Consider the following 46815-nt stretch of genomic DNA (forward strand, 5'->3'; position numbering starts at 1 on the left):
TTGTAAGATAGTAAGCATACCTGTAAATTGAGAAAACAGCAGAACTCTGCGTTTGTTCTCTTTGGCAGCGACTAATAGATCTTTTACTTGTTCGAGTTTGCCAGAACCGCCTTGGTAATCTTCAATAAACAGACGAGGATCGCAACAAATTTGACGCAACCTTGTCAGACCTGCTAGTATCCCGATCCGGTTTTTCTTGAATGCTTCAGAATCCATTGACGAGATTTCTTCACGCATTTGACGCAAGTAAGCTAAATAAACGGTCTTTTGTTCTTCTGTCAGTGCGGAATATAGATTCATTTCTGTTTTTTCTGGTAAGTCTTTCAACACAGTTTGTTTATCTCGCCGTAAAATGAACGGTCGGATCATTTGCGCAATTTCTTCTGCGGCAAGTTCTCTGAATTTTGTTTTGGTTGGGAAAAATCCTGGCATGATTGTTGCAAACAACGACCACAATTCTTCTAAATTATTCTCGATTGGTGTCCCACTTAATGCAAATCGCTGAGGCACAGCTAATTCTCTCAATGCTTGAGCAGTTTTCGTACTACTATTTTTGACCATTTGCGCCTCATCAAGGATCAAATAATCAATTTTTTGTGATTGGTAATCAGCTAAATCTTGTCTCAAACTGGCATAAGAGGTCACTCGAATATCTGTGTCTTTAGCCAGCAATTCTTCCCGTTCTTTTTTATTCCCATTGATTACTTGGATACTCAAAGAAGGAGCGAATTTTTTTACCTCTGCCTGCCAGTTGTAGATTAAGCTGGCCGGCGCTACGATCAAAGCAGAAAAGCTTTCCCGTTCTTCTTTTTCCGAAAGTAAAAAGGCAATCGTCTGCAGTGTTTTCCCAAGTCCCATTTCATCGGCTAAGATACCGCCAAACTGATAATGGCCCAACATCTTCAACCATCGGAACCCTTGCTTCTGATACTCTCTCATCTTTGCATTCAATCCTTTGGGAAGTTGTGCCTGATACCCTTCTGGATGAATGAGATTTTGGACCATCGTATGAAACGATTCGCTAAAAGTAGCATTGCTTTTTTCCAATTGATTTTGAATGATCAGTCCTTGATTCTTAGGTACATGGATCGTCCCTTCTTCTGAACGTATTGACTCCCGTAATTGTTGCAATACTTGGCTTGTTTGTTGGAATTCCTCTGAATCAAAAGAAAGAACCTGTCCGTTTTCCAATGTATAAAAAGCATCGTTTCGCAACAAGCTTTGCAGTACATGATCAATCTCTTGCTCTTCTATCCCCGATACGTCGAATCGAATATCAAGCCATGAACCAGTCTCGGTTACTTCGATTTGCGGTTGATGTTTATGCGCATCTAAATACAACTCTCGCAACTTTCTGCCAAGTCTGACTTCACCAAACTGACGGAAAACAGATAGTTCTGTACGGAAAAAGGCATACAGTTCCTCCCCGCTTGGCAACGGACGCTCATAGCCAGTTTCATTTTTCTGGTAGCGATACATCCTGAATAAATCAAGGACTCGTTTCTCTTCAGCTCTGTCACGCAGCACCTGAAAGTCCTGATTGGCCGAGACCTCATGTTTTGGATCGGTCGAATAGATGACTTCGCCATAAACGAAATCGACTCGAGCTTGGATTTTTCCTTTGGCTTTTCGGAAAAAGAAAATAAATTCGACTGGAATATCCGCTACTTCCTTTTCTACTTCAGAGGCAACCACTACGTCTCCAATCTCCGAAAGAAGAGGAATGATTTCTTTAAACAAGGCCGGTAGTTCTTTTTTCTTGAATATTACTTCTGGTTTCTCCAATCGGCGAATCAATTGTTTCCAAGTTTGATAAACTGTTTGTTGATGTTTCGTTAGAGAATAGAATACTCCCTGGATAAGTCCCCACTGATAATGCATAAAGAAAAAATCAAAATCATTCAATGCTTGCAATAAATAGTCTTCTTCCTGTTTTTCCACTTTGAATGATAAAGGCTTGTTTTGGTCGGAAAATTGGATTCCTTGATCGTTTTGTCCATTTATTTGCAGATGCAAACGTGTCGTCTGATTCATCTGTTCTAGCAGGAAGCGGGCTTGTTCTACTGGGAGAAGCAGGTATCTTTTATCTAGTTTCCCTTTGACTTGCAAGCCATTCGTGCCTAATAATTGATGCGTTTGGGCACTTCCTGCAAGGTGAGCGAGTATTTTTTGATCTTCTTTTTGAAAAGCCCGTTTATCTAGACGAAACTGATACTGCTTATTGACTGTGTAGGTTTCTTTTTCTGTGTAAGCCTGTAAAAAATCATAGATGTTTTTTACGATATATGTCTTTTTCGGCGATGCCAAAGAACCGATGCGTAAGTAAAGCGCCAAAATAGAAAGCTCTGGATGATACTGATTTGTCTCAATCGTTTCTACTTGGTATTCAATAATCAAGGGTTGCACCGCTTGAGGATTTTTTTGTGTTTTTAGACGAGAAAAACCTTTTGCAATGATTTCTCCTTCACTTGTTGTTTTTACCGGTTCTAACATCGGCTGGTCTTTTTTCATGATACGAGATAGATTTTTCGACCGTAAGTAAAGTTCCACAGCAACTGTATGCTTACAATATTTATGTTCCTCCCAATATGGACATTGGCAGTAATCTATCTCTTTTGCTGTCCCATCCAAATCAACCATGTACAATTCACTGCCCAAGACTTCTGCATGCCACACGTTTTCTTCTTGGTCAGGGACAACCGATAACACTCGGCCTTCTTGCAAGTATTGACGCCCACGTGCAATGACTTTTTCCGGAATACTCCATTTCATAGTTACCAATCTCCCTTTTTATCCAAGTTGATAGCGTATTTTGCTTTGTCCGCTACCTTCTGTATCAATTCTTATTTGCTGTAATACTCGTTCTTTCAATTCTCTTACATGGCTAATGATTCCAATCATTCTTCCTTCACTTTCAATCGTTTCTAAAGCTTCCATCGCCATTTCCAAAGCTTCTTCATCTAATGACCCAAAACCTTCATCAATAAACAATGCATCGATTGCTACCCCACCAGCTTGTGTCTGGATCACATCCGCAAGGGCTAATGCTAAAGAAAGTGCTGCAATAAAACTTTCACCGCCAGACAGCGTATGCGCGCTTCGAGACATGCCTGCCTGATCATCATAGATATTGATTTCTAATCCGGTTTTCCCTCGATAACTGCCGATCGTATCCGCTAGTTCAAACTGATAACGATTTTTCGTTAAACGTTGGAGATGATCATTTGCTACTTGTAACACTTCTTGTAGATAAACTTGAAGCACATACCGTTCTAAACTAGTTTTCTTAGGATTTTCTCCGTTGAATGTTTGCGAAAGTTGCTGTAATTGCGTAAGTTCATCTAATTGCGTCTGGCTTGCGTGATAAATCGAAAGACATTCATCGTAGATTTTCTGGTTATTGATTTTTTGTTCTTGTAAACTGTATATCTTTTCTTGCTTTGTTTCGATCATCTCTCTTATCTCTTCCAATTGCTGGCTGATCTCTTCTGTATCTGGAACTATCTCCGTCAGCTGGATATTTTCTAATTGACGTAGTCGGTCAGCTGTCACTAATTGTGCTTCATGATAAGTAGTGATTATGCGCTGGTTCTCTTCGTATTGTGCTTGCTGTTGTGCGAATGCACAGACTTCCTCAGTTGTTGAAAAATACGCTTGGGTTTCCAGCTTTTCAGCTATTCTTTGCTGTTCTTTTTCTATTTTTTCATCTGTTTTTTCTATTTGTTCCTGTTGAAGATCAAGTTGTGTCCGAAACATATGCAGATCTTGCAACAATTGCATTCCTGCTTTCTGTTCAGCAGCGAGTTGGTTCGAGTCTTCTTCTAACCGTTTTTCAAGTTGTCGTATCTCTTCTTCTAAACAGTTGCTATCCGTATCTTGTAATTGTTTTTCTAAACTTTTGATTTCGCCTTGCAGTTGTTGAAGCTGATTATTTTTTGCTGCCTGTTGCTGCTTGTAGACAGCTAATTGCTGCTCAATCTTTTCTACTTGTTGGCTTATTTCTTCTAGTTCTGCTCTTGCATTGGCTATCTTGCTTTTTCGTTTATCTAAAGATTGTTCGACTACTGTAAGAGCAGTTGTTGTTTGTTCTGTTATCGCGGGAAATGCCTGTTGTAAAGCCTGTTGTAAGTGTTTTTCTTGTCCAGCTAGTTGTATATTCGTTTCCATGATTTTTTGTTCTAAATCAGATAATTGCTGTTGAAGATTATTTTCATGTGCTTCATTTTTGGCAATGATTTGCTGGGTTCTTTCTACAGCTGACTCAGCTTCTGCCAGTTGTTGCTCTACTTTCAAGATATCTTCTTTATTTGGCTGTTCATGTTTTGATTGTTGTACGGGATGTTCTGTCGACCCACAAACCAGACATGGTTCCCCCGGACGCAAGAAAAGCTGAAGACGAGCAATTTGCTGCTTTGCCCATTGGCTTTTCAGCTGTTCTGCTTGTTCTATCTGTTGTTTCAATCGCTGATTATTTTTTGTTGTTTCTTCGGCTGCTTTTTTGAGCTCTTCTCTTATCTGTTCGAGTGATTCGATGCTTTTTGTTTTTTGTTGTTTTATTTCCTGCTGTTTTTCATCTAGATATTTTAACTGTCCAAAAGCAAGACGATCTTCCTGCAGTTTTTCCTGATCTAATAAGATTTCTTGAAGAAATCGAGTTCTTTCCTGATAAATAGCCTGTTTTTGATGTAGCTTTTCGGCGTTCGTTTCTTCTTTATCTAATGAATGTTTTAATTGTTCTGCTTCTTGTTTTTTACTACGCAAGGCTTCGACAATCGGTACCATCATCTGTTTGTTTTGCAATTGTTGAGCAGCTTCTTTGATTTTTGTTTGCCGATGTATGCGGTCTGTTTCATTTTTTTGCCACTCTTCATAATGTTGCGTAGTCATCGCTAGTTTCTTTGTTTGTTCACTGCTTTTTTGTGACAGTTCTATTTTTTCAGCTTTTATTTCTTTCAGGTGCTTGATTGGTTCAATTAAGCGTTGTGTAAATTCATAATACCCAATCCATCGTTTCTTTTCCTCTATTTCGTCTTTTTGAGCGGCTAATTTCTTTTGCTTATTTAGTAATGTCGCTTTTTCTTCATAGCTTTTTTTCAAGGTTTCAAAACGATAGTAGGAATTTTCTAATTGTTTCTGTTTCTCCTGATAGTCTACTAAAACTTCTTTTTCTTTAGTGATTTGTTTTTCTAGTATGGCCTGATGGTTTGTCCATTGGGAAAGAACGGCTTCAAACCCTGCTACTGCTTCCTCTTCTTTGATTAAAACAAATCTTTTTTGCAGAAGATGAAGATTTTGCTCTAAATGATCTAGTTTTTGTTGCTGTTGCTTTGCTTTTTCCTTTAATCGCTCATTGAACTGTTGGAAAAGCTGAGTACCGAACAAATGACGTAAAACAGTCTCTTTCTCACTGCTTGATGAAACCAAAAAATTACGGAATTCTCCTTGGGGCAGTAAAACGATTTGGGAAAACTGTTTCGCATCGAGATTCATCAATTCTCTGATCAACTGGTCTGCTTCTGTACGTTTTGTGATTTGTTTTATTTCTTTTCCTTTCCCATCAAAAATGGTCAACGTTACTTTAGCTGCCTGTTTTTTTGTTCCGTTTCCTTTTCGTTTCGCTAAAACTTGCTCTGGTTTTCGTTCGATTTCATAGCTCATCTGCTGATGTTCAAAAGAAAAAGTCACGCTTGTTTCTTCTTCTGGTGTAGCAAACAAGGAACGCATCTCTTTTCCAGAACGAAGTCTTCCGGAAGTTTCACCAAAAAGTGCGAAAGTGATCCCATCAAAAATCGTCGTTTTTCCTGCTCCTGTCTTCCCGCTGATCAAAAAAAGCGGTGCTTCTGTCAATCGTGAAAAATCAACGGTCTCATTGATAAAAGGACCAAAATTTTTAAGTTTTAATTTTTTCGGTTTCATTCTTGATCATTCCATTTCCATGATTTCTTGCAACGTTTCTCCGAGCCATTTTTCTTGGTTTGCCGTTAGCTGTTCTTCCGTCATTTCACTAAAAAATGCTTCTGCTAATTTTTGAGGATCTTTCATTTCTAGTACTTTTCGTTTGTGCTTTGTTTGTTCTGCTCGGCCGTTTGCCCGTTCAATCCCCAAAATACGAGGATATATTTGCCGAAGCTGGTTCATCATATTCGGGATGATCGTTCTGTCCGTGAGATAGATCTGGATATAATTCTCCCGATTGACGGACTGATAGAAGGCAGGATCCAACAATTCTTTAAAACTTGCTGTTATTTCTTCAATATCATGCAGTGGTTCGATCTCCCTAAAATTCAACTCTAGGTCTGTTGCCAGGTCAACGATCCATACGCCTTTTTTCTGGTTGATCTCAGATAGAGAAAATTTCAACGGCGAGCCACTGTAGCGAGCATTATCCTGTCTTAAAGCTGCTTGATTATGCAAATGTCCTAATGCTACATAATCAAACGGTGTAAGTAGTTCTCCTGGGATCGAATCCAGACCCCCTACTTCGATTTTCGTTTCCGAATCAGATTTTACACTTCCCATTACAAAAAAATGGCTAATCAATACGTGTTTTTTCCCTGAATCGAACAGCTCCTCCATTTTATCTATCACTTTTGCTACCGCTTGCTGGATCGTGCGGATACTGTCATCTTCAAAATATAATCTGGCTGCAATTGGTTCAAAGTAAGGAAGAAAGAAAAATTGTATGTTGTTAAACTCGACTGGTTTGAAAGCTTCTGCTAGCTGCGTTCGCAAAAAATAGTTCGAATAACTGAACCATGGCGTACCAGCTGAAAGTCGCGTACTGCTATCGTGATTTCCTGATATAGCAAAAATTGGGATCCCTTCCTTTAAATTCCAATCAACCATCAATTCATTGTATAATGCTACGGCATCGACAGCGGGCACACTCCTATCATATAAGTCTCCTGCAATCACGATTGCCTCTACTTTTTCTTCTTTCGCGATATCCAGTATAGAAGATAATACATGACGTTGGTCTTCAATCAAGTCATAACCTTGTAGTTTTTTTCCGATATGCCAATCGGCTGTATGTAAAAAACGCATCCAATCACCTCAAAAAATGTCCTTCTAATCATTATAACACTTTGATCCATTACATGACACCTGTCTTCTATTTTGCACGTTAGAAAGCAAAAAGAGGGCAGACTTGACGTCTCTCCCTCGTTTTTCATCGAAAAGTCTGAACAGAACAGGAGATTCAAAAAGACCGCCCACTCCTAAACTTATCACTTTATTTTTTTTTGATTTCATATTTAAAATCTGGGTTCACTTCTTTGTCCAATTTGTCAAAAGCCGCTTGTGTTCGTCGTTCAATCTCCGCCATTCCTTCTTTATCCGTTTTCTTGATATCTGATAGGTCGATTGGTTCACCGAAACGCACTGTTACTCTCTTACGTTTGAACAAATCCCCAAGTGTCAGTGGACCTTGGTATACGGCTGGTACGATTTTTGCTTTAGACATTCTGGAAATCAACGCCATCCCGCCTTTAAGTTCTGTAGCATGCCTTGTCCCACTGGGGAACATGATTAAACTTAAATTTGTCGATTTTAAAATCTTTACAGGTGTTTTAATGACGCTTGGTCCTGGATTCTCTCTTTTAACTGGAAAAGCATTAGATCGAGTTAATATAAATCGCAGAACCGGATTTTTGAACAGTTCTTCTTTTGCCATAAAGCTGAATTCCTTCGGTGCTGCAGCTACCGCTAGATATAATGGGTCCCACCAAGTACGATGGGGGGCAACTAGTATGTAATTCTCATCTTGCGGTAATACTTCTTTATTCTCATAACGGGCATTCCCATTGACTAAAGCTAATAGTACTCGAACTACCCCTCGCATAAATCGATAAAACATAGTCTCTTCCTTTCCCTTCTTATGGTCATAGTATGCATAAAAAACAGAGGTTTGACAAGCCACCTTGGTTCTTTTTAATAAAAATAGTATAATACAAACGACTATTTTTTTCATTTTGGAGGGAATCCATGCTTCATGAAGACGAACGAATCGACCAATTATACGCAGAAGATATCAAAATTATCCAAAGTTCCCAAGTATTTTCTTTTTCTTTAGATGCTGTGCTACTTGCTCACTTCTCTCGTGTGCCTAAAAAAGGACAGATTGTTGACCTTTGCGCAGGTAATGGTGCAGTTGGCCTGTTTTTAAGCAAACGAACTCAAGCAGCTATTGATGCTATCGAACTTCAGCCTCGCCTAGCAGACATGGCAAGACGTAGCATCGCGCTGAACCATCTAGATGAACAGATGACAGTCCACACCATCGATCTGAAAGACAGCTTATCCGTCATTCGGCATAATTCTTGTGACTTAGTCGTCTGCAATCCACCTTATTTCAAAGGGCTGCCAACAAATAAAACGAACCCTAATAAACACCTAGCAATCGCCCGTCATGAAATCCATACAACATTAGAAGAAGTGATCGACAATTCAAGTAAGTTACTAAAAACAAATGGGCGTTTCGCTATGGTCCATCGACCTGAACGATTCTTAGAGATCATCCAAATTATGCAAAATCATCGGATTGCACCTAAACGGATCCAATTTGTTTACCCAAAAGCTGGAAAAGAGGCAAATATTTTGTTAGTTGAAGGAATCAAAGAAGGTAAATTAGATGGATTCAAAGTCGCTCCGCCATTGATCACTTACGATGCAGACGGGGAATACACAGCAGAGATTCGTGAGATGCTCTATGGCAAATAAACATTATTTTTACGTATTATTCTGTAAAGATCAGACATTTTATGGTGGGTACACAACAGACCTTTCTAGGAGACTAGGGGAACATAACAATGGTACTGGCGCTAAATATACACGTCTTCAAAAAAGAAGACCTGTTAAGATGATCCATGCAGAAGTATTTTCTTCAAGAAGCGAAGCAACAAAAGCAGAAGCTGCATTCAAAAAACTCACCCGAAAACAAAAAGAACATTATTTGAAGACACACTCAACTGTTTTGCTTCCTGAAAATAGATGACTGTTAAAAACACGATAAATATAAAAAACTTCAGGCAAAAACAATTGTTTTTGCCTGAAGTTTTTTGTAGCTATTATTCTGATACGTTTGTCTCGCTGCTGTTCGTACTTGAACTTCCTCCTAGCAAGGCTTCGCTGACTAGGTGAATGTAATGTGTCATCCCTTCAGGATTTGGATGGACTTGATCATCATAAAACCAGTCACTATGGTCATTACTGTAGCTATACCAATCAATCAGCGTCATATTGTCGTATTTTTTTGTCATCTGTTCAAGCATCGCATTCACGTCATTTTGCCAACGTTTCGTCGGTACTCGGACATTGACCCAGTATACTTTTCGATCACCGATTGCATCCATCACGCTATCAAACTGAGCTTCAGAGAATGAGCCATTCGTTCCTAGTCCAATTAGAACAGTGTCTTTCAATAAATCTTGTTCCTTTAATTTTTCAATATACGGTACACTGGCATATAATTGTCGCCCCACATCGCCATCTACCACTACTTTTGGATAAAGCTCTTGTAGATCAGTTGCAGCATCTAGCATAACTGAATCACCAAATGCCGTTAGCTCTAATTTTTGCGCCTTGTTTCCTTGGGCCTTAGACAACTCGTACTTATCAAGAATCGCTTGGTCAACGGAACTAGTGGTATTTTCTGAATTGTTTCTGGTTTCTTCTGCTAATTTTTTACTTTCAGCGATCTTTGCCTGCAATTGTTTTTGATCGGCCGTTACAGCATTTTTCGGTGCCGTAACGAAACCAACGAATGCAATTGCTACAAGTAATGTGCCTGGAACAACCCATGGTTTGCGCTTACTGATGATTGGTTTACTGAACCATCCTTTCATCACTTGGAATGTACGACCATAGTCAAAACGTGCTAGCGGACGTTCCACATATCGATAAGAAAGTTCACTGATGATTAAAATCAATGTGATTTCTACTAAAGTATGGAACAGAACATGATCAGCAATATCAGTCACTTTTGCTTCATAAAAAATCATAACTGGAAACTGATACAGATAAATCCCGTAGCTTCGTTTGCCAATCCAAGTAAATACTGGATTTGTCAGCCAACGATTCAAGCTTGCTCCAGGATGTGCTGTCACTGCAACTAGTACTACGCATAACAGACTCACTAGGAGCATCCCTCCATAATAGATGAAATTGTAATGATCATCTAAAAAGAAGAAGCAAAGAATCAGTGCCAGCAGTGAGATTCCTCCAGCGATATTCAGGATACTTTTTGCTTGTTTCGGGATGTTTTTCTTCAAACGAGTACTTGGCCAAACAAAAGCGAGCGCACTTCCCAACCATATAGAAAACAGCCGGGTGTCCGTTCCATAATAAACACGGGTTGGATCGCCCCCTGGTGTATACAAAATCATCATCAAGATCGCAGAGAGGAAAGATGTACCTAACACGGTATAAAAGATCCATTTTCTTTTACGAACAAATACCATCAACAATACAAACAAGATTGGCCAAACCAAATAGTTTTGACCTTCTACCGCTAAAGACCAGATATGTGTAAACGGTGATTCATTAGCAAATCGGTCGAAATAAGATAAACCGTTATTGATTTGCCACCAATTGTTGACATACAGTAAGCTGCTGACGACAACTCCTCTAAGATTATTCAACAATCCTCGCTGGAACAAGGTGATATAAGCCGAAGCTGTAACAAGCATAAAAACGAGTGCCGGATAGAGTCTCTTCATTCTTCTGACATAAAATTGCCAAATATTGATTTTTCCATTTTGTTCCCATTCCTGCCTTAGCAGATCCGTGATCAGATAACCAGATACGACGAAAAAAATCGGAACGCCCAAATAGCCGCCTTTCATACTAGTTGGCAGAAGGTGATAGAAGATAACACCAACCACAGCTAATGAACGGAGCCCATCAAACCCAGTGATGTAGCGGCTGTTTTTTAACCTTTTTTGTTTTTCCATTCAATATTCCAACTTTTCATAAACTTTTTTCATTCGTAATATACGGGTATTAAGTGAAAATAGCAAGTAGAATCGTGTCCTTTCTCTACTATTTTTTTCTATCATCCCATAAATTTTAAAAAATAAACATGCTTTTTTTCAACTTTAAGAAAATTTCAAATAAAAAAGTAGTTTCTATTTGCTGATCCATCCTTTGGTAGAAAAAAACTGCAGACAAACGAATGTCTGTCTACAGTAGTATTTCATGAATTTTTGTCAAACTCGATCTAAATGCCATCCTCGTAGAAACGCCCAAGTATCTGGACATTTTCTGCAATACTTACAAAAGCTTGCGGATCAGAAGCTTTCATCGCTTCTCTGAGTAGAGGCAGTTCGTAACGTGTAACGATTGTCATCAATACTGTCTGCTTATCATGTTTATAAGCACCTTCTGCTTCATTGATAATCGTGATTCCTCTACGCATACAGTTTTGGATTTCATTCACTACTTTTTCTGGATGTTTCGTTACGATCATTACCTGCATTTTCTTTTGTTTAGTATAAACGACATCAGTTACTTTTCCACTGACGAAAATAGACAACGTACTGTAAAACATATATTGCCAGCCAAATAGAATCCCAGCAACAAAAACGATCAATGCATTGAAGTAGATCGAGATAGAACCAATCGACTTTCCTGTTTTTTTACGAATCGTGATACTCACGATATCTAGACCACCCGATGATAGGCCATTTCTCAACGCTAGCCCAATCCCTAGTCCCATCACAGCCCCACCAAACAACGCACAAATGATTGGATCGGTAGATAAGACTGTTTCCGGTAAAATATGGATACAAAGGGAGGTCAAAGTGACTGTGATAAAAGTGAAAATTGTAAACTTCTTCCCGATTTTGAACCACGCCAAGACGAACAAAGGTATATTCAGTAAATACAAAGTGGTTGATACCGGCACCTCGAACCCTATCAGTGATTTTGACAAAGTCGTCAAAATCTGAGCCAGGCCCGTAATACCACTTGAATAAATATGTCCTGGTTGATAAAAGAAATTCAATGCGACAGATGCAATCAACGCATAAACGATTGATACCGAAAGTTTGGTCGTGTAATCATGGTAAGCCCAATTTTCGAATGTTTTTTTCATGGAAAAGCCCCGCTTTATATGTTATGGCTTCATTATAAAGTGTTTTTCAATTAAATCAAGGTTGCCAAAAGAAGCAGATTCGACAAATCCTTTTTTCCTTTTTATCGGCTATTCTTCTATATTGGTTACATCAATATTCAATTCGAACAATTGTAAAGGTGAAACCATACTTGGTGCATCACTCATCACATCGGCTGCTTTTCCGTTTTTAGGAAAGGCAATGACTTCACGAATATTGTCTTCCCCTGCTAATAACATTGCAAAACGATCCAATCCTAATGCAATGCCGCCATGTGGAGGGAATCCGTAATCTAAAGCTGTTAGCAAGAACCCAAATTGTTCTTCCATTTGTTCTTTTGTGAAGCCTAAAGTTTTCAACACTTTTTCTTGAAGTTCCCGAGTATGGATCCGGATAGAACCTCCACCTAATTCATAGCCGTTCAAGACGATATCATAAGCTTCTGCACAGACTTTTGCAGGGTCTTCAGCCAGTAATGGGATATCTTCTGCTTTTGGCATCGTGAATGGATGGTGAGCAGAGACATATCGACCTTCTTCTTCTGAAAATTCAAATTGAGGCCAATCAGTTACCCATAAGAAATTGAATTTTGATTCATCGATCAGTCCTAATTCTTTTCCTAAACGTGTTCGGATAGCCCCTAATGCAGCAGCGACGATTTCACTTTTATCTGCGCCAAACATCAGCAAGTCACCTGGTTCTGCATCTGTTGCTTTGATGATTGCTTCTGTTGCTTCTCCCATGAATTTAGCAATCGGGCCTTTCAGACCGTCTTCTTCCACTTTCAGCCATGCAAGTCCCTTAGCTCCGAATTGCCCTACATATTGTCCTAACTGATCCATATCTTTTCGTGAGTAGCGATCTGCAGCGCCCTTCGCATTCAATGCTTTCACGACTCCGCCGTTTTCAAGAGCCATTTGGAAGACTTTGAATTCTACTTCTTTGACTGTTTCGCTTAGATCAATCAATTCCATTTCAAAACGTGTATCCGGTTTGTCGCTGCCGTAGCGAGCCATTGCTTCATCATAGGTCATACGGGGAAATGGCAATGTGACTTCGATGCCGCGAACTTCTTTCATTACCTTCGCAATCAATCCTTCTGTGTAAGTTTGGATTTCTTCTGCTGTTAGGAACGTTGTTTCAATATCTACTTGCGTAAATTCAGGCTGACGATCTCCACGTAAATCTTCGTCACGGAAACAACGAACGATTTGATAATAACGGTCGAACCCAGCATTCATCAGCAATTGTTTGAATAGTTGAGGAGATTGCGGCAACGCATAGAAATGTCCAGCATGGACACGTGAAGGAACTAAGTAGTCTCTTGCGCCTTCTGGTGTAGATTTTCCTAGGTAAGGTGTTTCAATATCTAGAAAGTCATTATCGTCTAAATAATGACGAATCGCTTTTGTTGTCGCATTTCTCAATTTGATGTTTTTAGTCATTTTGGGACGTCGCAGATCCAAATAACGATATTTCAAACGTATTTCGTCACTGATTGCTTGATCATCTTCAATTTGAAATGGCGGTGTTTTTGCTTGATTCAAAATCACGATTTCACTTGCAATCACTTCAAATTCACCAGTGGCCATTTTAGGATTTACTGCATTTTCACCGCGTCTTCTGACTACCCCAGTTACTTCGATCACGTATTCACTGCGACATTTATCTGCGATTTCCCATGCTTCCTTGTTGATTTCAGGATTGAAGACGACTTGAACGATTCCTTCACGATCCCGTAGATCGATAAAGATTACTCCCCCAAGGTCTCGTCTTTTTTGTACCCATCCTTTTAATGTAACTGTTTGTTCTAATTGTTGTTCGGAAACTAATCCGCAATAAATCGTTCTTTGTGCCATTTCTTTTTTCCTCCTACTCGAATAAAGTCATTTCATCATAGACTTCATCAAAATGCTCATATATTTCTTCTAATGGAAAACTTTTTTCTTTTCGGCTTGCCATTGCTTTGACATTGATTGTTTGGCTAGCAAGCTCATCTTCACCGATCACCAATACTAACTTGGCATTCGCTTTATCTGCTGTCTTAAATTGTGCTTTTGCTTTACGGTTCATGAAGTCGCGATCAGCTGAAAAACCGAAGTTTCGAATCGCTTGGACCACTTTCAATGCTTCGATATTTGTTTCGTCTCCGAGTGCGACCACATAAGCATCCAACTCATTAAATGCAGGGATAACTACTTCCTCTGCTTCCATAGTCAAGAGTAATCGCTCGATACCCATTGCAAATCCAAAGCCAGGTGTTGAAGGACCACCCAGTTCTTCCACTAGATTGTCATAACGTCCGCCTGCGCAAATCGTTGCTTGTGCCCCCATTTTCGGTGCGTCACTCATGATTTCAAAAATCGTATGCGTATAGTAATCTAATCCGCGAACCATATTACTGTCGATTTCATAAGGAACAGCCAATGCATCCAGCATGGAAACAACGGTATCAAAATGTTTTTGAGCAGGTTCGCTTAAATAATCTAAGATAGATGGCGCATCTGCTACAAATTTTTGATCTCGTTTGTCCTTACTATCCAACACACGCAATGGATTTTCGTGAAGACGGCGTTTAGAGTCTTCACTCAACTCTGCTTCAAAAGGTAAAAGATAGTCGATTAATGCTTGACGATAGGCTTGACGTGTGTCTTTATCACCCAATGAATTGATGACTAGACGGATTTGCGTGATTCCCAACTGTTTGAAGAAATCGAGTGCCATCACCATGCTCTCCACATCTGTTGCAGGATTTTCTGATCCAAATGCTTCTACTCCGATCTGATGGAATTGACGTAACCGTCCTTTTTGCGGACGTTCGTAGCGAAACATTGGTCCCATATAAAAAGTTTTGAACGGTTTTGCATACTCTGGACCGAACAATTTATGCTCAACAAAAGAACGAACGATTGGCGCTGTACCTTCTGGTCGAAGCGTCACATGACGTTCCCCTTTGTCATAAAAATCATACATCTCTTTTGAAACGATATCCGTCGTATCACCTACACTGCGGGATATCACTTCATAATGTTCAAAAATCGGTGTACGCATTTCATTATACTGATAATCTCTGAACAATAAACGTGCTGTTTCTTCGACAAACTGCCATTTTTCTGATTCGCCTGGCAAAATATCATTTGTTCCTTTTGGTCTTTGGAAACTCATAGTTTTCTCTCCCTTTCTTAGCTATGTAAATAAAAAAATCACCCTTGTTCATCTTGAACAAGGGTGAATGAAATTCATACACGGTACCACCTAATTTTGAAAGATTTCTCTTTCCTCTTACGAATAACGCTCGTACGCGGGACGGCTTTTCACTCGTCCATCTCCAGAGTGTCTTTGGGCTAATGAAACTTTGGATCATTTTCAGCCTCGATGATCCTCTCTTGTAAAGTTTCAAAAACTTACTCGCTCTTTCATTGACATTTCGATATTACTTATAACCTACTAAAAACCAATCTCAAAGTCAAGAGTTATCTGACTATTTTCCCTCACAAAAACATTTTAGTTCAGCTTTTTGTTCTTTTGTTTTAGACTAGAAAAAAAGGAGGAATCAGCTATGGCAGAAATAAGAATCGGACATTCACAAGTCTACGCAGAACAGCTTGGACTAGGAGCAAATGCCGTTGGGGGACACAATCTTTTTGACGGTTTGGAAGACGAGACAGGAAAACAAGTGGTTCGTACAGCTTTGAATAGCGGAATCAATTTGATCGATACCGCCTATGCTTATGGAAACGGCCGTTCTGAAGAACTGATCGGTGAGGTATTGAAGGAAAAAGAATATGATCGTTCACGTATCGTCATTGCTACAAAAGCTGCTCATGTGCCAAATAAAGGACGAACATTTGACAATTCACCCGAATTTCTCAAACAATCGGTGGAAGACGCACTGAAACGTCTGCAAACTGATTACATCGACATTTTTTATATCCACTTTCCGGATAAAAGCACACCAAAAAATGAAGCAGTTGCTGCATTGTATGAATTGAAAGAAGCAGGAAAAATCCGAGCAGTTGGTGTATCGAACTTCACGTTAGAACAATTGAAAGAAGCGAATGCAGATGGATATGTCGATGTAGTAGAAGATAAATACAGTTTGATCCATCGGGAGGCTGAAAAAGAATTATTTCCTTATCTTGAAAAAAACAAAATCAGCTTTGTCCCCTATTTTCCTCTTGCTTCCGGTTTACTGACAGGAAAATATGAACGTGGTCAGGAAAAACAATTCGGCGAAGGAGATCCTCGAAAAAGCAATCCGGATTTTCAAGGAGAACGTTTCAAAGAAATTTTAGCCGCTGTCGACATACTTCGCCCCATTGCTAAAAGATACCAAGCCACCCCTGCGCAACTTGTTCTAGCCTGGTATATGAAGAATCCAAGAGTGTCTGTAGTCATACCCGGAGCTAAACGTCCAGAGCAAGTCTCTGATAATGTCCAAGCTTTAGATTTGCATTTATCCAGTGAGGATTATCAAACCATTGATGAAGCATTTCACGGATTTTGAGCAATTGACCTTATCCACTTATAGTAGTATGAAAAAAGGAAGATCAAACAGTGCTGATCTTCCTTTTTTCGATAAGTTTATACTAATCTAATTCTTATAAAGTAGCGCTCGGCTATTTGGATAAGTCGGAAACTGATTGAATGGGATCGTCCAATCTTGTTCAGGTACAGAGAATTCAAACTTGTTTACTAGCTGATCAGAAAACACACGTAGGCTGTGGAGAGTGATCCATTCTCCTGCGCAGCGATGCATTTGTCGAAAGTTTCCTCCACCTTGGGCAATCATCTCATATTCTTCTTTATATGAAATATCTTTTGCTTTTCCTAAATATCGTTTGATCATAAAGGAGTCTGGTGCTTCAACCGTTCGTTCATCATGATCTGTTCCATATAAATCTAGAATGACCCAGCTATCTTCTGGTATACGATAACCATCGACTTCTACTTCTTTCAGAGAAATCGCAGGTAACATCGGAAAGAACGGATAATAGCGTCTCATTTCTTGAATGAACGGATCTTGCAACGTAGAAAAGTCGTTTTTCAATTGTTGGTACAAATCAGGTCTGCTGAAAAGCGCGTGTCCCATCAACGCCGCCCACACAGTTAGAGCAACCGTTGGACGGATGATGTTCAATAATTCAACAGCTGCTACTTCCAGAGGCAAAAGCTGTCCGTCTAGATCTGTGGCATTGGCAAAAGCATATAATGCCACATTTTCTTTTCCAGCCACAGGATTTTGCCGAGCTTCTTCAATCAAGCCTTGCGCCCATTTTTCTGATTTTTTGCGATTTTCGACACCTTTTATGTGATCAATCGGAGAAGTAAACGTTCCGCTGATCATAGAGATTTGATATTCTGCTAATTTTTTGACTTCATCCTTAGAAAGCAAAGATAAATTGATACCTGCCCACTCACAAATCGATGTAAAGAAAACCATCTTGCTTAAATCAAATAATTCAAATTGACCATGCTGTGTTTCAAGTGCTTGCGTCAGGTTCTTATCTAAGATACGATGATAATCTTCCATTCTTTCGGGGGTCATCAGATCCATAAAAATATTTTTCCGATGATGATGGGCAGCTCCATCCAAAGTCTGTACTCCACCTTGACCAAAAAGTGTCTTCAACACTAATTTTGGCATAGCACCTTTTCGTTTGAAATTTCTTGGGTCATAAAATATTTTTGCCGCTGACGATCCGTAGATCACAATAGCTTCTTTATTGAAAATCTTTGCTTTGACAACGGGAGCGTCTGCTTCATGACGTAACTCCTCCAACATATTGTATCCCTTTTGATACAATCTTTTTAGATCCGTGATTTTGACATCTATTACTGGTACTTCTTTCATCTTCAGCAACCTCCCAAAAATAACTTGTATAATTTAAGCTTAACTTTTTTTCTGACTGCTGACAAAAGAAGCGCTTTTTATAGACGAGGAAAAAGTCGCTTAAGTTAGAGTTTTTCAGTCTAACTTAAACGACTTGATTTATATTTCTTATTGATGAAAACCAACTGACTTTATTTGTTTTTAGAATCAATAATAATCGTTACAGGTCCATCATTGACGAGAGAAATCGACATATCTGCTCCGAATTGTCCGGTAGCGACTGTGATGCCGCGACTTCTGATTCCTTCATTGAACGATTCGTATAAAGGAATAGCTATTTCTGGTCGTGCGGCTTCCACAAAACTTGGTCGATTTCCTTTTTTCGTATCCGCAAATAGTGTGAATTGAGAGACACTTAAAATTTGACCTCCTACGTCTTCTACACTAATATTCATTTTTCCTTGATCATCTTCAAAAATACGCATTTGTGCGATTTTTTTTACTAGATATTCCACATCTTTTGGCGTATCTGTTTCATGGATACCTAATAAAACGAGTAGGCCACAGCCAATTTTTCCAATCTCTTGCTGATCAACTGACACTGCCGCTTGACTCACCCGTTGAATGACTGCTCTCATATCTGGCCCTCCTATCCATTCATCCGGCGTACACTGTAGACATCAGGTACTGCTTTGATTTTATCCACGATACTTTTTAGGTGGGACAAATTCTGGATACCAACCGTCAAATGGATTGTCGCCATTTTATCTTTATTCGTCCGAGCTTCGACGCTGTTGAGATTTTTCGTCAGCGCATTGACTGTTTGAAGTACATCATTCAATAAGCCTGAACGGTTATAGCCGTAGATTTCCAAGTCTGCATCGTACTCTTTTCGTGTATTCGATGTATCTTCCCATTCGACTTCAATCAAACGTTCTGCTACATTTGGTTTATCAGGCTGAACATTCGGACAATCTCGACGATGGATGGATATCCCTCTGCCTTTAGTGATGTAGCCAACGATATCATCACCAGGAATCGGATTACAGCATCGGCTGATACGAATCAGTAAGTTTTCTACCCCTTGAATGACAACGCCACCTTCATGACGTACTTTCATTTTCTCAGGTTCTTTTTTCGGCTGATTCATGATTTCTTCTGCTTCTTGCTTTTGCTGCTCGATTTTTTGTTCTTTCCGTTCTTTTTCTGTCAGACGATTGGCCATTGTCAAAGGACTGACTTCCCCATATCCTACAGCTGCATATAGATCATCTTCTGATTGATAGTTAAAACGATCAAGTGCTTCTTGAAGTTTGTTTTTTGTCAAAATATCTTTAGGTGTAAACCCTAAATCTGTAATACACTTGACCACAGACTCGTGACCTTTGATCACATTTTCTTCCCGATCTTGTGCTTTGAAGAAACGCTTGATCTTATTTCTTGCTTTGCTAGTTGCCACCAATTTCAACCAGTCACGACTTGGACCAAATGAATTTGGAGAAGTCATGATTTCTATGATATCCCCGTTTTTTAATTTGTAATCAAGTTGCACCATTTTGCCATTTACTTTTGCACCAGTGGTTTTATTACCGATATCTGTATGGATACTGTATGCAAAGTCCAGTGGTCCAGATCCTTTTGGCAGCTCAGTAACGTCTCCTTTTGGCGTGAAGACATAGACTTTATCACTAAAGATATCTCCTTTTACACCTTCCATAAATTCAGAGGCATCATAGCTTTCATCTTGGAGTTCAAGTATCTCATGGAACCAACTTAATTGTTTCGTCATACCATCTGGTTCTACTTTTTCATTTTTTCCTTCTTTATACGCCCAGTGCGCAGCCACCCCAAATTCAGCGATTTCATGCATTTCCTGTGTACGGATTTGGATTTCTACTGGATTTCCTGCCGGACCAATCACTGTAGTATGCAAAGATTGGTACATATTAGCTTTCGGCATGGCAATATAGTCCTTGAATCTACCAGGCATTGGTTTCCATTTTGTGTGGATCGCACCTAATACAGCATAACAATCCTTGATTGAATCTACGATTACTCGAATGGCTAGCAAGTCATAAATTTCGTTGAATTGCTTTTTCTGGTCTTTCATTTTACGATAGATCGAATAAATATGTTTTGGCCGTCCATAGATCTCTGCAAAAATCCCTAGCTCTTCTGTTGCTACTCGAATATCTTCAACAGTACCATTCACGTATTTTTCACGTTCTTCTCGCTTCGTCTGCATCAAATGAACGATACGGTAATACTGTTTTGGATTAAGATAACGAAGTGCTGTATCTTCTAATTCCCATTTGATTCGGCTGATACCTAAACGATGTGCAAGAGGTGCATAGATTTCTAAAGTTTCTTGGGCAATCCTTCTTTGCTTATCTTCTCGCAGATGTTTCAACGTACGCATGTTATGTAGTCTATCAGCTAATTTGACCATGATAACGCGTAAATCTTGAGCCATTGCCAGCAGCATCTTTCGATGGTTTTCTGCTAGCTGCTCTTCGTGGGATTTGTATTTTATTTTCCCTAATTTGGTTACTCCGTCTACTAACATAGCGACATCATCGCCAAATTCTTCTCTCAGATCTTCTAAGGTGACTTCTGTATCTTCAACAACATCATGCAAGAAGCCAGTAGCCACTGTGTGGGGGTCCATTTTTAAATCTGCTAATATACCTGCGACTTGGATAGGATGGATAATGTAGGGTTCTCCTGATTTTCTAAACTGTCCGTCATGTGCAGCAGTCGCATATTCGCATGCTTTCTCAACAAATGCTACATGTTCGGGCCCCATATATTGACTAACGAGCTTTATGACACCGGGACCCGTTAAAATTTCTTCTTTTGGCACAGGAATCGATCCCCCTTTCTTTTTCGGTAAAACAGGAATCGGGACAAATATCTGTTTGATAATTGCCCCAAAATCCGTGAAGTTATACATTTTTTTACGGAAATGTTCGCTTTTAAAAAGCTTTTTCAAACAATTTTTCGTATTCATTGTACAAATAATTGTTTCTATTATACAAATTGTTCCCTATTTTTTCAATTCTTTCCGTCGATACTCTTTTATTGATGAAAAATGTTAGCTATGAGAGGGATCCATTAACTCCCATTGATAGCTAGCAGCACTTAATAAATAAAGAGGCGCTGTTTCTGTACGAAGGATTCTTGGTCCTAATCCACATAGTATCCCTTTGTGTTCTACGAAATAATCGATTTCCTCGTGGGACAAGCCGCCTTCTGGTCCAAAGACAGCTAAGATTCGACTGCCCGGTTTTGTTTCACTAAGAATTTTGGCTACATTTGATTTTTCGCCTTGTTTTGCTGATTCCTCATAAGCAACCAAGACTACATCATAATCATCTAACCGTTCAAATAAGTCACTTTTCGTTTCCAGTAACTCTACTGAGGGCACGATTTGCCGATGGGATTGTTCCGCTGCTTCTTGAGCAATCTTTTCAAGCCGTTGTTGTCGCTTCATACGTTTCTTTGCATCCCATTTAACCACAGAGGCTGATGCCGGAAACCCAATAAAAGCTTGTGCGCCTAATTCAGTGGACTTCTGAATAACCCAATCCAATTTTTCTCCTTTAGGATAGCCGCTAGCTATGGTTATCGAACTTGGCAGTTCCTTTTGGTTTTCTTCTTTTTTAATTTCTTTCAGATAAACAGCATCTTCGGTGATTTTTGTGATTTCTGCAACAACGGCTATCTGATCATTGAATGCCAAAAAAACTTCATCTTTCGGTTCCATTCTCATAACCCGTACAATGTGATGATAGGTTTCCCCTTTTAAAATAAAATGGTCTTTTGGTTCATACGATTCTTTCAAAAAATATCGCTGCATCTATTCCACCTCTGGTTTTTTCAAAATAATTGCATACCAGTCTTTTTGTTGGAAAATTTGATCCACGATGAATCCTTGTTCTATCATAGCATCTAGAACCATTTGCTTCTTCTCTTCAATGATTCCTGAAACGATCAATGTCCCTGTTTGTTTTAGTAAACGCCATGCATCCGGGATCATCAATAAGATGATATCTGCTAAAATGTTCGCAACGATTACATCACTTTCAATCTCGATTCCTTTCAAAAGATCATTAGCTGATACGTGAACATCTTTAGCTACTTCATTCATATCCATATTTTCTTTCGCTGAACGAACAGCTACTTCGTCTAAATCAAAGGCATAGACATCTTTCGCACCAAGATATTTTGCTGCAATACTTAGTACACCCGAACCAGTTCCAACATCTAGCAATGTTTCGCCACCACGCAATACTGTTTCTAGTGCTGTCAATGACAAAGAAGTCGTCGGATGGGTGCCTGTTCCAAACGCCATGCCTGGATCTAATGTGATGATTTTTTCTAGAGGATCTTCTGTCTGATAGTTTTCCCAGCTTGGCGCAACCGTCAGCATTCGTGTAATACGCACCGGATGATAATATTTCTTCCATGCTGTTGCCCAATTGCTTTCCTCTACTTCGCTAACAGTTACTTTGTTTTTTCCAATCGCTAGACCAAACTCAGGCAATTGCGTGATACGATCTTTGATAAAAGGCAAGATTTCCGGTAAAAAAGTCGTTTCTGGAAAATAAGCCATGACTAGCGCGCCTTCTTTCAACGATGTAAAATCATTTTTATCTAAAATTTCACCATATTGATCCGATTGAAAATGTTCAACATCTAAAGAGTCTTCAATCGCAACACCACTCGCTCCTGCCTCCATCAAAATATTAGCGACCGCTTCGACTGCTTCACTTTCGGTTTCTACTTTTACTTCATTCCATTTCATGTCTGTCACTCCTTAATAACTTGGGTACGGTAAATAAGTCTCTATTTCATTTTGCTGTTTTGCTTCTACTAACTCTGCTAGTTTCTGATTATCCCAATGGAGTTCGAATACAGCTTCGTCATCATCTTCATCTAAAAAATCAAGCAAATCACTTTGCCCTTGTGCTAATACTTCATTCAAATATTCCACTAAAGAATCAGCTACTGATTTTGCCAATCCTTTTTTTCCTTCATAGGGGATTACCGCTAGATAATTTTGTTCATCAAAAACAGATTTCTGAGGATTAAAAAGGAGTACGCCATCTTCAAATTCGATAATTGGTTCTTGCGAAACGATCCCTTCTGCATCATCAATCTCAAATTGTGCTTTATTTTCCGCAAACAAACGAACAACGATTTCGATCGTATGATTTTTTGTATCCCAATCTAAAGCCACATCATAGTCCGTCACTTGTTTTTCGATTATTTCATCTAAGTATGTTAATAGATCCTTCTTTTTCATTTTCTTTCCTCCAACCCCAATCTTCCTCGATTTGGTTTTTTCTTTGTAAAGAGATATATGGATTGCCAGACACAACAAAACGCAACGGCTTTTCTGTCCATTCTCCTTTGTTCGGGATACCGATCCTAGGCAAAGCATCGATTTTTTTTGGTATCTTCTTTTTCTCAAAAACTAAACGTAATGAACTATCTGCTATAGATTGTCCGTAGAGTTCTTGAGGAATTGCTAATGCTTCCACTAATTTTCCAGGACCGTTGCTGATATCTGGACCAGTTTTTCCACCACGATTTTTACTCATTTGTTCAATCATTGTAGCTGGTTCAATTGCACGTATCATTACTCCTTGAGGAATCCCTTCTGGCTGAGTGATGATGTTCAAAATCCGATGAGTATGCATCGTGTAAAGGTAGATTGTACCTGGTTTTTCATACATTGCCCGCACACGTGGTGTTCTTCTTAAACCATAGCTATGGGCGGCCTCGTCTTCTGGACCTAAGTATGCTTCCGCGTCTACAATATATCCAGCTAATCTTCCTTCAGGTGTGTCATGCTCCAAATACATCCCCAATAAATCCCGCGCTACTTCCGGCGTCGTTTTATTCCAAAAAAATTCATCTATCTTTTGTTTATCCGTCATTTTTCTCACCTACTTTATCATACACAATATTAGTTGGATAAGCTATGAAAACAAAACAACAGAAGGCTGTTCTTTCTAGCTATATTACTAAATATGTTATAATTAAGGAACGTAAAAACAAGAAGGAGGAAAATCCTATGCAACAGCCATTGGCTTATCGCATGCGACCTCGAACGATCGATGAAGTCGTTGGTCAGCAACATCTAGTCGGTGAAGGAAAAATCATACGCCGCATGGTCGATGCTCGTATGCTTTCTTCCATGATTTTATATGGGCCTCCTGGTACTGGAAAAACGAGTATCGCAAGTGCGATTGCCGGTTCTACTAATTATGCATTTCGCATGCTGAACGCGGCTACAGATTCAAAAAAAGAGCTGCAGGTTGTAGCGGAAGAAGCTAAAATGAGTGGTACTGTGATCCTCTTATTGGATGAAGTACACCGATTAGATAAAACAAAACAGGATTTTCTGCTTCCTCATTTAGAAAGTGGCAGAATCATCTTGATCGGAGCGACTACTGAAAATCCTTATATTACTATCAATCCAGCGATCCGCAGCCGCACACAGATTTTTGAAGTCAAGCCATTAACAGAGCAAGACATCCAGTTGGCAGTGAAACACGCCTTAAAGGATAAGGAACGCGGTCTTGGTCAACAAGCAATCCAGTTAGATGAAGAGGCTCTTCTTCACCTTTCTCGTGCAACGAATGGCGATTTGCGGAGTGCTTTGAATGGGTTGGAACTGGCTGCACGATCGACTCCTCCAGATAAAGAAGGAAAGATTCATCTTACTCTGTCGATTATCGAAGAATGTGTCCAAAGAAAAGCTCTTACCCATGACAAAAATGGAGATGCTCATTATGACGTTATTTCAGCGTTTCAAAAATCGATTCGCGGAAGTGATGTGGATGCTGCCCTTCACTATCTCGCCCGTCTAGTTGAAGCAGGTGATCTGGCAAGTATTTGTCGTCGCCTGATGGTTATCGGTTATGAAGATATAGGTTTAGGCAATCCTGCTGCTGCTGCGCGTACAGTAAACGCTGTATTAGCTGCTGAACGACTAGGGTTACCTGAGGCACGTATCCCGCTAGCAGATGTCGTCGTTGATCTTTGCTTGTCGCCAAAATCCAATTCTGCCTATATGGCATTAGATGCAGCACTTGCTGATATTCGAGAGGGCAAAGCTGGTAATGTTCCCGACCATTTGAGAGATAGCCATTATAAAGGTGCGAAATCCCTCAACCGCGGTGTGGGTTATCAGTATCCTCATCATTTCGATCATGCTTGGGTCAATCAGCAATATTTACCAGATAGGTTAAAAAATGCTCAATATTATCAGCCAAAGGATACAGGAAAATATGAACAGGCGCTAGGTCAACAGTATTACCGCATAAAAGAGTGGAAAAAACATCCCCTAAAAAATTAAACAAGAAAACGGTTCTATTTCTGCGAGCTCTCTCATTGCTCTTTTTAAATTCATATGCTACTATAGAGATGGGAAATCTGTGATGTTCGAATTGTCCTCTTTGTGTGTTGACCGAACATTTTTATTGATATCTTGGGACCCGTCTTGTGTCACTGCTGGTAACATGCCTTATCATTTGGTAGTTCGAAGCTACGACCATGGGACCCACCTGCTTGAATTCGCGGGATCAATACTACAGGACAAATAACGGCATTAACGGAGATTACCATCTTTTAAAGAATAAAGCAATTTGCTCTTGGCAAATTGCTTTTTCTATTTGTTGCTTATTTTGGAGGATTTGTTCATGATTAGGATTTTGATGATTATCGCCACTTTACTATTATTATTCGTTAGCTATTATTTATTTAATAAACAGGATATCTTTTTTGTATTGATCAAGAAAAATGACAAAAATCAAGGATTCCTACAATTTTATGGAGCTGCGTATGCTGTTTTAGGCGTTATGGGTGTTTTAGCCGCTTTTTTCAATCAGCGCTTCATCGCTTTGATCTTTTTATTGATTGTGATTCTCGTTTCTGCCACCTTCAGTATCCGCTTTGCAAAAAAAATTGCTGAACCAAAGCAGTAAATAATTCTCTTTTTCCACAAATTGTTCTACAATAAAAGAGTACAACACGATTGACTTGAGGAGTGAATGCTTATGTTACAACAATACAAAAAAATCATGGTTGCCGTGGATGGTTCTGATGAAGCTGAATTAGCTTTTAAAAAGGCGGTCAATGTAGCTATCCGAAATAACGGAGAACTTCTATTAGCACATGTCATTGACACACGTTCTTTCCAAACCGTTTCATCTTTTGATGGAATGTTGGCAGAACAAGCTACTGAAATGGCAAAGCAAACATTGGCAGATTATGAAAGCAACGCGAAGAAAGCTGGCTTGAATAATGTAACCTCTGTTGTAGAATATGGCTCACCAAAACAAATTATTGCGAAAGAAATCCCAGAAGATAATCAAGTAGACTTGATTATGTTAGGAGCTACAGGATTGAATGCTGTAGAACGTTTATTTATTGGTTCTGTTTCTGAATATGTTATTAGAAACGCGGCTTGCGATGTGCTTGTTGTTCGAACTGATTTAGAAAACCAATTGCCTCCTAAAAAAGACTAATTGATGAAAAGCTGTGTTTCAGAGGGGATCTCAAAAGTAAAACTTTTGAAGATCACTTGTCTGGACACAGCTTTTTTTGCTCTTCAAAAAATAAAGTCGCTTATTGAGCGTCTTTCCTCTCACGATTCATAGAATACTTGGATTCACTCACTTCTTTATATTCAGCTCCTTCTGTGTAAAAAATAAAAAAGCATGTCCTCTTAGAAAACGGATATAAAATTATCCATTTTCTAAAGAGAACACGCGTGTATTTTTAGCCGCGCAAACGCTCCACGTCACGGGCAATCATTAGTTCTTCATCTGTTGGAATCACTAATACTCTTACTTTTGATTCTTTTGTAGAGATATCTACTTCTTCACCATGCAATTCATTCAACGCTGGATCGATTTCACAGCCAAACCAAGACATACCTTTAATGATTTCGTTGCGTACATGTCCGTCATTTTCGCCGATACCAGCAGTAAAGACGATTGCATCGACACCATTCATCGTTGTCACGTATCCGCCGATATATTTTCGGATGCGATCCACGAAGATATCATAAGCTAAACGAATGTGTTCTTTTTCATAGTTTTTTTCAAGATCACGCATATCGCTAGACAATCCTGTTAGGCCTAGCAAACCAGATTTCTTATTCAAAACATTGATCATTTCATCAATATCAATCTCTAATTTTTCCATTAAGTATGGAAGAACAGCCGGATCGATATCGCCTGAACGCGTACCCATTGTTACACCAGCTAATGGCGTGAATCCCATAGAAGTATCCATGGATTTACCACCATTTACAGCTGTGATTGATACTCCGTTTCCTAAGTGGCAAGTAATGATTTTTAAATCTTCAATCGGTTTATTCAATAATTTTGCTGCACATTCCGATACATAACGATGGCTTGTGCCGTGGAAGCCATATTTTCTTACTTTGAAATCTTCGTAATAAGACACTGGCAAGCTGTATAAATAATTTTGCTTTGGCATTGTTGAGTGAAAAGATGTATCAAATACAGCTACGCTCAAAATGTCAGGTAAAATCTTTTTAAAGGCTTTGATTCCCATCAGGTTAGCAGGGTTATGCAAAGGAGCAAATTCTGCTAATTCAGCAATGCGGTCCATTACTCCCTCATCGATCACTACTGAATCCCCATAAGTTTCTCCTCCGTGAACAACACGGTGCCCTACACCGGTGATTTCATCATAAGAACTTAAAATTTGCAGTTCAATCAACTGATCTAACAGCATTTTTACTGCTACTTCGTGGTTTTCGATATCCATGATTTGTTCGAATTTTTGACTATCGCCGTACTTGATTGTAAAAATAGAATCTTGTAAACCGATACGTTCGACGATTCCTTTCGCAACTACGGTTTCTTCTGGCATTTGATATAATTGCCACTTCAAACTTGAACTTCCAGCATTGATTGCAATTGTTTTAGACATATGACTCTCCTTCTCGTTGAATGATTACAGAGCAGATGATTTCCAGTTTTTAAACTCGTTGAAAAATTCCGTCACCTTCTCTGGTTCTTTTAGTGAAGCAAGTTTCACAAGCAACACTTCTTTTACTTGTTTTGCTTGTGGTCCTTTTTTCTGTAAGATCAAAATACTTTTTTGTGATTGTTTGTTGCGGAACAACTCATCTGGCAATTGAATCATTCCTTGAAGATAGCCTTCTTCTTTAAACCATTTTTTGATTTCTTCGCTTTGATCCGTTTCTAAAAAACCGCTTGGCATCAAAAACAAACCAAAACCATCCGGCTTCACGTATTTCATTGATTGCTCCAGCAATAAATGATGTGCATAACTGTGGCCTTCTTCAGTACTTGTTAAAAATTCTTTTGCTTTTTCGTCATTCGGATAATAACCGATCGGCAAATCGCTGATTGCAAAATCGACAGGATCGATTAATAAATCCTGCAACCCGTCTTGATGGAAGTATTGAACATTTGCTTGTGTCAAATCACTTGTAGAAGCTGCCACAGCCAACAATGTATCATCAATATCCACACCAAATCCTTCTGTTTGATACCCCGCATTCGATAGGTTTAAAAGAACTGTTAATAACAAGTTGCCCATTCCTGCCGCAATATCCAGAATCTTAACTGGTTCCTTTTTATTTGTGTATAGTTGTTCAATAAGAAAAACAAATAAAAAACCGATACTATCAGGAGTGAGTTGATGGTTCGCCTGCAGATGTTCTGTCTGGTTGCCCTTCAATAAAAGCAATTGAGACAATCTGCGCCATTCTTCTGGCTCGAAAGAAAGTTTTTTCAACTCTTCATAAAGAGCTGTGATCCGTTGTGTTGTCTCTTTTGTCGGCACTCCATCCACCACACGTACTTGATAATCATCTATTAGATTTTCTGCATTTTCGACATAGGCTTCTAAAAAGGAAGTTCCCAATGCATTCTGTAAAAGCTGAATAGCTTCCAGGTTCTGATTGAACCCTTGTTCCATTTTTTCTGGTAACATGGTGCACCTCATTTCTAGATATATTATAACAATTTTTTCACCTGTTTAATTCTATCGAACAATTGACAAAATTTCAATCGTTTTCACTGTTTTTTATTTGTGAAACGGCAAACATTTTTTTATTAAAAACAGTGTTATAACAGAAAAGAGGGCGTTTTCACGAACAACCCCTCATTCTGTACCAGTATCTGTATCATTTTTTACTTCTTCTATGAATCGAAAGATAAACGGCGAGACTTCTACCTCCAAGAATAGAGACTGTTGTACCCATTGATATGTTACAGATCCAGTTGTGTAGTAAAAAATCCCTTCCGACTTCTCAGCAAGTATAGACTGTTCCGATAGAGACATCTGTTTCATTATTTTTGCTATATAATAATTTTTTATTCGTATATTCAGATCTATTGACAAGCGATAGCTTTCTAATGCTGCCGTCAATAAAAACGTACATAAAAGAAATAAAAGCAACACAGAAAATAAAATAGATCCCTTACAACATTTTCTATTGATCGTTTTTTGTCCATATGGCATATCCATCTTCTCCATTTTCAAAGTGTACATAAAAAGAAATTGTGTGTTCTTTTTCCAATAATTGAAACTCAGTGATACTTGTTAACATAGGTTGATGTCCGCCGGAAGTTCTTCTTTTACGTATCATCGTCTGATATCTTTCGATGATGTACTGTTTATCCTCTACAGTGTAATACAATTGCTGATTTTTCACGGAAACATTGTGACTGCTGTTAAGTTCCTCTTCTAATTGTGCTAAAAATATCAGCCACTCTTTTTGATCTTTACGCTGCAGAAAGTCACTTACTTGGATAGTTTGCTGGATCAAAAGATTGAATGACAGCAATATACTGCTTACTATCATTAGTCCGATTAGACATTCAATCAGCGTAAATGCCGGGATTTCTTGTTTTTTCAATATTGATCGCTTCTTTCTCCATATTGACAAGCACTTTTTCGATTACTCCATTATTTTCGACAATTTGGATATCGTACATAGTCATTTCTTCGCTTCGCTCTGGTCTTTTGTGATATATCCGTTGTGTCTTGGTATCTTCGTAAACCATTCGAATAAGTAGCATTTCCTCCCCGCTGTTGTTTTCTGCCTGAAGTAAAAAAAGCTGACCAAAACTCACTAAGTACACACAGACGGAAGCAATCATCAGCGCTGTAAGGGATTCTAATAACGCCGATTGTAAAATTAAGCTAGACAACTAAAAAAGTCATTTGTGCTACACTCAAAATAGTTCCGACCAAAGAATTATAAGGAGTGAGTACAAATGACCTATACCCATCTTACAACGGATGAACTTGTAATAATAGAGTCTTATTTCAAAATTAATCAATCTGTTGCTAAAACTGCCCATTGCTTGAATCGTTCAAGACAAACGATCCATAAAGTATATCTGTTCTTCAAGCAAGGAAAATCAGCCTTAGAATATTATCAACAGTATAAGAAAAACAAATCAAACTGTGGTAGACGTCCGCTTGTTTTACCCGAGGAACAATCAGAATATATTCAAAGAAAGGTTGTTCAAGGATGGACACCCGATGTGATTGTTGGTCGTGCAGCGTTTCCTATTAGTTGTTCTGCTCGTACCATTTATCGTATGTTCAAAAAGGGGCTATTTGATTCTTCTGACTTACCGATGAAAGGCAAGCGTAAACCGAATGGACATCAAGAAAGACGTGGAAAACAAACTTTCCGCCGCTCTATTCATGAACGTGAAAAGGATTATAGCCAATTCTCAAATGAGTTTGGTCACCTTGAAGGTGACACTATCGTAGGTCTGAAACATAAAAGTGCTGTAATTACCTTAGTTGAACGATTATCAAAAGTTATCATCACATTGAAACCGTGTGGTAGACAAGCGATTGATATTGAAAAAAAATTAAATCAATGGTTTGAATCTGTACCGAAAAACCTATTCAAATCCATCACTTTTGATTGTGGAAAGGAATTTTCAAATTGGAAACAGATCAGTAATGTCAATGATATTGCCATTTATTTCGCTGATCCAGGAACGCCGTCTCAAAGAGGCCTAAACGAGAATTCTAACGGATTGTTACGTAGAGATGGTTTATTGAAATCTATGGATTTCAATTCAGTAGATGAATTTTTTATTCAATCTGTCGCATCTAAACGAAATAATATTCCTAGAAAATCACTGGATTATCGAACACCTTTGGAAGTATTTTTGAGTTACGTAAGTATTGATGATCTGTCTAACTTAATTTGACAATTAAGATAAAATAAACCCTTTTCTATTCAATTCTTTTTGTATAACGTCCACTCCCCATCTGGAATTGATACGTAATCGTTTGCCCTTTTTCTTCCCAATAAAATTGATATGCTTTTAGTGAACTTTCATTTCCAGTTCCAGCAGCAAAAGTGATGGAAGCATGGCGTTTCAAGGTAATCTCATCAGGAATATCTAATACTTTCCAGCTCGCTTCATCGGGTTGCGACATACGAAAAATGATCTGATTTTCGTCAATGTTCCAATAAAAGCCTGTTTGGATTTGGTTCACAATAGCGATTTTTTGAGTGGTATAGATTCGTTTTTCAAACTGGCTGAAAAATTGATAGACTGCCAATTCATTCTTCCATGCAGAAAATGCGAGAACTGGAAAAGAAAGGATTGTTGTAAGCAATAAAATCAGTAAGAGTGACTCAACCAACGTATATCCTGATGCTAATGTTTTTCCTTCAAGGCCGCTGGTAGATGTCTGCATGTTCTCGTTTGATATAGCCTTCATTCAATAATTCCTCCACGGTAGGGATTCTTCCATTGTTTTGAAGCGCGTAGAGCTCTTTTTGTGTGTCTACCAACTGAATGATTGCTTCACGACTTTCTTGGTCTACATGATTCCTATAACGTGACAAATTTGGGACAAACAACAATACTAGTACACTGATGATCAGTAAAACGATCAGCATTTCGATTAATGTAAAACCGCTATAATAAGGTGTTCTTTTCTTTTTCATGGCAAGACCTCCTCGATACTTCCATAAACAGGTAATAAAACAGCAGCATAAACCAGTAAAATCAAAACCGCTACGCCCAAAAAAATAATTGGCTGAATAAAATGCAGCCAGTGCTGAAGTCGTTTGAAAAGCTGTTTTCTTGTCCATTCGCTGTAAAATATCAGCTCTTTCCCTAAATTTCCTTTTGCCTCTCCCTGCAAAATAATCTTGCTGAATTCTTCAGATAGAAAATGGTAATTCTGGAACTGATCAGCTAATGGTATACCTGCCTCTAATCCTTGTATCATCTTGGAAGCAAGGTGTTGAATCAGACTTTCTTGTTTCGTCTCCTTCAAGCAAACGATGATTTGCCTTAATTCGAAACCTTCATGAAAAAGTTTGCCAATCTCTAGCGACAAATAAGCAGATTGATATAAGGAATATATTGGTCCAATCACTAATTGTCTGCTTATCCATTCACTCCGATCAATAGGAGACAATTTCATCAGCCGATACCTTACTAGCAAAGTCAATAAAGTAACCACTAGGATAAATAGTAGAACGTACCAGTGAAAGACTTGTATCAGCTGAATCCCCCAATGCTCTTCTATAACCATCCCTGAACCAATAAGCTGAGGCAAAACGATCAAACGCATACTAAATAAGATACCTAGCAAAAAGGTGAGCAATAGCATCGGATAGGCGAGCAGCTTTTTCAAATCGTTGCGAAATCCTTCGACCAGACGTAACTGTTTGGCAATTTCCAACAAAGTTGCCGGCAGATTCCCGTGAAGTTCAGCTAATTCGATCTGTACCAGTTGTTCTGCTCCATACCCTGTTTGCGAAAGTACTTCACTAAACGGTTGTCCTTCCTTTAGCTGATGTTGGATGTTTGCCAAAATAGCAGGCTGGAACGAACGGATCGTGAGTAATAAATAAAGGGATTCTTGCAAACTAAAACCAGTTAAAAGCAGCTCTCCCATAGTTTGTGCAAACTGATTTTGCTGGCTTCTTGTCAATCCTTTAAAATAGTTCTGACTGCCAAGTTTTTTTCTGAGCTTCTTCATAGCTTTCCTCCCATGATTTTTTTACTGGTTCTTCCTCCATAAATTGATAACTCCACAAGACAGAAGGATGGTGATCGGCATCTTCCAAAAGTTCTTGATAAATGACTCCAGCTAAACATTCAGATAGCTCTTCTTTTTTCTTTGTTAGTTCATGGATTCTGATCAATGTACCTTCAAGATTGCGTGCATGTACGGTTGCGAATACCCGATGTCCCGTTAGTGCAGCTCTTACCGCAGCATGTGCAGTTGATTCATCTCTTATCTCACCAATAATCAACAAATCAGGGCGATGCCGTAATGCGAGCTTCAAAAGTGTGTCATAAGTCTGTGCTATTTTGGGATTGATCTGCAATTGCAGAAAGAATGGTTCTTCGATCTCTACAGGATCTTCGATCGTGATTACTTGCCGTTTTTCTTTCAAAGCCAACCGATACATTAATGACGTCTTGCCTGATCCGACTGGTCCACTGAATAGATATAATCCACGTCTAACGGTTTTCTGCAAAATAGTTGCAAAATCTCGAGAATTAAAGCAACGATGAGGTGTTTCAGAAATACCGTATAATAGCCGAATCACTAAGCTTTCTCGTTGAAGGTAATCTCCTACAGAAGACAGTCGTAACCGAACCTTCTGTTTTTCTAAAGAATAGGTCAATGCACCTAATTGAGCTTTTCTTTTTTCTCCGATATCCATTTGTCCCAAATACTTAAATCTTGAAATCAATTGCTGGCCATCTGCCGAAGATACTTCCTTCCAGAACGTTCGTTTTTTGCCATAGCGAAAATAGATGTAAAATACTTCTGAAGCTGGCAAGACATATACGTCTTGGGCATGTTTGGCGAAACTTTCACTTATCATTTGATCTGATAATCGTTTTATTTCCATTATTCTCCCCTCCACAAAAAACATACGTCTTTTTGATCTTTTTGTTTCAAATAAAATGAATTTATTAAAAAACATTGGCAAAAAACGAATTTATGTTATACTTATAAAAATTTATCTTGGGAGGCATTCCATTGGAATCAACATTAAAGAGATACATCGAAGTAGCAAGTAAAAAAAAGCCCGCTGATCTAGTAATCAAACAGGCTAAGATCGTCAATGTCTTTACGAAAGAGATCATGGAAAAAGATGTAGCGATTTACGAAGGAATGATTGTAGGGATTGGTGAATATGAAGGAAAAAGCGTACATAATGCTAAGGGGCAATATCTAGTACCAGGATTCATTGATGGACATGTGCATATTGAAAGTTCACTTTTATCACCAAGTGAATTTTCAAAAGTATCCTTGCTTCATGGAGTTACTACTGTAGTAACAGATCCCCACGAAATAGGAAACATCGCTGGGAGTACTGGTCTTCAATTTATGATAGAAGATGCAAGACAAACGCTTATGAATATTTTCTTTATGCTCCCTTCTTGTGTACCTGTCACTCCATTTGAGACAAATGGTGCAAATCTAAATGCCAAAAATCTAGCACCTTTTTTACAAAATCCCGAAGTTTTAGGCTTAGCTGAAGTCATGAACTATCAAGCAGTAGCAAATAATGAAGCAGATATCCTAGAAAAGATCCAATTGATGCACCAGCATAAGAAAAAGATTGACGGACATGCAGCTGGTATCGGCATGGAAGAATTAAATGTTTATCCCGCAGCTGGTATTCGGACGGATCATGAAGCTACAACTGCAAAAGAGGCTAAAGAACGTTTGGATCTTGGTATGTATTTAATGGTTCGAGAAGGGACCGTTGCAAAAGATCTGGCATCGCTACTACCGGCGATCACGCCTGATAATTCAAGAAGATGCTTCTTTGTCACCGATGATAAACTCATCAATGATTTAGTTAAAGAAGGATCAATTGACCATATCGTCCGTCAAGCTATTTCAATGGGAATTGATCCATTACAGGCAATCCAGATGGCAACATTGAATGCAGCAGAATGTTTTGATTTGAAAACACTAGGTGCGATTGCTCCTGGATATCAAGCTGATTTCTTCTTAACAGACGATCTTACCAAGCTGCCAATTCATGAAGTTTTCTATAAGGGAACATTGGTCGTCCAATCTGGTCAACTCGAAGACCATTTATTTGCTGATTATTCAAATCCATACATGTGCTGTCTACCAAACCTAAATGCTCAACCATTGCATCCTCGTTCGTTAGAGCTGCTTCTCCCTTCTTCACAAGCCCATGTGATCGAAATTATCCCGAATAGTCTCGTCACGAACGATTTGGTAGAAAAAGTGGACCGACAAGGCGAACGATTCATTCCTTCAATCGAAAAAGACCAATTAAAGATTGCGGTGATCGAGCGTCACCATCAAACCGGAAATATTGGGTTAGGCATCGTAAAAGGATTTCAGCTGAAACAAGGGGCGATAGCGACAACAATTGCTCATGACTCTCATAATCTAGTTGTCGTGGGGACAAATGATGAGGATATGCTGTATGCTGCTAATCTTTTGATTCAAAAAGGTGGCGGGATGACTGTTGTCAATAAACAGAAGGAAATGGCTTGTCTTCCTCTACCGATAGGCGGTATCATGACACAGGAACCTTTTTCGTTCGTCAATGAACAGCTGAATGAATTAATAGCTGAAACACATCAACTAGGGGCAGCTAAAACCTTTGATCCTTTTTTGACACTTTCTTTCTTAACATTATCTGTCATACCCGAATTGAAGATCACTGACAAAGGATTATTTTCATTCTCTCGATTCCAATTGATTCCACCTTGTTGAAAACCGAGGAAATAGGTATATCTTAAATCAAAAAAGTCCCAGAAAATGCACATGACAGATGTAATGTGTTTTCTGGGATTTGATTTATATTTTTATGAAAGTAAAAAGTTCATTCACAGACTTTTCTTTTTGGTCTTATCTTGAAATTGAGCTTCTACTCGATAAATACGTTGACCTTTCGAAGAAAATTTTTCTTCATACTCCGTCATAATATTGCCTTCAAATTGACTTTGATGCAAATCCAACCATACCTGTTTGAGGATCATGCCATATTGAGAAAAACTTGCCAGCGAATACTCAAACAATCCTTGATTATCTGTTTTGAAGTGGATTTCTCCATTTGGGCGGAGGATCTGTTCATCTACAGCAAGAAAAGTTTTGTATGTCAAGCGCCGTTTTTCATGTCGTTTTTTCGGCCATGGATCAGAAAAATTCAGATAAATCTGATCTACTTCGCTGTCAGCGAAATATTCTGTCAATGCTGATCCATCCACATGCAGAAGCTTCAGGTTAGGAAGCGGTTGTTCAATCAACTTGTCTAATGCTATAGAAACAACACTTACTTGCATTTCTACTCCAATATAATTGATTTCAGGATGGGCTTTTGCCATTCCAGTGATGAACTGGCCTTTCCCCATTCCAATCTCAATGTGGATTGGATGATCGTTTCCAAACAATTCATTCCATTTCCCCTTCCACAATGTTGGATCACTAATTACAAAATTCGGGTGAGCCGCTAACATTTCCGCTGCTCCCGGACGATTTCGGACACGCATTATTTATCTCCATTCCTTTCTCTAATTAAAAAGGTCTGGCCAAATCTCCGCAGAGTTTGGGCCAAACCTCAGCCACTGAAAATTCGTTTTAATTGTAAAATTTCTTCGTTCATTCGTCGATGATCTTCACGTTTGCAGTATCTAGTGATTTCTTGGAGCAAATTCATGGCCGCATACCAGTGAAACTTTTCAAGCATTTCGTCAGTTGGACGTATGCCATAACTGATCAGCCATTGATTCCAACTGGATAGAGGCACATAATTCCCTAAAATCGTTGCAATATCTACCGCAGGGTCTGCAAACATGATTGAATCCCAATCCACGAGATATAAATAATTTTTACATACTAACCAATTTCGATGATTTACATCTCCATGCACCACTGATAGATTTTCCTTATCTATCGGCGGGATCTGCTCACGAAGAAATCGATGGACGATTTGCAGAAATTGATTTTTCTGGAGTTCTTCTGGTAATTCTTTTTCATATTTTTGCAACATCTTCTCCGGCGTCATAACACGTCCGCCGATACGGGTCAGCATGGTTTTAAGAGAATTTGAATGATGTAAATGGTACAAAACATCAATCACGTCATTTCTTTGACCAATCTCATTAGGAGTTAGCAAGCGGCCTTCTAGCCATTCTTGTGCTGTCAAGGTATCGCCATTCCCCGTTCGTTTTGTCCAAACAAGTTTTGGTGTAATTCCTTCCCGTGAAAGAGCAGCCAACATCGGAGTCGTGTTTCGTTTAATAAAGACTTTGTCTTCATCACGCATGCCTATGTATGTTTTTCCTGTATCGCCTTTGATGGGACGTAACCGCCACTCTTGGTCTAACTGAAACTCCATCATGCATTCTCCCGTCCTCTTACTCTTTGTTTTGCAGTACTTATTATTCTAGTCGCCTGATCACTACACGTCAAGCACATATACGTTCTTTTTCATTTATTTGCCATTCAAAAAACCGACTTTTCTCAAAAAAAATAGAACGAACAGCATTCTTACTGTCAACGCTCTATTTTTCATGTTCATTTTTATCCTACACAGCTTTGTTTTCAGTCTGACATCTTCTTCAAACGAGTTGGTACATATAGTTTAACAAAGAGACCCGTAACAATCAAATAAGCCGCTAGCGGAACCCATCGCTGCTGACCATCCAATACGACTGCAGCAATCAATCCAAAGATAACCGATGCGATAACTAATACCCATGTGAGCAGATACTGGATTGCTTGCTTCTTCTGATTCTCATGGATTGGATAAAGCTGAACGAGCACCATGTAACGGAACTGGCTCGCTAAAGGCAACAATTGGAAACCGATTAAATATAAAAATAAAGAACCGATTATCAGACTAAAATAAAAGTCGATCACTCCGAAAATCAATACCCCACCTATAATTACTAACCGGAAGTAAAGACCACTAAAATCAGAACCTCTTGCCAATCTTCTTGCAAACAAATAAAGATAAGTGTTTTTTGATTCTCTCTTAATATGAGTCAATATAGGATCCAAGTAGCGTCTTCTTTTTACCTTTGCCGTAATTTCAGGAACATCGGTGAATAAATTAATAAATTGATAGATTTGATGCAACCTTTGTTCTTCTACATGCACCATTTTCTCCCAATCCAATCCTTTTTCCTGTTGCTTCCACAAAAACCAGTAATATAGACTTGCCTGTACCAATGCACCTGCTACCCCTGCCCAGACTAGCCAATAAAATGAAAGAAGCAAAATGAGCATAGAAGAAAGTAACCAACCTGTTTTCCAATAACGAATGACCTGTTGATCTAGCCGAAACAATTCTGCTCGCTTAATTTGCAGATGACTGAATTTCAAACTCCATAATATAATCAGATAGACGAAAAACATCGAAAAGACTTGCTGAGTACTAACCACCACTAATGGCATAGCAAATCCGCATGCCAATATCAAAAGGATCATCGGAAAAATGCAAGAATAGCGAAAAGCTCGTTCCAAATAGGTCTGCATTTCCTTTTCTTTCGGAAGTAAAAAAACAATATCTGCTGCCTCCGCAAAAGTAGCCATCTTGCCTACAAATAAACAGAGCATCCAAAATACAGAGATTATCATTCCCCCAAGTGCAAAAGGCGGATGCAAGGTTTTCAACCAGCTAGAATAGTACAATCCCACGCCACCAATTAAGAAAAGACAAACTAAAACAAAATGATCGTTCAACACATAGCGCATATATTTCATCATTTTCTTTTGATGCCTTGCTAAACGTTTTTGAAAAAAACTACTCATGTGCCTGCTCCTTTGTTAAAGCGATATAGATTTCGTCCAAAGAAGAATCCGGCAGATGAAATTCTTTTCTCAACATCTCAAGGGTTCCATCTGCTCGTATCTCTCCGTTATGTAAGACCACAAAACGGTCACAGTATTTTTCTGCAGTAGCTAAAATATGCGTAGACATCAAAATACCGGCTCCTTCTTTTTTCATCTCTACCATCAATTCAAGCAGCGCATTGATAGCTAGTGGGTCCAATCCTAAGAATGGTTCGTCAATGATATATAAAGAAGGCTCGATCAAAAAGGCGCATAAGATCATCACTTTCTGCTTCATCCCTTTTGAAAAATTAGCCGGAAACCAGTCAAGGCGATTAGACAAACGGAAAGTCTCTAACAGCTTTTCAGCTCTTTTCATTGCTGTATCCATAGGTATATCATAGGCCATTGCAGTGACTTCGATATGTTCCCTCAAAGTCAATTCTTCATATAAAGAAGGCGTCTCTGGAATATACCCAATTTGTTTACGATATTCTTCTGTATTTTTCTTTAAAGATAGATGATTGATTTCTATCGTTCCCTTTGTAGCTTCCAACAGACCGATAATGTGCTTGATGGTTGTACTTTTCCCTGCTCCGTTCAGCCCAATCAATCCTACTATCTCTCCAGGCTGTACGTTGAAACTGATATCTTTTAACACAGGGAGATGGCCATACCCTCCTGTGACATGATCGATAATTAAACTCATTCTTTTTCCTCCGCCATTTATTTTTATTTATTATACCACGAAGAAAATGACGGTATTTTGTTTTTTTCCTTACAATGGCTTTAACTTATGGTAAAGTTAAGCTGAAGTATTTATTCTTTATGGAAAGGATGTTTTTTATGGAAAACTGTATTTTTTGCAAAATCATCAATCAAGAAATCCCAAGCTATAAAATTTATGAAGACGACAAAGTCTATGCTTTTTTAGACATTTCTCAAGCAACGAAAGGACACACGTTAGTTGTTCCTAAACGTCATGTAGCAGATATTTTTGAATATGATCCTGAACTTGCAGGAGAAGTTTTTTCACGTGTGCCTAAGATTGCTCAAGCATTAGAAAAAGCTTTTCCAGAAATGAAAGGTCTTAATATCTTGAATAACAACCGTGAATTAGCTTATCAATCTGTTTTTCATTCACATATCCATTTAGTTCCTCGCTATAGCAAAAAGGACGATTTTTCTATCCACTTTGGCAACCATCAAGACAGTTATGGACCAGAAGAACTAAAAGCTATTCAAGAAACAATCGTAAAGCAGGTGCATAGCGATGATTAAAAACTTTTTCAAAGGACTGCTATTCGGAGCTGCTGCTGGAACTGTCGGTGGTCTGCTATTTGCACCTAGGAGCGGGAACGAAACAAGAAAAAAACTAATTGAAGAACTGGAAGAAGCAACCACTCTGACTAACGATTTAAATAACAGCTTGGATCATTTTAAAAGCGCATTGATCGAGACAAAAGAAACAGCTGAATCTGTGATTCCCGCTTTCCAAGAAGCCATCAACAAAGATATCGAAAATTTTAAATTCCAAGCCGAACCACGTATCGCCCAAATCAATGAACAAGTAGAAAAACTAACAGCTGATCTGCCTGAGTATCCTGATCACATACAATAATGATCATTTTCTCAACAGATATGACTGTCTAATAGAGGAATAATTGCACATTTCCTAGGAATGTGATGAAATTTTGAATTTTGTTTGAAACTATCACGAGAACGCTTTTAAAGGGCATGGGGTATGGTATAGTTAATATATAAAAAATAATAACTAATTACAGGAGTGCAAACATTAATGAAAAAAAAATCAATTATTTTGGCAGCTACTAGTGCGTTGGCTGTTTTAACTCTAGCGGCTTGTTCAGGCGATACCAATAAAGATATCGCAACGATGAAAGGCGGAACGATCACTGTATCTGATTTCTACGATGAAGCAAAGCTCGAATCATCGAACCAATCATTAGTACAACGGATGATCATCTATAAAGTATTCAATAACAAATACGGCGATAAAGTAACAGATAAACAAGTGGATGCAGAATACGACAAACAAGCGAAATCTTTAGGTGATACTTTTGAATCACAATTAGAAACTGCTGGGTATACGAAAGATTCTTACAAAGAATATATCCGTAACAATCTAGCTTTTGAAGCTGGTTTGAAGGCTCATGTAGATATTACAGATGATGATTTGAAAACTGCTTGGGAATCTTTCCATCCAGAAGTAGAAGCACAAATCATCAAATTATCAAGTGAAGATGAAGCAAAAGATGTCAAAAAATCAGCGGACGATGGGGATGATTTCTCTAAATTAGCCGAAGACAAATCAACTGATTCAGAGACAAAAGAAGATGGCGGTAAAGTCAAATTCGACTCAACGACAACAACCATTCCTGCAGAAGTAAAAGAAGCAGCTTTCAAATTGAAAGACGGCGAAGTCTCTGACGTTATTACTGCAACAAATACTACTTCTTATGCAACAGAATACTATGTTGTCAAAATGGTGAAAAACCAAAATAAAGGCAACGACATGGATAAATACAAAGATCAATTAAAAGAAATCGCTACTGAAACAAAATTAAGTGACAATGCATTCACGACTAAAGTAATCGGTGAAGAATTAAAAGATGCAAATGTAAAAATCAAAGACGATGCCTTTGAAAATGTGTTGAGTGCATTCACAACAACTTCATCAGGTGCTAAAGACTCAAGTGAAGCCACATCTTCAACAAAGAGCTCTGACACAAAATCAACTGATTCAACAAAAGAATCTTCAACTGAAGAAACAACTGATTCATCAAAATAAAAGAAAACAAAAAAAGCGAAGACTTATGTCTCGCTTTTTTGTTTTGAATGAAAAAAATAAATTTTTGCTATAAATCTTTTGGTACATAGAAACTTCGGTTGTCCATACCAAAAATCCGATCTGTGTATTTTCCTGGTTCTGTTTGACGAATCGAAGTCAACATCATCTGCATGGAAGCATCAATATTGTCGATTTGATGTAATATTTCTGCTTCCATTATCCTTGGACGTACAGGTGAACCATATTCTAATAGGCCGTGATGTGCTAAAACCATATGACGTAATACGAGAACATCTTCGTCAGCTTCGTTGATTTTCAGCGCAAGACAGGCTTTAGTTATTTCTTCGTCAATCAATACCAAATGTCCGATTAAATTCCCTGCAAGCGTATATTCTGTCGACATAGGACCGGAAAGTTCGATCACCTTTCCTAAATCATGCAAAATGATACCCGCATATAATAATGGTCGATTCAACTCAGGATATTCATCGGCAATTGATTTTCCTAAGTGAAGCATTGTCAAAGTATGATAAGCTAATCCACTGGCAAATGCATGATGGTTTCTTTTGGCTGCCGGAAACTCAAAAAATTGTTTTTGGTATTTATTGAGTAGATAGCGAACGATCCGATTCCAATGCGCATTTGTGATTTCAAATAATAATTGATTGATTTCTTCTTCCATTTCTTCTTTCTTCAAAGGGGCTCTTTCCATGTATAAACTAGGTTCCCCTGGCTCATCCATCCTTGTTAAACGCATGTGAAGAATCTTTACTTGCGGGTTCCCTTGATAAACCTCTCTTTTACCGTTTAGAAAAACGACTGTGCCGGCTGTAAATTTATTGATTTCTTCTTCCGAAGCATCCCAGTACTTGCCATCGATAGTACCTGAAGTATCTTGGAAAGTAAAAGCAATAAATTTTTTTCCGTTTTTAGCGATTCTTACATCTGCACTTTTGATCAGGACAAATTGCTCAAACTGCTCATCGATTACTAAATCACGAATTTTTTTCATTATTTGCTCCTTCTAATTGTTTTACGGTTTGGTTCATCTCATGGTAATAGCTTACCATTTCTTTATCAGAAGAAAAACAAATTATTTGATACTTTTCTCCAAATTTAGCTAAAAGTTCAGCTAATTGATACTTTCGCTGATGATCATAATGAAGCCAGCCATCATCTATGATGATCGGGCATATCGAACGATTGGCTTCTAACGAGAGGTAAGCAAACCTCATCGCCATTATCAGCTGATCTTTCGTACCTGTAGACAACTCATAGATTGGAAAGTCTGTATATCCGTCTGTTAAAGTCAGTGTATCGTTTTTCAGTAATATCTTCTGATAATTTCCTTTTGTTAAAATACCTAAATAATCACCCGCTGCTTTTAACAACTGTGGTAATTGTCTTTCACTCATCTCTGTTGAAAGATCGCCTAAGAATGTTCCGGCGATTTCAAATGCGCCCCATTCCTCCAGCAATTCCTGCAATTTTGCTTTTTGTCGGCTAGCTTGTTGATAGAGTTCGTCCAATGTGCCGTCTCTTTGCAGCTCTTCTACTTGAAGTTGGAGTCGTTGCCGATTTTCACTTGCTTCTTTTTCTTCTTGCTGGAGTTGGCCTTGTTTTTCTTTCAGTTGCCGCAGTCTTACAGATAATTTCTCTTTCGTCAGTTCTTCAGGAAACAGTGGACGAAGCATTTCTGACAGTTCATTGTATCTTTTCATCTGCTGTTCGGCTTGTTTGGCTTTTTGTAAAAAGACAGGTACTTCCGAAGGATAAGATAATCCAGCTTGGCTCAATTGTTCGCTGTATTCTTGTACCCATACTTTTTGTTTCTTTTTCAATTGATTGATTTCTTGCTTCAATAAAGTATTTTGCTGATAGCTTCTGGCAAATTTCATCTGTTCCATTTCTTGGATAAAACGGGAAAGCATAGCCATTTTTTCTGAGATCGTCTTATCTTGTATGGGTAGCCATTCTTTAACAAACTCAAATTTCTGATCGATCTGTTGTAGTTTTTCTTGGATTTCCTGCTCTCTTTTATGTTTCCGCACAAATACGCCATACAATTTCTGATAATCTATGACTTCTTGCCCATATTCTTTCATGAGTTTGAGTGTATCCATCTTTCCTAAGTGCCGATGATCAGCAAAACGATATACTTCTTGCTGAAGAATCTGTTTTTCTTCTTCTATTCTCTTTTGTTTTTCTTCTGCTTCTGCTAATTGGGCTAAAGCTAAATCAAGCTGACCCAGTTTTTCTTGCCACATTCCTTTTATTTCTGAGAAATCATTTTTAGTTTTGACCTTTGGTTGCTGTTTGTAGAAGAAATAGCCAATCATGCCTGCACCAATTAGTAAAAGGATCACTTTTAAGGGCATTGGAACAAATATACCTGCAATGATTATTGCTCCGCTAGCAATTAGCATATAGGGTTTAGATGAAGGGGTTGGTGCTATCTCTGACTGATTTTGTAATAATGCTGGATAAGTCTCTTCCAACTCATTCACTTCTGCTTCGATCATTTTTTGCTGTTCTTTAGCTATCTGGAGACGCACAGAAATCTGGCTTTCTAGATCAGCAATCCTTCTTTCTTCAGCCAGAAGATTCTTCCACTCTTCTTCATATAAAAATTCTTCCGGTAACGGATTTTTCTGCCACTGCCATCTTTGTTCCAAGATTTTCAATTCTGAATTTGTTTCTCTAGTCTCTATTTGAAGTCTTTGCCATTCTTCGCTTAATTGTTCCGTTGTAAACTGGAGTTGTTGGAGGTCTTTTAGTTCTTGCTCCTGCTCTAAATAAAAATAATATCTAGCTGACTGCTGATCCATCCCGCTATGCTTTTCCAGAGTTGCTTCTAATTCTTCTAAACGCTCATTTGTTTGCTGATACCGTTTGGAAAAAGACTCCAGATCAAGAAGAAGTTGTTCATCAGGAAGACCTGTAGCGATGTTTTTTTTGAGGGATTGCCATTCTTCATATAAAGAAAAATTGAGTTCTTGCTGTCTGGCTAGTGCAAATTGCTTATTCGCCTCATTTAGTTGTTCCAGTAACTGTTGCTGTTGCGACTCGTATTCCTGTTCTTGTTGGATCAACTTGCCAAAATAAGCTTCCTGTTCTTGTTTTAGATGGATTTTCTCTTGAAGCTCTTTCCATTCATTTAATTTTTGATTGATCAGCAGTTTTTGGCCTTTTTTCTTGAATAACTGTTGTGCTTTCTGATAATATTCTTGTCTTTTTTGGAATACTTGAGAACTGCCCGTAATTCCTAAAGAAATCAGTGCATCATGTAGCTCTTTTTCTCTCAAGTGATCTAGTTCCATCAACTGTTCTTGCTGGAAAGTAAATACCTGCTGGAATAACTCTTTCGTCAAAGGTGCAATCAGTTTTTCTAGTAATTCATCACTTCCAACTTGATTCCCCAGCCATACCTTCGATTTTCCACGATTTTGCTGTTTATAGCGTTCGACAGCAAACTCACCGTATATAGGATGTTTAAGCCATATTTTGCCACCATAGGCCGAGCCGTCTTTTGGTGTATAATCCTTTTTTTTGCGGCCTTTTGAAGGGAATCCAAATAAGATGGCTTGGATAAATTGATAAATCGTTGATTTTCCTGCTTCATTTCCCCCATAGATCAGCTGATTGCCTGAATAAAAATCAAAACTTTTTTGACGCCATTTTCCAAAAGCAGCAATCTCGATCCTTAAAATCTTCATTCCTGATCCTCCTCAAATAAAAAATCTTGATTAAGTAGCTGCTTGGCTTTTTCAAGTGTTTCTTCTTGATATTCCGGCAGTTCGCTCAATATTTTAGCCGCTTCTTGGTGGCTATATACTTCATTTAAAATTTGTTGGAAATCTTGAGGTGTCTGATAGTATTGAAATAGCTGTTCCATCAATTTAGCAGAAGCAGCAAGTGGAATCTTCGTATAAAAAGTATCCTCCATGAGAGAAATACGCCAAATAAATAAATCCCTTATCCTATCTGAAAATTCCTCTAACAGATAATCTAATAACTCTCCTGATTGTATTCGCTCTAGAACATCTGTATTGAGATGGTCATAATCTTTTAATTTTATCTCAATTAAACTAAATCCATCCTCTACTTTTGAAAGTTGCTGACGAATATGAACAATGACCTCTTTTGTCGTCCTCGCTTGCCTCAATGATATTTCCTTTGTCTTCCAATAGACCTCTGCTACTTTAATCGGATGTATTTGACAACTTCCTTTACTTAATTCAACAAGTAGAATGGATGTAGAAGTTTGTTCTTTTTTAGTGTGACCTTGAGGCGCACCTGGATAAACGATGGTTTGCTTTTCATTTAAAACTGTTGGCACATGGATATGCCCCAAAGCCCAATAATCGTATCCTTTTTCTTGCATTTTTGAAGGTTGGAAAGGGGCATAGTTCCCTTTTTGCGAGGTACCAGGTTCCCCATGATACAAACCAATATGGTAATCTGTGAGTTCTCTAGAAGGAAATTCCATCACTTTGTCTTTTTGAATCCATGGTTGTCGATAACTGAATCCACTGAGAGAGACAGTTTCTCCACTTTTTATCGTTATTTTTTTTGTCTCTACCGTTTCGGATGTAAATAAATGGACATTTTTAGGAAAGGAGAACCAATACCGCTCTTTTTGATAGAAATCATGATTTCCGAATATTATAAATACAGGTATATGATTTTTTTCTAACCGTTTCATCTGTTCTGAAAAATGTTTCTGTATTTTTAATGAAGGACGATTTTGATGAAAATTATCTCCTGCAAGTAAAACAAAATCAACGTTATTTATTATTGCCTGTTCAATGATATTTGATAAAACGGTCAGATTCGTCTTCAATAGTTTTTCCTGTACAGTTTTATCTAGAGTTGTCAGTCCTTCAAATGACCGATCCATATGTAAATCTGCCGCATGGATAAATTTCACCATTAAAAATTCCCTCCTCTTTTTCATTTATCATACCATTTTCAATGTTTTTTTTCATCAATAACCGAAAATTTGTTCGTATTATGTAAAGAAATTACGATAAATAGTCGGCTTCAAAAAATGAGTTTATTCGAAAAAAGATTGTGACATGATTTTTGTCACAATCCTAAATATTTATATTCTATACTCCCTAAATTAGTTTATATGGTAAGAATTCTTTCAAAAGCTTGAGATACTCCGTCTTTATCGTTTGAAACGGTAATATAATCAG

At 38.4% G+C, this 46815-nt stretch carries 43 protein-coding genes and 1 other RNA gene (2 of these 44 running past the window's edge); 12 read left to right on the plus strand and 32 right to left on the minus strand.

Going from position 1 to position 46815, the window contains the following annotated elements; all coding sequences use genetic code 11:
- The 4 genes from AC1F25_RS08510 to AC1F25_RS08525 form a co-directional block, all read right to left on the minus strand.
- On the minus strand, positions 1-2772 hold the 5' portion of the coding sequence (locus AC1F25_RS08510) for a DEAD/DEAH box helicase (protein WP_002335221.1). The gene continues 423 nt to the left of window position 1, outside the view; 2772 of the gene's 3195 nt are visible here — the first part of the coding sequence; it begins with the start codon at positions 2770-2772; its stop codon lies off the left edge, out of view.
- 18 nt (positions 2773-2790) lie between these two features.
- Positions 2791-5916 carry an SbcC/MukB-like Walker B domain-containing protein gene (locus AC1F25_RS08515; RefSeq protein WP_479994046.1) on the minus strand — a complete coding sequence of 1042 codons (3126 nt, stop codon included), beginning with the start codon at positions 5914-5916 and terminating at the stop codon, positions 2791-2793.
- 6 nt (positions 5917-5922) lie between these two features.
- On the minus strand, positions 5923-7044 hold the full coding sequence (locus AC1F25_RS08520; RefSeq protein ID WP_479994047.1) for an exonuclease SbcCD subunit D: 1122 nt from the start codon (positions 7042-7044) through the stop codon (positions 5923-5925).
- A gap of 187 nt (positions 7045-7231) precedes the next feature.
- Entirely contained in the window at positions 7232-7855 is a 624-nt protein-coding gene (locus AC1F25_RS08525; protein ID WP_002309961.1) for a lysophospholipid acyltransferase family protein, read from the minus strand.
- Positions 7856-7983: 128 nt separating this feature from the next.
- Here AC1F25_RS08525 and AC1F25_RS08530 point away from each other — a divergent pair, with 128 nt between their 5' ends.
- On the plus strand, positions 7984-8718 hold the full coding sequence (locus tag AC1F25_RS08530; protein WP_002309960.1) for a tRNA1(Val) (adenine(37)-N6)-methyltransferase: 735 nt from the start codon (positions 7984-7986) through the stop codon (positions 8716-8718).
- Complete coding sequence (locus AC1F25_RS08535) at positions 8708-8992, plus strand: GIY-YIG nuclease family protein (RefSeq protein WP_002309959.1); 285 nt, start codon at positions 8708-8710, stop codon at positions 8990-8992. Before AC1F25_RS08530 ends, AC1F25_RS08535 begins: the two co-directional genes overlap by 11 nt.
- 73 nt (positions 8993-9065) lie before the next feature.
- Here AC1F25_RS08535 and AC1F25_RS08540 read toward each other — a convergent pair whose 3' ends face one another.
- The 4 genes from AC1F25_RS08540 to hisS form a co-directional block, all read right to left on the minus strand.
- On the minus strand, positions 9066-10949 hold the full coding sequence (locus AC1F25_RS08540) for an acyltransferase family protein (RefSeq protein WP_151668629.1): 1884 nt from the start codon (positions 10947-10949) through the stop codon (positions 9066-9068).
- Between the two features lie 266 nt (positions 10950-11215).
- Positions 11216-12091 carry a YitT family protein gene (locus tag AC1F25_RS08545; RefSeq protein WP_002291388.1) on the minus strand — a complete coding sequence of 292 codons (876 nt, stop codon included), beginning with the start codon at positions 12089-12091 and terminating at the stop codon, positions 11216-11218.
- Between the two features lie 108 nt (positions 12092-12199).
- Positions 12200-13969 carry an aspartate--tRNA ligase gene (aspS, locus tag AC1F25_RS08550; RefSeq protein ID WP_151668628.1) on the minus strand — a complete coding sequence of 590 codons (1770 nt, stop codon included), beginning with the start codon at positions 13967-13969 and terminating at the stop codon, positions 12200-12202.
- 13 nt (positions 13970-13982) lie between these two features.
- The gene (hisS, locus tag AC1F25_RS08555) at positions 13983-15275 is read right to left on the minus strand and encodes a histidine--tRNA ligase (RefSeq protein ID WP_002291383.1); all 1293 of its coding nucleotides are present in this window, start codon (positions 15273-15275) and stop codon (positions 13983-13985) included.
- A 394-nt stretch (positions 15276-15669) separates the two neighbouring features.
- On the opposite strand from hisS, the gene AC1F25_RS08560 reads away from it, so the two are divergent.
- On the plus strand, positions 15670-16617 hold the full coding sequence (locus AC1F25_RS08560; RefSeq protein WP_151668627.1) for an aldo/keto reductase: 948 nt from the start codon (positions 15670-15672) through the stop codon (positions 16615-16617).
- Positions 16618-16704: 87 nt separating this feature from the next.
- On the opposite strand, the gene AC1F25_RS08565 is transcribed toward AC1F25_RS08560, so the two are convergent.
- The 7 genes from AC1F25_RS08565 to AC1F25_RS08595 all read right to left on the minus strand — a co-directional run bounded on the left by AC1F25_RS08565 (position 16705) and on the right by AC1F25_RS08595 (position 23888).
- Positions 16705-17964 (minus strand): cytochrome P450, encoded by a 1260-nt coding sequence (locus tag AC1F25_RS08565; protein ID WP_002335227.1) that lies wholly within the window; start codon positions 17962-17964, stop codon positions 16705-16707.
- A gap of 170 nt (positions 17965-18134) precedes the next feature.
- Complete coding sequence (gene dtd / locus AC1F25_RS08570; RefSeq protein WP_002291377.1) at positions 18135-18581, minus strand: D-aminoacyl-tRNA deacylase; 447 nt, start codon at positions 18579-18581, stop codon at positions 18135-18137.
- 11 nt (positions 18582-18592) lie between these two features.
- Entirely contained in the window at positions 18593-20806 is a 2214-nt protein-coding gene (locus AC1F25_RS08575; protein WP_002314153.1) for a RelA/SpoT family protein, read from the minus strand.
- Between the two features lie 231 nt (positions 20807-21037).
- Positions 21038-21802 (minus strand): 16S rRNA (uracil(1498)-N(3))-methyltransferase, encoded by a 765-nt coding sequence (locus AC1F25_RS08580; RefSeq protein ID WP_479994048.1) that lies wholly within the window; start codon positions 21800-21802, stop codon positions 21038-21040.
- Positions 21803-22750 carry a 50S ribosomal protein L11 methyltransferase gene (gene prmA, locus AC1F25_RS08585; RefSeq protein ID WP_002309952.1) on the minus strand — a complete coding sequence of 316 codons (948 nt, stop codon included), beginning with the start codon at positions 22748-22750 and terminating at the stop codon, positions 21803-21805.
- 12 nt (positions 22751-22762) lie between these two features.
- Positions 22763-23251, minus strand: a complete 489-nt coding sequence (locus AC1F25_RS08590) for a DUF3013 family protein (protein WP_002309951.1) — start codon at positions 23249-23251, stop codon at positions 22763-22765.
- Positions 23217-23888: a DNA-3-methyladenine glycosylase gene (locus AC1F25_RS08595; protein WP_002316842.1), complete on the minus strand. Its 672-nt coding sequence runs from the start codon at positions 23886-23888 to the stop codon at positions 23217-23219. The genes AC1F25_RS08590 and AC1F25_RS08595 overlap by 35 nt, the downstream gene beginning before the upstream one ends.
- Positions 23889-24025: 137 nt before the next feature.
- Here AC1F25_RS08595 and AC1F25_RS08600 point away from each other — a divergent pair, with 137 nt between their 5' ends.
- The 4 genes from AC1F25_RS08600 to AC1F25_RS08615 all read left to right on the plus strand — a co-directional run bounded on the left by AC1F25_RS08600 (position 24026) and on the right by AC1F25_RS08615 (position 26483).
- On the plus strand, positions 24026-25312 hold the full coding sequence (locus tag AC1F25_RS08600) for a replication-associated recombination protein A (RefSeq protein WP_002309949.1): 1287 nt from the start codon (positions 24026-24028) through the stop codon (positions 25310-25312).
- Between the two features lie 71 nt (positions 25313-25383).
- Positions 25384-25578: non-coding RNA, 6S RNA (gene ssrS / locus AC1F25_RS08605), on the plus strand.
- A 77-nt stretch (positions 25579-25655) separates the two neighbouring features.
- Complete coding sequence (locus AC1F25_RS08610) at positions 25656-25940, plus strand: hypothetical protein (RefSeq protein WP_002309947.1); 285 nt, start codon at positions 25656-25658, stop codon at positions 25938-25940.
- A 72-nt stretch (positions 25941-26012) separates the two neighbouring features.
- The gene (locus AC1F25_RS08615) at positions 26013-26483 is read left to right on the plus strand and encodes a universal stress protein (RefSeq protein ID WP_002335230.1); all 471 of its coding nucleotides are present in this window, start codon (positions 26013-26015) and stop codon (positions 26481-26483) included.
- Between the two features lie 253 nt (positions 26484-26736).
- On the opposite strand, the gene AC1F25_RS08620 is transcribed toward AC1F25_RS08615, so the two are convergent.
- The 5 genes from AC1F25_RS08620 to AC1F25_RS08640 form a co-directional block, all read right to left on the minus strand.
- Positions 26737-27921, minus strand: a complete 1185-nt coding sequence (locus AC1F25_RS08620) for an acetate/propionate family kinase (RefSeq protein ID WP_479994049.1) — start codon at positions 27919-27921, stop codon at positions 26737-26739.
- A 24-nt stretch (positions 27922-27945) separates the two neighbouring features.
- A complete protein-coding gene (locus AC1F25_RS08625) occupies positions 27946-28953 on the minus strand; it encodes a class I SAM-dependent methyltransferase (protein WP_002316844.1) in 1008 nt (335 codons plus the stop codon).
- Positions 28954-29124: 171 nt separating this feature from the next.
- Complete coding sequence (gene comGG / locus AC1F25_RS08630; protein ID WP_002343943.1) at positions 29125-29484, minus strand: competence type IV pilus minor pilin ComGG; 360 nt, start codon at positions 29482-29484, stop codon at positions 29125-29127.
- Positions 29456-29881 carry a competence type IV pilus minor pilin ComGF gene (comGF, locus tag AC1F25_RS08635; protein WP_002335232.1) on the minus strand — a complete coding sequence of 142 codons (426 nt, stop codon included), beginning with the start codon at positions 29879-29881 and terminating at the stop codon, positions 29456-29458. Before comGF ends, comGG begins: the two co-directional genes overlap by 29 nt.
- Complete coding sequence (locus AC1F25_RS08640; RefSeq protein ID WP_229103280.1) at positions 29844-30125, minus strand: hypothetical protein; 282 nt, start codon at positions 30123-30125, stop codon at positions 29844-29846. Before AC1F25_RS08640 ends, comGF begins: the two co-directional genes overlap by 38 nt.
- 117 nt (positions 30126-30242) lie before the next feature.
- Between AC1F25_RS08640 and AC1F25_RS08645 the strand changes: the two genes are divergently transcribed.
- Positions 30243-31202 carry an IS30 family transposase gene (locus AC1F25_RS08645; RefSeq protein ID WP_002336308.1) on the plus strand — a complete coding sequence of 320 codons (960 nt, stop codon included), beginning with the start codon at positions 30243-30245 and terminating at the stop codon, positions 31200-31202.
- A 25-nt stretch (positions 31203-31227) separates the two neighbouring features.
- Here AC1F25_RS08645 and comGD read toward each other — a convergent pair whose 3' ends face one another.
- From comGD to comGA, 4 genes are read right to left on the minus strand one after another with little or no spacing between them, the layout of a single operon-like run.
- Positions 31228-31698, minus strand: a complete 471-nt coding sequence (comGD, locus tag AC1F25_RS08650; protein ID WP_002316846.1) for a competence type IV pilus minor pilin ComGD — start codon at positions 31696-31698, stop codon at positions 31228-31230.
- Positions 31673-31951 carry a competence type IV pilus major pilin ComGC gene (gene comGC / locus AC1F25_RS08655; RefSeq protein ID WP_002309938.1) on the minus strand — a complete coding sequence of 93 codons (279 nt, stop codon included), beginning with the start codon at positions 31949-31951 and terminating at the stop codon, positions 31673-31675. The genes comGD and comGC overlap by 26 nt, the downstream gene beginning before the upstream one ends.
- Positions 31948-32997, minus strand: a complete 1050-nt coding sequence (comGB, locus tag AC1F25_RS08660) for a competence type IV pilus assembly protein ComGB (RefSeq protein ID WP_002314159.1) — start codon at positions 32995-32997, stop codon at positions 31948-31950. Before comGB ends, comGC begins: the two co-directional genes overlap by 4 nt.
- On the minus strand, positions 32954-33883 hold the full coding sequence (comGA, locus tag AC1F25_RS08665; RefSeq protein WP_002320414.1) for a competence type IV pilus ATPase ComGA: 930 nt from the start codon (positions 33881-33883) through the stop codon (positions 32954-32956). The genes comGB and comGA overlap by 44 nt, the downstream gene beginning before the upstream one ends.
- A 131-nt stretch (positions 33884-34014) precedes the next feature.
- On the opposite strand from comGA, the gene ade reads away from it, so the two are divergent.
- Positions 34015-35742, plus strand: a complete 1728-nt coding sequence (ade, locus tag AC1F25_RS08670; RefSeq protein WP_002343940.1) for an adenine deaminase — start codon at positions 34015-34017, stop codon at positions 35740-35742.
- Between the two features lie 113 nt (positions 35743-35855).
- Here ade and trmB read toward each other — a convergent pair whose 3' ends face one another.
- The 4 genes from trmB to AC1F25_RS08690 all read right to left on the minus strand — a co-directional run bounded on the left by trmB (position 35856) and on the right by AC1F25_RS08690 (position 39514).
- Complete coding sequence (gene trmB, locus AC1F25_RS08675) at positions 35856-36518, minus strand: tRNA (guanosine(46)-N7)-methyltransferase TrmB (protein WP_002314161.1); 663 nt, start codon at positions 36516-36518, stop codon at positions 35856-35858.
- Positions 36519-36586: 68 nt separating this feature from the next.
- Positions 36587-37369 (minus strand): phosphotransferase family protein, encoded by a 783-nt coding sequence (locus AC1F25_RS08680; protein WP_002291341.1) that lies wholly within the window; start codon positions 37367-37369, stop codon positions 36587-36589.
- Positions 37370-37572: 203 nt separating this feature from the next.
- Complete coding sequence (locus AC1F25_RS08685) at positions 37573-38784, minus strand: ABC transporter permease (protein WP_002314162.1); 1212 nt, start codon at positions 38782-38784, stop codon at positions 37573-37575.
- On the minus strand, positions 38777-39514 hold the full coding sequence (locus AC1F25_RS08690; protein ID WP_002309930.1) for an ABC transporter ATP-binding protein: 738 nt from the start codon (positions 39512-39514) through the stop codon (positions 38777-38779). Before AC1F25_RS08690 ends, AC1F25_RS08685 begins: the two co-directional genes overlap by 8 nt.
- Before the next feature lie 137 nt (positions 39515-39651).
- Here AC1F25_RS08690 and AC1F25_RS08695 point away from each other — a divergent pair, with 137 nt between their 5' ends.
- The 3 genes from AC1F25_RS08695 (at position 39652) to AC1F25_RS08705 (ending at position 41614) form a co-directional block, all read left to right on the plus strand.
- Positions 39652-40086 (plus strand): HIT family protein, encoded by a 435-nt coding sequence (locus AC1F25_RS08695; protein ID WP_002309928.1) that lies wholly within the window; start codon positions 39652-39654, stop codon positions 40084-40086.
- Positions 40079-40426 (plus strand): YtxH domain-containing protein, encoded by a 348-nt coding sequence (locus AC1F25_RS08700; protein ID WP_002309926.1) that lies wholly within the window; start codon positions 40079-40081, stop codon positions 40424-40426. The genes AC1F25_RS08695 and AC1F25_RS08700 overlap by 8 nt, the downstream gene beginning before the upstream one ends.
- Before the next feature lie 177 nt (positions 40427-40603).
- Positions 40604-41614: a peptidylprolyl isomerase gene (locus tag AC1F25_RS08705; RefSeq protein ID WP_002316849.1), complete on the plus strand. Its 1011-nt coding sequence runs from the start codon at positions 40604-40606 to the stop codon at positions 41612-41614.
- A gap of 67 nt (positions 41615-41681) precedes the next feature.
- Here AC1F25_RS08705 and AC1F25_RS08710 read toward each other — a convergent pair whose 3' ends face one another.
- The 4 genes from AC1F25_RS08710 to AC1F25_RS08725 all read right to left on the minus strand — a co-directional run.
- A complete protein-coding gene (locus AC1F25_RS08710; RefSeq protein ID WP_002314163.1) occupies positions 41682-42626 on the minus strand; it encodes a 3'-5' exoribonuclease YhaM family protein in 945 nt (314 codons plus the stop codon).
- A complete protein-coding gene (locus AC1F25_RS08715) occupies positions 42610-45330 on the minus strand; it encodes an ATP-binding protein (RefSeq protein WP_002343939.1) in 2721 nt (906 codons plus the stop codon). The genes AC1F25_RS08710 and AC1F25_RS08715 overlap by 17 nt, the downstream gene beginning before the upstream one ends.
- Positions 45327-46547 (minus strand): metallophosphoesterase family protein, encoded by a 1221-nt coding sequence (locus AC1F25_RS08720; RefSeq protein ID WP_002335238.1) that lies wholly within the window; start codon positions 46545-46547, stop codon positions 45327-45329. Before AC1F25_RS08720 ends, AC1F25_RS08715 begins: the two co-directional genes overlap by 4 nt.
- A 197-nt stretch (positions 46548-46744) precedes the next feature.
- A protein-coding gene (locus tag AC1F25_RS08725; protein WP_002314166.1) for a Cof-type HAD-IIB family hydrolase crosses the window boundary here: on the minus strand, positions 46745-46815 show its final stretch. It continues 775 nt past the right edge of the window; only the last 71 of its 846 coding nucleotides appear in the window; its start codon lies beyond the right edge, outside the window — the gene reads right to left on this strand; it ends in the stop codon at positions 46745-46747.

The sequence above is a fragment of the Enterococcus sp. M-BR2 genome, assembly GCF_056612775.1.

Excerpts from the sequence above, each read along its gene's own strand:
- AC1F25_RS08540 (WP_151668629.1), bottom strand. The coding sequence starts at position 10,949 with ATGGAAAAACAAAAAAGGTTAAAAAACAGCCGCTACATCACTGGGTTT.
- AC1F25_RS08525 (WP_002309961.1), bottom strand. The coding sequence starts at position 7,855 with ATGTTTTATCGATTTATGCGAGGGGTAGTTCGAGTACTATTAGCTTTA.
- AC1F25_RS08700 (WP_002309926.1), top strand. The coding sequence starts at position 40,079 with ATGATTAAAAACTTTTTCAAAGGACTGCTATTCGGAGCTGCTGCTGGA.
- AC1F25_RS08515 (WP_479994046.1), bottom strand. The coding sequence starts at position 5,916 with ATGAAACCGAAAAAATTAAAACTTAAAAATTTTGGTCCTTTTATCAAT.
- AC1F25_RS08715 (WP_002343939.1), bottom strand. The coding sequence starts at position 45,330 with ATGAAGATTTTAAGGATCGAGATTGCTGCTTTTGGAAAATGGCGTCAA.
- AC1F25_RS08705 (WP_002316849.1), top strand. The coding sequence starts at position 40,604 with ATGAAAAAAAAATCAATTATTTTGGCAGCTACTAGTGCGTTGGCTGTT.
- prmA (WP_002309952.1), bottom strand. The coding sequence starts at position 22,750 with ATGAAATGGAATGAAGTAAAAGTAGAAACCGAAAGTGAAGCAGTCGAA.
- comGG (WP_002343943.1), bottom strand. The coding sequence starts at position 29,484 with ATGCCATATGGACAAAAAACGATCAATAGAAAATGTTGTAAGGGATCT.
- hisS (WP_002291383.1), bottom strand. The coding sequence starts at position 15,275 with ATGAGTTTCCAAAGACCAAAAGGAACAAATGATATTTTGCCAGGCGAA.
- AC1F25_RS08695 (WP_002309928.1), top strand. The coding sequence starts at position 39,652 with ATGGAAAACTGTATTTTTTGCAAAATCATCAATCAAGAAATCCCAAGC.
- dtd (WP_002291377.1), bottom strand. The coding sequence starts at position 18,581 with ATGAGAGCAGTCATTCAACGGGTGAGTCAAGCGGCAGTGTCAGTTGAT.
- AC1F25_RS08680 (WP_002291341.1), bottom strand. The coding sequence starts at position 37,369 with ATGATGGAGTTTCAGTTAGACCAAGAGTGGCGGTTACGTCCCATCAAA.
- AC1F25_RS08600 (WP_002309949.1), top strand. The coding sequence starts at position 24,026 with ATGCAACAGCCATTGGCTTATCGCATGCGACCTCGAACGATCGATGAA.
- AC1F25_RS08590 (WP_002309951.1), bottom strand. The coding sequence starts at position 23,251 with ATGAAAAAGAAGGATCTATTAACATACTTAGATGAAATAATCGAAAAA.
- AC1F25_RS08530 (WP_002309960.1), top strand. The coding sequence starts at position 7,984 with ATGCTTCATGAAGACGAACGAATCGACCAATTATACGCAGAAGATATC.
- AC1F25_RS08545 (WP_002291388.1), bottom strand. The coding sequence starts at position 12,091 with ATGAAAAAAACATTCGAAAATTGGGCTTACCATGATTACACGACCAAA.
- AC1F25_RS08620 (WP_479994049.1), bottom strand. The coding sequence starts at position 27,921 with ATGTCTAAAACAATTGCAATCAATGCTGGAAGTTCAAGTTTGAAGTGG.
- AC1F25_RS08560 (WP_151668627.1), top strand. The coding sequence starts at position 15,670 with ATGGCAGAAATAAGAATCGGACATTCACAAGTCTACGCAGAACAGCTT.
- AC1F25_RS08580 (WP_479994048.1), bottom strand. The coding sequence starts at position 21,802 with ATGCAGCGATATTTTTTGAAAGAATCGTATGAACCAAAAGACCATTTT.
- AC1F25_RS08625 (WP_002316844.1), bottom strand. The coding sequence starts at position 28,953 with ATGTTACCAGAAAAAATGGAACAAGGGTTCAATCAGAACCTGGAAGCT.
- aspS (WP_151668628.1), bottom strand. The coding sequence starts at position 13,969 with ATGGCACAAAGAACGATTTATTGCGGATTAGTTTCCGAACAACAATTA.
- comGC (WP_002309938.1), bottom strand. The coding sequence starts at position 31,951 with ATGAAAAAGAAAAGAACACCTTATTATAGCGGTTTTACATTAATCGAA.
- comGA (WP_002320414.1), bottom strand. The coding sequence starts at position 33,883 with ATGGAAATAAAACGATTATCAGATCAAATGATAAGTGAAAGTTTCGCC.
- AC1F25_RS08535 (WP_002309959.1), top strand. The coding sequence starts at position 8,708 with ATGGCAAATAAACATTATTTTTACGTATTATTCTGTAAAGATCAGACA.
- AC1F25_RS08595 (WP_002316842.1), bottom strand. The coding sequence starts at position 23,888 with ATGACGGATAAACAAAAGATAGATGAATTTTTTTGGAATAAAACGACG.
- AC1F25_RS08645 (WP_002336308.1), top strand. The coding sequence starts at position 30,243 with ATGACCTATACCCATCTTACAACGGATGAACTTGTAATAATAGAGTCT.
- AC1F25_RS08720 (WP_002335238.1), bottom strand. The coding sequence starts at position 46,547 with ATGGTGAAATTTATCCATGCGGCAGATTTACATATGGATCGGTCATTT.
- AC1F25_RS08690 (WP_002309930.1), bottom strand. The coding sequence starts at position 39,514 with ATGAGTTTAATTATCGATCATGTCACAGGAGGGTATGGCCATCTCCCT.
- AC1F25_RS08565 (WP_002335227.1), bottom strand. The coding sequence starts at position 17,964 with ATGAAAGAAGTACCAGTAATAGATGTCAAAATCACGGATCTAAAAAGA.
- comGD (WP_002316846.1), bottom strand. The coding sequence starts at position 31,698 with ATGCAGACATCTACCAGCGGCCTTGAAGGAAAAACATTAGCATCAGGA.
- AC1F25_RS08615 (WP_002335230.1), top strand. The coding sequence starts at position 26,013 with ATGTTACAACAATACAAAAAAATCATGGTTGCCGTGGATGGTTCTGAT.
- AC1F25_RS08640 (WP_229103280.1), bottom strand. The coding sequence starts at position 30,125 with ATGATTGCTTCCGTCTGTGTGTACTTAGTGAGTTTTGGTCAGCTTTTT.
- comGB (WP_002314159.1), bottom strand. The coding sequence starts at position 32,997 with ATGAAGAAGCTCAGAAAAAAACTTGGCAGTCAGAACTATTTTAAAGGA.
- trmB (WP_002314161.1), bottom strand. The coding sequence starts at position 36,518 with ATGCGTGTCCGAAATCGTCCGGGAGCAGCGGAAATGTTAGCGGCTCAC.
- AC1F25_RS08520 (WP_479994047.1), bottom strand. The coding sequence starts at position 7,044 with ATGCGTTTTTTACATACAGCCGATTGGCATATCGGAAAAAAACTACAA.
- AC1F25_RS08710 (WP_002314163.1), bottom strand. The coding sequence starts at position 42,626 with ATGAAAAAAATTCGTGATTTAGTAATCGATGAGCAGTTTGAGCAATTT.
- AC1F25_RS08610 (WP_002309947.1), top strand. The coding sequence starts at position 25,656 with ATGATTAGGATTTTGATGATTATCGCCACTTTACTATTATTATTCGTT.
- AC1F25_RS08685 (WP_002314162.1), bottom strand. The coding sequence starts at position 38,784 with ATGAGTAGTTTTTTTCAAAAACGTTTAGCAAGGCATCAAAAGAAAATG.